This window comes from Pseudomonas sp. R84, from assembly GCF_009834515.1.
In the GTDB taxonomy this organism is placed as follows: domain Bacteria; phylum Pseudomonadota; class Gammaproteobacteria; order Pseudomonadales; family Pseudomonadaceae; genus Aquipseudomonas.
Genome location: NZ_CP019426.1, coordinates 5,647,274 through 5,702,292, shown reverse-complemented (window position 1 = coordinate 5,702,292; position 55,019 = coordinate 5,647,274). Strand labels below are relative to the sequence as shown.

The 55,019-nt window shown below is 59.3% G+C and carries 57 protein-coding genes (2 of these 57 running past the window's edge); 30 read left to right on the top strand and 27 right to left on the bottom strand.

Annotation, left to right across the window (positions count from 1 at the left end; genetic code table 11):
• Positions 1–802 carry the end of an ATP-dependent helicase HrpB gene (gene hrpB / locus PspR84_RS25240; protein WP_160059523.1) on the top strand. Its footprint begins 1,718 nt before the window's first position, so the window shows 802 of its 2,520 coding nt (coding positions 1,719–2,520); its start codon lies beyond the left edge, outside the window; it ends in the stop codon at positions 800–802.
• A 103-nt stretch (positions 803–905) separates the two neighbouring features.
• On the opposite strand, the gene PspR84_RS25235 is transcribed toward hrpB, so the two are convergent.
• The 3 genes from PspR84_RS25235 to PspR84_RS25225 all read right to left on the bottom strand — a co-directional run bounded on the left by PspR84_RS25235 (position 906) and on the right by PspR84_RS25225 (position 3,708).
• Positions 906–1,826 (bottom strand): hypothetical protein, encoded by a 921-nt coding sequence (locus tag PspR84_RS25235; RefSeq protein ID WP_160059522.1) that lies wholly within the window; start codon positions 1,824–1,826, stop codon positions 906–908.
• 52 nt (positions 1,827–1,878) lie between these two features.
• Positions 1,879–2,958 carry an endonuclease/exonuclease/phosphatase family protein gene (locus tag PspR84_RS25230; RefSeq protein WP_160059521.1) on the bottom strand — a complete coding sequence of 360 codons (1,080 nt, stop codon included), beginning with the start codon at positions 2,956–2,958 and terminating at the stop codon, positions 1,879–1,881.
• A 75-nt stretch (positions 2,959–3,033) separates the two neighbouring features.
• On the bottom strand, positions 3,034–3,708 hold the full coding sequence (locus PspR84_RS25225) for a YciC family protein (RefSeq protein ID WP_160059520.1): 675 nt from the start codon (positions 3,706–3,708) through the stop codon (positions 3,034–3,036).
• Between the two features lie 178 nt (positions 3,709–3,886).
• Here PspR84_RS25225 and PspR84_RS25220 point away from each other — a divergent pair, with 178 nt between their 5' ends.
• The 3 genes from PspR84_RS25220 to PspR84_RS25210 all read left to right on the top strand — a co-directional run bounded on the left by PspR84_RS25220 (position 3,887) and on the right by PspR84_RS25210 (position 5,904).
• On the top strand, positions 3,887–4,645 hold the full coding sequence (locus PspR84_RS25220; RefSeq protein WP_160060142.1) for a DUF2076 domain-containing protein: 759 nt from the start codon (positions 3,887–3,889) through the stop codon (positions 4,643–4,645).
• A gap of 138 nt (positions 4,646–4,783) precedes the next feature.
• The gene (locus PspR84_RS25215; RefSeq protein ID WP_007949802.1) at positions 4,784–5,263 is read left to right on the top strand and encodes an NYN domain-containing protein; all 480 of its coding nucleotides are present in this window, start codon (positions 4,784–4,786) and stop codon (positions 5,261–5,263) included.
• Positions 5,264–5,298: 35 nt separating this feature from the next.
• Positions 5,299–5,904: a 3'-5' exonuclease gene (locus PspR84_RS25210; RefSeq protein ID WP_160059519.1), complete on the top strand. Its 606-nt coding sequence runs from the start codon at positions 5,299–5,301 to the stop codon at positions 5,902–5,904.
• Positions 5,905–6,038: 134 nt separating this feature from the next.
• On the opposite strand, the gene PspR84_RS25205 is transcribed toward PspR84_RS25210, so the two are convergent.
• A complete protein-coding gene (locus tag PspR84_RS25205) occupies positions 6,039–6,491 on the bottom strand; it encodes an Lrp/AsnC family transcriptional regulator (RefSeq protein WP_095048752.1) in 453 nt (150 codons plus the stop codon).
• A 162-nt stretch (positions 6,492–6,653) separates the two neighbouring features.
• On the opposite strand from PspR84_RS25205, the gene yedA reads away from it, so the two are divergent.
• Together yedA and PspR84_RS25195 are read left to right on the top strand one after the other, a co-directional pair.
• Complete coding sequence (gene yedA, locus PspR84_RS25200; RefSeq protein WP_160059518.1) at positions 6,654–7,589, top strand: drug/metabolite exporter YedA; 936 nt, start codon at positions 6,654–6,656, stop codon at positions 7,587–7,589.
• Positions 7,590–7,641: 52 nt separating this feature from the next.
• On the top strand, positions 7,642–8,979 hold the full coding sequence (locus PspR84_RS25195) for a DEAD/DEAH box helicase (protein WP_016986155.1): 1,338 nt from the start codon (positions 7,642–7,644) through the stop codon (positions 8,977–8,979).
• 187 nt (positions 8,980–9,166) lie between these two features.
• On the opposite strand, the gene PspR84_RS25190 is transcribed toward PspR84_RS25195, so the two are convergent.
• Both PspR84_RS25190 and PspR84_RS25185 read right to left on the bottom strand, forming a co-directional pair.
• Positions 9,167–10,402: a TIGR03862 family flavoprotein gene (locus PspR84_RS25190; RefSeq protein ID WP_160059517.1), complete on the bottom strand. Its 1,236-nt coding sequence runs from the start codon at positions 10,400–10,402 to the stop codon at positions 9,167–9,169.
• A gap of 194 nt (positions 10,403–10,596) precedes the next feature.
• Positions 10,597–11,517: a histone deacetylase gene (locus PspR84_RS25185; RefSeq protein ID WP_160059516.1), complete on the bottom strand. Its 921-nt coding sequence runs from the start codon at positions 11,515–11,517 to the stop codon at positions 10,597–10,599.
• An 82-nt stretch (positions 11,518–11,599) separates the two neighbouring features.
• Between PspR84_RS25185 and PspR84_RS25180 the strand changes: the two genes are divergently transcribed.
• The 3 genes from PspR84_RS25180 to PspR84_RS25170 all read left to right on the top strand — a co-directional run bounded on the left by PspR84_RS25180 (position 11,600) and on the right by PspR84_RS25170 (position 13,740).
• Positions 11,600–12,169 carry a GNAT family N-acetyltransferase gene (locus tag PspR84_RS25180; protein WP_160059515.1) on the top strand — a complete coding sequence of 190 codons (570 nt, stop codon included), beginning with the start codon at positions 11,600–11,602 and terminating at the stop codon, positions 12,167–12,169.
• Positions 12,170–12,280: 111 nt separating this feature from the next.
• Positions 12,281–13,150 carry an acyl-CoA thioesterase II gene (gene tesB / locus PspR84_RS25175; protein WP_003228466.1) on the top strand — a complete coding sequence of 290 codons (870 nt, stop codon included), beginning with the start codon at positions 12,281–12,283 and terminating at the stop codon, positions 13,148–13,150.
• The gene (locus PspR84_RS25170) at positions 13,147–13,740 is read left to right on the top strand and encodes an HAD family hydrolase (RefSeq protein WP_160059514.1); all 594 of its coding nucleotides are present in this window, start codon (positions 13,147–13,149) and stop codon (positions 13,738–13,740) included. Before tesB ends, PspR84_RS25170 begins: the two co-directional genes overlap by 4 nt.
• A gap of 115 nt (positions 13,741–13,855) precedes the next feature.
• Here PspR84_RS25170 and PspR84_RS25165 read toward each other — a convergent pair whose 3' ends face one another.
• The 4 genes from PspR84_RS25165 to PspR84_RS25150 form a co-directional block, all read right to left on the bottom strand.
• Positions 13,856–14,806 carry an alpha/beta hydrolase gene (locus PspR84_RS25165; protein ID WP_160059513.1) on the bottom strand — a complete coding sequence of 317 codons (951 nt, stop codon included), beginning with the start codon at positions 14,804–14,806 and terminating at the stop codon, positions 13,856–13,858.
• Positions 14,807–15,694, bottom strand: coding sequence for a neutral zinc metallopeptidase (locus tag PspR84_RS25160; RefSeq protein ID WP_150706854.1), 888 nt, complete (start codon positions 15,692–15,694; stop codon positions 14,807–14,809).
• Between the two features lie 193 nt (positions 15,695–15,887).
• Entirely contained in the window at positions 15,888–16,721 is an 834-nt protein-coding gene (locus PspR84_RS25155; RefSeq protein ID WP_160059512.1) for an aldo/keto reductase, read from the bottom strand.
• Positions 16,705–18,444, bottom strand: a complete 1,740-nt coding sequence (locus PspR84_RS25150; RefSeq protein ID WP_160059511.1) for an FAD-dependent oxidoreductase — start codon at positions 18,442–18,444, stop codon at positions 16,705–16,707. The genes PspR84_RS25155 and PspR84_RS25150 overlap by 17 nt, the downstream gene beginning before the upstream one ends.
• A 177-nt stretch (positions 18,445–18,621) precedes the next feature.
• Here PspR84_RS25150 and PspR84_RS25145 point away from each other — a divergent pair, with 177 nt between their 5' ends.
• The 4 genes from PspR84_RS25145 (at position 18,622) to PspR84_RS25130 (ending at position 22,499) form a co-directional block, all read left to right on the top strand.
• Positions 18,622–19,398, top strand: a complete 777-nt coding sequence (locus PspR84_RS25145; protein ID WP_160059510.1) for an IclR family transcriptional regulator — start codon at positions 18,622–18,624, stop codon at positions 19,396–19,398.
• A 243-nt stretch (positions 19,399–19,641) separates the two neighbouring features.
• Positions 19,642–20,703, top strand: coding sequence for a Gfo/Idh/MocA family oxidoreductase (locus PspR84_RS25140; protein WP_160059509.1), 1,062 nt, complete (start codon positions 19,642–19,644; stop codon positions 20,701–20,703).
• A gap of 2 nt (positions 20,704–20,705) precedes the next feature.
• Positions 20,706–21,521, top strand: coding sequence for a sugar phosphate isomerase/epimerase (locus PspR84_RS25135; protein ID WP_160059508.1), 816 nt, complete (start codon positions 20,706–20,708; stop codon positions 21,519–21,521).
• Positions 21,522–21,620: 99 nt separating this feature from the next.
• Positions 21,621–22,499: a DMT family transporter gene (locus PspR84_RS25130; RefSeq protein WP_007909717.1), complete on the top strand. Its 879-nt coding sequence runs from the start codon at positions 21,621–21,623 to the stop codon at positions 22,497–22,499.
• A 128-nt stretch (positions 22,500–22,627) separates the two neighbouring features.
• On the opposite strand, the gene PspR84_RS25125 is transcribed toward PspR84_RS25130, so the two are convergent.
• On the bottom strand, positions 22,628–23,965 hold the full coding sequence (locus tag PspR84_RS25125) for an MFS transporter (protein WP_150650584.1): 1,338 nt from the start codon (positions 23,963–23,965) through the stop codon (positions 22,628–22,630).
• Between the two features lie 358 nt (positions 23,966–24,323).
• On the opposite strand from PspR84_RS25125, the gene quiC reads away from it, so the two are divergent.
• Positions 24,324–26,225: a 3-dehydroshikimate dehydratase QuiC gene (gene quiC / locus PspR84_RS25120; RefSeq protein ID WP_160059507.1), complete on the top strand. Its 1,902-nt coding sequence runs from the start codon at positions 24,324–24,326 to the stop codon at positions 26,223–26,225.
• 101 nt (positions 26,226–26,326) lie between these two features.
• A complete protein-coding gene (locus tag PspR84_RS25115; RefSeq protein ID WP_160059506.1) occupies positions 26,327–27,004 on the top strand; it encodes a TetR family transcriptional regulator in 678 nt (225 codons plus the stop codon).
• 104 nt (positions 27,005–27,108) lie between these two features.
• On the opposite strand, the gene PspR84_RS25110 is transcribed toward PspR84_RS25115, so the two are convergent.
• Positions 27,109–27,963 carry a shikimate dehydrogenase gene (locus PspR84_RS25110; protein WP_160059505.1) on the bottom strand — a complete coding sequence of 285 codons (855 nt, stop codon included), beginning with the start codon at positions 27,961–27,963 and terminating at the stop codon, positions 27,109–27,111.
• 5 nt (positions 27,964–27,968) lie between these two features.
• Positions 27,969–28,409 carry a type II 3-dehydroquinate dehydratase gene (aroQ, locus tag PspR84_RS25105; RefSeq protein WP_008084592.1) on the bottom strand — a complete coding sequence of 147 codons (441 nt, stop codon included), beginning with the start codon at positions 28,407–28,409 and terminating at the stop codon, positions 27,969–27,971.
• Between the two features lie 314 nt (positions 28,410–28,723).
• Between aroQ and PspR84_RS25100 the strand changes: the two genes are divergently transcribed.
• Both PspR84_RS25100 and PspR84_RS25095 read left to right on the top strand, forming a co-directional pair.
• Entirely contained in the window at positions 28,724–29,152 is a 429-nt protein-coding gene (locus PspR84_RS25100) for a DUF4160 domain-containing protein (protein ID WP_160059504.1), read from the top strand.
• The gene (locus tag PspR84_RS25095) at positions 29,149–29,595 is read left to right on the top strand and encodes a DUF2442 domain-containing protein (protein ID WP_160059503.1); all 447 of its coding nucleotides are present in this window, start codon (positions 29,149–29,151) and stop codon (positions 29,593–29,595) included. The genes PspR84_RS25100 and PspR84_RS25095 overlap by 4 nt, the downstream gene beginning before the upstream one ends.
• A 54-nt stretch (positions 29,596–29,649) precedes the next feature.
• On the opposite strand, the gene trmA is transcribed toward PspR84_RS25095, so the two are convergent.
• Positions 29,650–30,729 carry a tRNA (uridine(54)-C5)-methyltransferase TrmA gene (trmA, locus tag PspR84_RS25090; protein ID WP_160059502.1) on the bottom strand — a complete coding sequence of 360 codons (1,080 nt, stop codon included), beginning with the start codon at positions 30,727–30,729 and terminating at the stop codon, positions 29,650–29,652.
• Positions 30,726–32,021, bottom strand: a complete 1,296-nt coding sequence (locus PspR84_RS25085) for an NCS2 family permease (protein WP_007909733.1) — start codon at positions 32,019–32,021, stop codon at positions 30,726–30,728. The genes trmA and PspR84_RS25085 overlap by 4 nt, the downstream gene beginning before the upstream one ends.
• Before the next feature lie 32 nt (positions 32,022–32,053).
• Here PspR84_RS25085 and PspR84_RS29740 point away from each other — a divergent pair, with 32 nt between their 5' ends.
• The 3 genes from PspR84_RS29740 to PspR84_RS25075 all read left to right on the top strand — a co-directional run bounded on the left by PspR84_RS29740 (position 32,054) and on the right by PspR84_RS25075 (position 33,305).
• Entirely contained in the window at positions 32,054–32,380 is a 327-nt protein-coding gene (locus tag PspR84_RS29740) for a hypothetical protein (protein WP_238785364.1), read from the top strand.
• Positions 32,289–32,693 (top strand): DUF4879 domain-containing protein, encoded by a 405-nt coding sequence (locus PspR84_RS25080; protein WP_238785353.1) that lies wholly within the window; start codon positions 32,289–32,291, stop codon positions 32,691–32,693. The genes PspR84_RS29740 and PspR84_RS25080 overlap by 92 nt, the downstream gene beginning before the upstream one ends.
• Positions 32,694–32,759: 66 nt before the next feature.
• Entirely contained in the window at positions 32,760–33,305 is a 546-nt protein-coding gene (locus PspR84_RS25075) for a DJ-1 family glyoxalase III (protein WP_160059500.1), read from the top strand.
• Between the two features lie 12 nt (positions 33,306–33,317).
• Here the strand turns inward: PspR84_RS25075 and PspR84_RS25070 are convergent, their stop codons facing one another.
• The 3 genes from PspR84_RS25070 to PspR84_RS25060 all read right to left on the bottom strand — a co-directional run bounded on the left by PspR84_RS25070 (position 33,318) and on the right by PspR84_RS25060 (position 35,221).
• Positions 33,318–33,605: a HigA family addiction module antitoxin gene (locus PspR84_RS25070; protein ID WP_095048728.1), complete on the bottom strand. Its 288-nt coding sequence runs from the start codon at positions 33,603–33,605 to the stop codon at positions 33,318–33,320.
• 14 nt (positions 33,606–33,619) lie between these two features.
• The gene (locus tag PspR84_RS25065; RefSeq protein WP_127929858.1) at positions 33,620–33,898 is read right to left on the bottom strand and encodes a type II toxin-antitoxin system RelE/ParE family toxin; all 279 of its coding nucleotides are present in this window, start codon (positions 33,896–33,898) and stop codon (positions 33,620–33,622) included.
• Between the two features lie 84 nt (positions 33,899–33,982).
• The gene (locus PspR84_RS25060; protein WP_160059499.1) at positions 33,983–35,221 is read right to left on the bottom strand and encodes an MFS transporter; all 1,239 of its coding nucleotides are present in this window, start codon (positions 35,219–35,221) and stop codon (positions 33,983–33,985) included.
• Between the two features lie 392 nt (positions 35,222–35,613).
• On the opposite strand from PspR84_RS25060, the gene PspR84_RS25055 reads away from it, so the two are divergent.
• From PspR84_RS25055 to PspR84_RS25045, 3 genes are all read left to right on the top strand, one after another.
• Positions 35,614–37,059 carry a cytochrome ubiquinol oxidase subunit I gene (locus tag PspR84_RS25055; protein ID WP_160059498.1) on the top strand — a complete coding sequence of 482 codons (1,446 nt, stop codon included), beginning with the start codon at positions 35,614–35,616 and terminating at the stop codon, positions 37,057–37,059.
• Positions 37,060–37,062: 3 nt separating this feature from the next.
• Positions 37,063–38,070, top strand: a complete 1,008-nt coding sequence (gene cydB / locus PspR84_RS25050) for a cytochrome d ubiquinol oxidase subunit II (protein ID WP_007909749.1) — start codon at positions 37,063–37,065, stop codon at positions 38,068–38,070.
• Positions 38,071–38,147: 77 nt separating this feature from the next.
• Positions 38,148–38,315, top strand: coding sequence for a DUF2474 domain-containing protein (locus PspR84_RS25045; protein WP_150706869.1), 168 nt, complete (start codon positions 38,148–38,150; stop codon positions 38,313–38,315).
• A gap of 72 nt (positions 38,316–38,387) precedes the next feature.
• Here the strand turns inward: PspR84_RS25045 and PspR84_RS25040 are convergent, their stop codons facing one another.
• On the bottom strand, positions 38,388–39,512 hold the full coding sequence (locus tag PspR84_RS25040) for a class I SAM-dependent methyltransferase (RefSeq protein WP_160059497.1): 1,125 nt from the start codon (positions 39,510–39,512) through the stop codon (positions 38,388–38,390).
• Between the two features lie 177 nt (positions 39,513–39,689).
• A complete protein-coding gene (locus PspR84_RS29525; RefSeq protein ID WP_174244483.1) occupies positions 39,690–40,403 on the bottom strand; it encodes an autoinducer binding domain-containing protein in 714 nt (237 codons plus the stop codon).
• A 321-nt stretch (positions 40,404–40,724) separates the two neighbouring features.
• Here PspR84_RS29525 and PspR84_RS25025 point away from each other — a divergent pair, with 321 nt between their 5' ends.
• Positions 40,725–41,501 (top strand): ferredoxin--NADP reductase, encoded by a 777-nt coding sequence (locus PspR84_RS25025; RefSeq protein WP_160059495.1) that lies wholly within the window; start codon positions 40,725–40,727, stop codon positions 41,499–41,501.
• Positions 41,502–41,545: 44 nt separating this feature from the next.
• Here the strand turns inward: PspR84_RS25025 and mscL are convergent, their stop codons facing one another.
• Positions 41,546–41,959, bottom strand: coding sequence for a large-conductance mechanosensitive channel protein MscL (gene mscL, locus PspR84_RS25020; protein WP_034153825.1), 414 nt, complete (start codon positions 41,957–41,959; stop codon positions 41,546–41,548).
• A gap of 286 nt (positions 41,960–42,245) precedes the next feature.
• On the opposite strand from mscL, the gene katB reads away from it, so the two are divergent.
• Genes katB through radA form a run of 3 tightly spaced genes read left to right on the top strand, consistent with a single transcriptional unit; the run spans position 42,246 to position 45,797 of the window.
• Positions 42,246–43,787, top strand: a complete 1,542-nt coding sequence (katB, locus tag PspR84_RS25015) for a catalase KatB (protein WP_160059494.1) — start codon at positions 42,246–42,248, stop codon at positions 43,785–43,787.
• Between the two features lie 60 nt (positions 43,788–43,847).
• Positions 43,848–44,384: an ankyrin repeat domain-containing protein gene (locus PspR84_RS25010; RefSeq protein WP_160059493.1), complete on the top strand. Its 537-nt coding sequence runs from the start codon at positions 43,848–43,850 to the stop codon at positions 44,382–44,384.
• Between the two features lie 45 nt (positions 44,385–44,429).
• A complete protein-coding gene (gene radA, locus PspR84_RS25005; protein WP_007909773.1) occupies positions 44,430–45,797 on the top strand; it encodes a DNA repair protein RadA in 1,368 nt (455 codons plus the stop codon).
• 120 nt (positions 45,798–45,917) lie between these two features.
• Here the strand turns inward: radA and PspR84_RS25000 are convergent, their stop codons facing one another.
• On the bottom strand, positions 45,918–46,286 hold the full coding sequence (locus PspR84_RS25000; protein ID WP_160059492.1) for a PilZ domain-containing protein: 369 nt from the start codon (positions 46,284–46,286) through the stop codon (positions 45,918–45,920).
• Positions 46,287–46,445: 159 nt separating this feature from the next.
• On the opposite strand from PspR84_RS25000, the gene PspR84_RS24995 reads away from it, so the two are divergent.
• The 3 genes from PspR84_RS24995 (at position 46,446) to yjiA (ending at position 49,860) form a co-directional block, all read left to right on the top strand.
• Entirely contained in the window at positions 46,446–48,512 is a 2,067-nt protein-coding gene (locus PspR84_RS24995) for a carbon starvation CstA family protein (protein WP_160059491.1), read from the top strand.
• Between the two features lie 15 nt (positions 48,513–48,527).
• Positions 48,528–48,725 (top strand): YbdD/YjiX family protein, encoded by a 198-nt coding sequence (locus PspR84_RS24990; RefSeq protein ID WP_003228401.1) that lies wholly within the window; start codon positions 48,528–48,530, stop codon positions 48,723–48,725.
• Between the two features lie 163 nt (positions 48,726–48,888).
• Positions 48,889–49,860 carry a GTPase gene (yjiA, locus tag PspR84_RS24985; RefSeq protein ID WP_160059490.1) on the top strand — a complete coding sequence of 324 codons (972 nt, stop codon included), beginning with the start codon at positions 48,889–48,891 and terminating at the stop codon, positions 49,858–49,860.
• 98 nt (positions 49,861–49,958) lie between these two features.
• On the opposite strand, the gene PspR84_RS24980 is transcribed toward yjiA, so the two are convergent.
• The 5 genes from PspR84_RS24980 to morA form a co-directional block, all read right to left on the bottom strand.
• Entirely contained in the window at positions 49,959–50,669 is a 711-nt protein-coding gene (locus PspR84_RS24980) for a GntR family transcriptional regulator (protein ID WP_160059489.1), read from the bottom strand.
• 19 nt (positions 50,670–50,688) lie between these two features.
• Positions 50,689–51,393: a FadR/GntR family transcriptional regulator gene (locus tag PspR84_RS24975; RefSeq protein ID WP_034153832.1), complete on the bottom strand. Its 705-nt coding sequence runs from the start codon at positions 51,391–51,393 to the stop codon at positions 50,689–50,691.
• A gap of 85 nt (positions 51,394–51,478) precedes the next feature.
• A complete protein-coding gene (locus tag PspR84_RS24970) occupies positions 51,479–52,792 on the bottom strand; it encodes a C4-dicarboxylate transporter DctA (RefSeq protein WP_160059488.1) in 1,314 nt (437 codons plus the stop codon).
• A 326-nt stretch (positions 52,793–53,118) separates the two neighbouring features.
• Positions 53,119–54,372 (bottom strand): serine hydroxymethyltransferase, encoded by a 1,254-nt coding sequence (gene glyA / locus PspR84_RS24965; protein WP_007909785.1) that lies wholly within the window; start codon positions 54,370–54,372, stop codon positions 53,119–53,121.
• Between the two features lie 239 nt (positions 54,373–54,611).
• Positions 54,612–55,019, bottom strand: partial view of a cyclic di-GMP receptor MorA gene (gene morA, locus PspR84_RS24960; protein WP_160059487.1) — the end only. It continues 3,441 nt past the right edge of the window; the window shows 408 of its 3,849 coding nt (coding positions 3,442–3,849); the start codon falls outside the window, past its right edge — the gene reads right to left on this strand; its stop codon occupies positions 54,612–54,614.

Here is a 55,019-nt window from a genome sequence, read left to right as displayed (position 1 = left end):
GATTTATCTGGCAGCGGATTTCGATCCGGCGCTGTTCGATTCCGTGCTCGCCGAACAGGTGCGCAATGTCGATCAACTCGATTGGGATGAACGCGAAGGCGTGCTGCGCGCCGAGCGTCAGCGCAAAGTAGGCGAGCTGATTCTCAGCCGCGAACCGCTGACCGGTCTCGACGAAAATGCGCGCAGTCGGGCGCTGGTCAATCTGGTGCGGCGCAAAGGTCTGGAGCTGCTGCCGTGGACGCCGGAATTGCGTCAGTGGCAGGCGCGGGTGGCGCTGTTGCGACAGCTTGATCTGAATTCGCAGGATGAAAGTCAGTGGCCGGATGTCAGCGATGCAACGTTGCTCAACACCCTCGAAGACTGGCTGATGCCCTATCTGGGCAAGGTTTCGCGGCTCAGCCATTTTGCCAATCTGGATCTGTCGAGCATCGTCCGTAATCTGCTGCCGTGGCCGTTGCCGCAAAAGCTCGATGAGCTGGCGCCACATCATCTGAGCGTGCCGTCGGGGTCGTCGATTCGACTCGATTACAGCGAGTCTCCACCGATTCTCGCGGTGCGCTTGCAAGAACTGTTCGGGCTGGCGGACACGCCACGAATTGCCGGTGGGCGCCAGGTGGTCAAATTGCATCTGCTATCGCCAGCGCGGCGGCCGGTGCAGGTGACGCAGGATCTGGCCAACTTCTGGCGCAGCACCTATGCCGAGGTGAAGAAGGATTTGAAGGGGCGGTACCCGAAGCATTACTGGCCGGATGATCCGCTGGTGGCCGAAGCCACCGCACGGGCCAAACCGCGCGGTACCTGAAGGTCAGAAGATCGCAGCCTGCGGCAGCTCCTACAGAATTGAAGTCGGCCACAGAATAACGGTACGACACCGATCTAATGTGGGAGCTGCCTGCGATGTCATTTCATGAGCGCGAAAAGACTGTTTTGACCCATCCCTGCAGGGTGTACTTCTGGTAGATGTGTTCAGGCACATCGACATACGGATCAGTAATGAACCGTTCCGGAATCACCGGATTGGCCTCATCAATGACCAAAATGTTCGCCGGGTTGTAAAAGTCATAGTCGACCACGCTCTTGTTGGTGGTGATGATTTTTTTCCGTGAGGCCATGGCTTCGAAGAAACGGAAACTCAACCCGGCCTGACCAGGCTTGGAAATGTCCAGAATGATCCGCGAGCGTTTCACCAGTTCGCCGACGGATTCCAGCGACATTCTCTGCTCGAAGAACGTGATGCCCGGATGCGCGTTCGGGATTGGTTTGCACTGAACCAGAAATTTGTAATCGGTCACCCCGAGGCGGTCGAATGCCTGCGCCAGGCCCTCAAGTGCCGGCACCCGATCCTTGCCCGCCATCACCACAAACGCCGAGTATTCACCGGGTTCGCCGTCTGCGCTGTAGTCGTCGTAAATGAAGTTGTGGAGTTTCTTCAGGCCGTAGCTTTCAGCATTCTGCGGGTCGAAGGAAAACACCTCGTCATAAGCGCCGAGTTCTTCCCGGGTCATCGGCCAGCGACTGAAGCTGTCGTAGAGGTAGGCGATCTTGTGTTCGCTGGCATTGAGGCCAGCGGTCAGTTGCCGGGGATCGATTTGTGCCGGGTTGATGATCAATGCAACGTCAAAGCGCCCTGATGCACCGATACTCTTCTTGAATTGGCGTAACTGCGCCCAGCGTTTAAGCGGGCGGCGCAGGATCTTCGGCGCTCGATCAAAGCTGTTCTGTGTCGATGACGTATCGATGAAACACACGTCATTGTCGATCCTCAGATAGTCCGCCAGTTTGCGCGCGTAACCACCAATGTCCTTGCACACCAATAAGATTTTCATGGGATTCCATATCGTGAATTCGGGGCGACGGGCCGATGTTCCTCAGCCCGGCCTAGGGCGTCGCCGGCAGCAGGAAGCGCGCGATCACCGGCAGATGATCGGAGATGCGCAACGTATCGTCCTGACGCACCCTCGCTTCCACCCGTTTCATCTTCGGGCTGTAAAACAGATAGTCGACTGTACGATCCGGGCCGTTCAGGCCAGGATCGTTGGGGTAGTGGGTCAGCCACTGCGCACGATCGATGCCGCTGGCTTCGTTGTTGGTCGGGATCATCGGGTACTTGTCCCACAGCAGATGCAGTTCGCTGTCGGCGGAGTAGGGCGTGCGCTGCTCGGCGGGCAAACGACGGTATTGACCCAGCGGCAACAGGTTGAAGTCGCCGCCGATCAACCACGGCAGGCCCTGACTTTCGTACTTGTCGAGCATTTTGGCCACGGCGCTCACCTGCGCCTGCAACGTGTCATCGGGCTGGCTGGCACGCTCCAGGTGCGTGTTGAACACGGTCAGTTGCCCGCCGTCGCTCAGTGGCAGTTTGGTCGCGAGCAGGGCGTCTTTCGGCTGGAACTGACGGCTGATGAAATTGGCCGCAGCAACCGGCAATTGCAAGCGCTCGGCGTGCTCGATGCGATAGCGGCTCAGGGTTGCCAGTTGCCGGCCGACGCTGCCGAAAATGTGTCGATCAGGGACGAAATCGGCTTTCCAGTCAAACGCGCTGGCACTGCACGGGTATAGGTCGGCAACGCGTTCCTGCAACAGCTTGAGCTGGTTCTGATAGTCGCTGGCCTTGGCGCCGTCATCGAGCTCCTGCAACAGCACTACATCGGGCTGCTCGTCGCGGATCACCCGCGCCACTTCGTCGAGGCTGAAAGCCATGTCTTCCAGTGTCGGCGCTTCATCTGTGCCCTGGGCCAGATCATTCCAGAACACGTAACGCTTGCCTGCGAGGTACTGCACGTTCCAGGTCATGACTTTCAGCGCCTGGCCCGGCACCAGCGTCGGTGGCGTTCCCGTGCAACTGACCGGCAGGGTTTCGCGGGCGTCGGGACGCCATGTCAGGCTGAAGATCAGCGTGCCGATCAACACGACGGCCAGCACAACAAACAACAGGGTGTAGCGCAGTAGACGGGTCATGGCTCGGCTTATAGCGTTACAGAAAGTGGCCCCGAGCATACCTGACGGCTGTCTCGAAGCCCAAGCGCAGAGCGGTCAGATTACTCTGTCACGTTTGTCAGGCAATTCGCTGATCAGCATGAACAGGCGGAACAACACCACACTGGTAAACAGCTGCAGAAAACTGTGAGCGCTGTCGATCAGTATCGCGATCAGCGGGTTCTGCGGCTCGGGGTACACCGCCAGCGTCGCGCCCTTGAGCAACCACAGCGGCGTCATCACACAGAGAATGCACAGCAGGATTCGCCAGAAATGCCCACGGGTCAGGCGCAGGCTTTCTTTCATCGCCTGCAATGGCCCCATGCCGCGCAGCACCAGCAGGTATTCGCCGAACGCGAGCATCACCATCAGCATCAGGCCCGGCAGGAAATACAGCGACAGGCCCAACAGAATCAGCAAGGTATTGAGCGCCGTGAGCAACGCGAAGCGCGGCCACAGGGTGGCGGCCATCGCCAGCAGGTCACGGTTGCGCGGCGCCTCGCCACGGCTGCGCGCATCGAGGAACAGGATCAGCGCTGCGGTGTACAGCGGATACACCAGCAGACCGACGACGATACTGATCGCCGAGATGTTTTCCGGCCCGCTGGCGTGATCGACCACTTGTTGCAGGAATGCTTCGAAAATCACCAGCGGCAGGCACAACTGCACGATGCTGCCCAAATGGCGTTTGAAAAAATACAAAGAGTCGCGCAGCACTTCGAGGGCATTCATCAGTCGGTATCGCAGGTCGAAAACAGTGGCTCACTTTAACCGATGATGGCTGGCGCGACACAAACGTAAACATTCGGTAAAGGTCATTGAAACGTTTTGTCACCGTCTCCATTACAGGAGAGCACCTCGGCCAACGTGGACGAGGGCAATGTTATCCCCGGCAATCTACGAGGTCGCCATGAACAGCGAAGAGCAAACCCTGATCGATGGACTGTTTTCCCGGCTGCAACAGGCCGAAACGGAGGCAGCCCCGCGTGATGCCCAGGCTGAGGCGCGGATCAAGGAACACCTGACCCGCCAGCCAGCGGCAGGTTATTTCATGACCCAGGCGATTCTGGTGCAAGAGGCGGCGCTCAAGAGCCTCGATGAGCAGAACAAGCAACTGACTCAACAAGTCCAGCGTTTGCAGGCTGAGTTGCAGTCGGCGAAGGCCCAGAGTGCCGCACCGGCGCCGAGCGGCGGCGGTGGTTTCCTGTCGAGCATTTTTGGTGGCAGCCCGCGTCCGGCGCCGACTCAGAGTGCCGCGCCGGCCTCGACTGGCGGCTGGCGCGAACCGGCACCGCAGCAGAATTACGGCGCGTCTGCACCCCAACAGAACTTCGGCGCGCCACCGCCTAACTACGCGCAACAAGCCGCTCCAGCGGCAGGCAGCAGCTTCCTCGGCGGCGCCTTGAAAACTGCGGCTGGTGTAGCTGGTGGGGTGATGCTGGCGCAGGGCATCAGCAGCCTGTTCCATCACAACCAGCAGCCGGAAGAAATCGTTGAAGTGATCAAGGAAGAGCCGGCGCAGGTCGCCGACCAGAGCAACAACGGCTGGGGTGATGATCAGCGTGTGGCGGACAATGGATTCTCTGGCAATGACCAGGGCGGCTTCACCGACACCGACTACGGCAACGACAACTCTTCCTTCTTTGATGACGACGATTCCTTCGTCTGATTCACCATTCGTCCGGAGCCCCTTGGGGCTCCGGGCCGATTATTCGCGGAACCCTCCTGATGGCTGGCATACTGAGCGCCTTTTTCGGGCCTGGCGCCTGATCCCGCTTCGTGCGCTTGCGCGCCCACAGGAACTCCGGTGAAAAAAATCGCAGTGTTCGCCGACGTGCAGAACCTCTACTACACCGTGCGTCAGGCTTATGGTTGTCACTTCAACTACGCCGCATTGTGGGCCGACATCAGCAAGGACGGGCAGATCGTCGAGGCCTACGCCTATGCGATCGACCGTGGCGACAGCAAGCAGCAACAGTTCCAGCAGATCCTGCGCAACCTCGGTTTCACCGTGAAGCTCAAACCCTACATCCAGCGCAGCGACGGCTCGGCCAAGGGCGACTGGGACGTGGGCATCACCCTCGACATCATGGACGCCGCCGACCACGTCGACGAAATCGTCCTGGCTTCCGGTGACGGCGATTTCGACATGCTGCTCGAACGCATCATCAGCAAGCACGGCGTTCAAGCCGTCGCCTACGGTGTGCCCGGCCTGACCGCCAACTCGCTGATCCGCGCCGCCAGCCGTTACGTGCCGATCGAAGGCGCGCTGCTGTTAAAAAATTAAGCTGAAGAATTGATTTGTACGGAGTAGAACCCGGTTTGGAACGCATTGCAGTCATCGACTTTGAAACCACCGGCCTCTCGCCGAACAGCAGCTGTCGCGCCACGGAAATCGCCGTGGTCATGCTGGAAAACGGCCGCATTGTCGAGCGTTACCAGAGCCTGATGAACGCCGGCGTGCGCGTCCCCGCGTTCATCGAACAACTGACCGGCATCAGCAACGCCATGCTGCGCACCGCGCCGCCGGCCGAAAAAGTCATGGAAGAGGTCAATGAGTTTGTCGGCTGCACGCCGCTGGTGGCGCACAACGCCTCGTTCGACCAGAAGTTCTGGGACTTTGAGCTGGGGCGGATCAAGCGTACGCGGTTGCAGAATTTTGCTTGCTCGTTGCTGCTGGCGCGGCGGCTAATGCCTGCGGCGCCGAATCACAAGCTCGGTACGCTCACCACGTTCGCGCGTTTGCCGCATACCGGCCAGGCTCACCGGGCAATGGCCGATGCCGAGATGGCGGCCAATCTGATGGCGCATTTGGCGGAAGAGTTGCGGCACAAGCACGGAGTAAGCGAGCTATCGCACGACCTGCTATGCAAACTGCAGAAAGTCCCTGCCGCGAAAGTCAGTGAACATCTGCAGCGCTATCGCTGATCCCCAATCCAGCACACAACCCCTGTAGGAGTGAGCCTGCTCGCGATTATGGTGTGTCAGTCAATATTTGTTTCGACTGACACACCATAATCGCGAGCAGGCTCACTCCTACATTGGATCTGTGGTGATCTGAACTATTTGCCGTTGCTTTCGATGTGACCGAGCGGCACGCGCTTTTCAATCGCGCTCGACAACACAATCGAGGTCTTGCTGAAACCAAACTTCGCCACCCGATTGATCAACTCCTCAAGCTCCGTCATCGACCCCACCGCAGCCTTCATCATCACGCATGGATCGCCGGTGACCCGAAAGCACTCGGTCAGTTGCGGGATTTTTACCAGTTCGTCGTAGACCTTCTGACTGCCGTTCTGGTGCAGCCGCAATTCGATCATGCACTGGATCGGCAGGCCGATTTTCGACAGGTCGATTTTTGCCTCGTACCCGGTGATTACCCCGGCAGCTTCAAGCTTGGCCACGCGCTCGGCGACGGCCGGGGCGGAGAGGTTCACCTTGCGCGCCAGGTCGGCGTAGGACGCGCGACCGTTTTCGAGTAGGGCGCTGAGCAGCATGCGGTCGTATTTATCCAAGGCTGAACTCCTGAAAATGCCGGGCTTTCGAAATCTCGGTTTAAGACGTCGATCTCCGTGATTTCAAAAGTGTACTGCCCTGATAAACAGGTTTTGTAACTTATTTTTGCCCTCTGGCCTTTCTAGAATAAGCAGTCCCCGAATCTGACTGTCGAGCTGCCCATGTCTGCCGTGCGCCGTTTTTCCTTGCCGCTGATCGCCGCGTTTTTCGCGCTGTATGTGATTTGGGGGTCGACCTATCTGGTGATCCGCATTGGCGTCGAGTGCTGGCCGCCGCTGATGCTCGGTGGTGTGCGCTTCGTGATTGCCGGTTCGTTGATGTACGCCTTCCTGCGCTGGCGCGGGGCACCGGCGCCGACCTGGGCGCAGTGGAAAGCGGCGGGGATCATCGGGATTTTGCTGCTCAGTTTCGGTAATGGCGCGGTGAGCGTGGCCGAGCATACTGGCGTGGCTTCGGGGGTGGCGGCATTGGCGGTGGCGACGGTGCCGTTGTTTACTTTGCTCTGTGGATATTTCTGGGGCGCGCGTAACACTCGGCTGGAATGGGCCGGGGTGGCGTTGGGGATTGTTGGTATTGCCATGCTCAACATGGGCTCCAACCTGCAATCGAGCCCGCTGGGCGCGGCGCTGCTGATTTTTGCGGCGGCGACCTGGGCGTTCGGTTCGGTGTGGAGCAGACACTTGCCGTTGCCGCAGGGCGCCATGGCCAGCGCGGTGGAGATGCTGGTCGGTGGTGTGGTGTTGCTGATTGGCAGCGCCGTCAGTGGTGAGCATCTGCAAGCGATACCTCCGGTTGAAGGCTGGCTGGCGCTGGCGTACCTGATCTTCTTCGGCTCGATCATCGCCTTCAATTCCTACATGTACCTGCTCAAGCACGTGCGTCCGGCGGCGGCGACCAGTTATGCCTACGTCAATCCGGCGGTGGCGGTGTTGCTGGGGATTGTCTTTGTCGGCGAGACCATCGGCATCGAGGAAGCGCTGGCGATGCTGGTGATCATCAGCGCCGTGGTGTTGATTGGCTTGCCGCAGTGGCGTCGGCCGGCACAGCCGCCAGTCGTGGCGCCGACAGCCGTTCCCACAGAAACGCGTACGAATTAGGGTAAACTGCGCGGCATTGCATGCCTGCGTTATTTTTTCCTACGGTACTCCCATGACTTTCGCCACCCTTGGCCTGATCGAACCCTTGCTGCGCTCTCTCGAGACGCTCGGCTACCAGACCCCGACGCCGGTTCAGGCGCAAGCCATTCCGGCCGTGCTGGCCGGTCGTGACCTGATGGCAGCGGCTCAGACCGGTACCGGCAAAACTGCCGGTTTCGCCTTGCCACTGCTGCAGTTGTTGGCCATGGAAGGGCCGAAAGTCGCTGCCAATTCGGCGCGTGCGCTGATTCTGGTGCCGACCCGCGAGCTGGCCGAGCAGGTTCATGAGTCTGTGCGCCAGTACGCCGAAAACCTGCCGCTGCGCACGTACGCGGTTTACGGCGGCGTCAGCATCAACCCGCAAATGATGAAGTTGCGCGGCGGCGTCGATGTGCTGGTCGCCACGCCTGGTCGCCTGATCGACCTGTTCCGCCAGAACGCGCTGAAACTCGATCAGTTGCAGACTCTGGTGCTGGATGAAGCCGATCGTATGCTCGACCTGGGCTTCTCCGAAGAACTGGCGAACATTTACCGCATGCTGCCGAAGAAGCGCCAGACCCTGCTGTTCTCCGCGACCTTCTCCGATGACATTCGCCTGCTGGCCGGGCAGATGCTCAACGATCCGCTGACCGTCGAAGTCAGCCCGCGCAACGTCGCTGCCAACACGGTCAAGCAGTGGATCGTCACGGTGGACAAGAAGCGCAAAGCCGAGCTGTTCGTGCATTTGATGCGCAAGAACAAGTGGAAGCAGGTGCTGGTGTTCGCCAAGACCCGCAACGGTGTGGATGCGCTGGTGGAAAAACTCCAGGGCCTGGGCGTGAATGCTGACGGTATTCATGGTGATAAACCGCAAGCAACCCGTCAGCGCGCGCTGGATCGTTTCAAGCTCAGTGAAGTGCAGATTCTCGTGGCCACCGACGTTGCTGCGCGAGGTCTGGACATCGAAGATCTGCCGCTGGTGATCAACTTCGATCTGCCGATCGTGGCTGAAGACTACATTCACCGCATCGGCCGTACTGGCCGTGCTGGCGCAACCGGTGAGGCGATTTCGCTGGTGTGCGCGGATGAAGTGAACATGTTGTCGGCAATCGAGATGCTGACGCGGCAGACATTGAAGCGTCAGAACGAACCTGATTTCGAACCTGAGCATCGTGTGCCGGACACCGATGCCAGTGGTCAGGTGATCAAGAAGCCGAAGAAACCGAAGAAGCCGAAAGCTTCGGGTGGTGGCGGCAAGCGCAATCTGGGCAAGTGGGTCGACAGCGGCGAGACGCAGGCGCCGGAGCCTTCGATCAAGCCTGTGCGGAAAGTGCCGGTGTTCAACACGGGGCCTCGTAAGCGTAAGCCTTAAGGTCAAAAGCCCCTCACCCTAACCCTCTCCCCAAGGGAGAGGGGACTGATTGGGGGATGCTCGCGAATTACGCCGACCTGATCCTACGGCTGTGAATCCATAATCGACTCGGTCTTTCACGTCGACGGATGACGCCAGACACCTCGGTCGGTCCCCTCTCCCTCTGGGAGAGGGCTGGGGTGAGGGTTTAGCTTTTCAGCCACTGCACAATACCCAATCCCGCCGCCCGCCCGCTGGCAAAACACCCGGTCAGCAAATACCCGCCCGTTGGCGCTTCCCAATCTAGCATCTCCCCCGCGCAGAACACCCCCGGCAACGCCTTGAGCATCAAGCGCTCATCCACCGCCTCGAACGTCACGCCCCCGGCACTGCTGATCGCCTCGTCCAATGGCCGCGTTTTCACTAACGTCAGCGGCAGTGCCTTGATCGCCCGGGCCAATAGCGCTGGGTCGGCGAAAGTTGCTGCATCGGTCAGTTCGCGCAACAGCGCCGCTTTCACCCCATCAATCCCGACCTGACTGTGCAGATGCTTGGCCATCGACCGCGAGCCACGTGGCTTGCTCAACGCCGTCTGCAATTTATCCACAGGCCGGCCGGGCAACAGATCAATGTGAATAACCGCCGCGCCATGCTGATTGATCGCCTCACGAATCGGCGCCGACAGCGCATAAATCAGACTGCCTTCAATCCCTGTCGCGGTGATCACGCATTCGCCCAAGCGCGGAACGTCGTCGTTCAAACCGATGGCGATATTTTTCAGCGGCGCGCCGGCGAATTTACTGACCATCAATTCGCTCCAGGCCTGCACTTCAAAGCCGCAATTACTCGGCTGCAACGGCGCCAGTCCTACACCGCGTTGTTCCAGTGGCAGCATCCAAGCGCCGTCCGAACCGAGCCGCGACCAACTGCCACCGCCGAGGGCGAGCAGGGTGGCGTCGGGTTTGACGGTGATTTCACCTTCCGGGCTGTCGATGCGCAGCGCGCCGTGTTCATCCCAGCCGAGCCAGCGGTGGCGGGTGTGGATAACTACGCCGCTGTCGCGCAGGCGTTTGAGCCAGGCGCGCAGTAGCGGGGCAGCTTTCATGTCGGTGGGGAACACGCGGCCGGAGCTGCCGATAAAGGTTTCGATGCCCAGATCATGAATCCACGTGCACAACGCATCGGCATCGAAACCGCGCAGCAGCGGGGCAATCTGCGGCGCGCGCTCGGCGTAGCGCGAGAGGAATGCCGGGTAGGCTTCGGAGTGGGTGATGTTCATCCCGCCGACGCCGGCCAGCAGGAACTTGCGGCCCACCGAGGGCATGCCATCGTAGAGATCGACGCGGATTCCGGCCTGGCTCAGCACTTCAGCGGCCATCAGGCCGGCGGGGCCACCGCCGATGATGGCGACGTGAGCGGGGGAGGAGGCGGAAGTCTGGGTCATGGAGTGCGCTGCGGTATGGCGGGATAAGGCGCGCATTCTAACAGCCGAGATCCTTTGTAGGAGTGGGGTTGGCTTGAAATTTTGGTTGAAAAATGATCAGTGCCCTGCAGCCCATGAATAGCATGGCCTGCAGTCCCTTTCACTCAGGTTATCCACAGGCAGTTCCACAGCGATTGTGGGTAACGCAGCACAACTCAGTGACAACCGTGTGAATGCCAGACCCGCTGTGCGCTGTGATGGAGAATGCCATGGCGGCGGGCGAGGGCGTGGCGATCCTTGCTGTAGCCGCCGCCGATCACGCCCATCACCGGAATATCGCGCCCCAGGCAATGGCGAATCACGCTTTCATCACGAGCAGCGACGCCTGCGTCCGTCAGTTGTAGATAACCGAGGGCGTCGTCCTTGTGTACATCGACACCAGCGTCGTACAGCACCAGGTCCGGTTGATACAGCGGCAGCAGGTAATTGAGTGTGTCGTCGACCACTTTCAAATAGTCGGCATCGCCCATGCCTTTGGGCAGTGGAATGTCCCAGTCACTTTGCGCTTTGCGTGCAGGAAAATTCTTCTCGCAGTGCAGGGAAACGGTAATCGCCTCCGGCGTGTCATGCAGGATCCGCGCGGTGCCGTCGCCCTGATGCACATCGCAATCAAAGATCAGCACGCGATTGACCCGACCGCTTTGCAGCAGGTAATGGCTGATGATCGCCAGGTCATTGAAGATGCAGAACCCCGCCGGGTAGTCGTAATGCGCATGATGAGTGCCGCCGGCCAAATGGCAGGCCAAACCATGCTCCAGGGCTTTCTCCGCGGCCAGAATCGAACCGCCGACCGCGCGCACCGTGCGTCGCGCCAAGGCTTCGTTCCACGGCAGGCCAAGACGCCGCTGGTCTTCGCGGGACAACTCGCCGCTCATGTAGCGTTCGATATACCCACGGTCATGGGCGAGGGCGAGGATGTCGTTGGGGCAGATCTCCGGGCGCAGCAGGTCGGCATCGCGGGTCAGACCACTGTCCACCAGGTGGTCGCGCAGCAAACGAAACTTGTCCATCGGGAAGCGGTGATCCGCCGGAAACTCGGGGCTGTAGTCTTCGTGGTAGATCAGCGGCAGTGGCATGGCGAATTCATGTAGGAACGTAGGAAAGAGTGAAGGATCCTACCAGCGATGTAGACTTGCGGCATGGAAACGGAGGGGCACTATGGAGCCGATACTGGAACTTGAGAGCGCGCGCTTGCTGATGCGTCAGTGGCAGGACGAGGATTTGCCGGCATTTGCCGCGATGTGCGCCGATCCTCAAGTCATGCGTTATTTTCCGGCGCCGTTGAGCCGATTGGAAAGCGCCTCGATGATCGGCCGCGTGCGTGGGCATTTTGCCGAGCATGGTTTCGGCTTGTGGGCGCTGGAGCGTAAGGACAGCGGTGAATTCATCGGTTTCACCGGGCTCGGTGTGGTCGGTTTCGATGCACCGTTCACGCCGGCGGTGGAAATCGGTTGGCGCCTGGCCAAGGAACATTGGGGTCTGGGCTATGCCAGTGAAGCGGCGTGGACCGCTCTGCGTTGCGGCTTTGATCGATTGGCGCTGAAGGAAATCGTCTCCTTCACTGCGCAATCCAATCTGCCGTCGGAGAAAGTCATGCAGGCGATTGGCATGCATCACGCTCCGGAAGATGATTTCGATCACCCGAAACTGGCCGCCGATCACTCCTTGCGCAGGCACGTGCTGTATCGCATCACCCGGGAACAATGGCTGCAAACCTTGCATGGATAAGCCGACACGGACGTTTACAATGGCCGCCATATCATTGGCCCGCGCCAGAATCTGAATCGGCCGCCGCAGCCAAGACTGCGCGGCATAGTGCTTTGTGTGAGGAGAGTCTGAATGAGCCAAGTGTTGGAAGATCTGGTCGACTTGCTGACCCTGGAACCGATCGAAGAAAACCTGTTCCGTGGCCGTAGCCAGGACCTGGGTTTCCGCCAGTTGTTCGGCGGTCAGGTGCTCGGCCAGTCGCTGTCGGCGGCCAGTCAGACGGTTGAAGAGGCGCGCCATGTGCATTCGATGCACGGCTATTTCCTGCGTCCGGGCGATGCCAAGTTGCCGGTGGTTTACTCGGTTGATCGCGTGCGCGATGGCGGCAGTTTCAGCACTCGTCGGGTCACGGCGATCCAGAAGGGCCACCCGATCTTCACCTGCAGCGCGTCGTTTCAGTATGACGAAGCAGGCTTCGAGCATCAGAGCCAGATGCCCGTAGTGGTCGGTCCGGAGAACCTGCCGTCGGAGCTGGAATTGACCCAGCAACGCGCGCACCTGATACCGGAACACATGCGCGAAAAACTGCTGTGCCCGAAACCGATCGAAGTACGCCCGGTCACCGAAAAAGACCCGTACAACCCGCAGCCGGCCGATCCGGTGAAGTACGTGTGGTTCCGTGCCGACGGCGCATTGGCCGACATCCCGGCGCTGCACAAATACCTGCTGGCCTACGCTTCGGACTTTGGCCTGCTGACCACCTCGATGCTGCCTCACGGCAAATCGGTGTGGCAGAAAGACATGCAGGTCGCCAGCCTTGATCACGCGCTGTGGTTCCATAATGATCTGCGCGCCGATGACTGGTTGCTCTACGCGATGGACAGTCCGTGGGCCGGCAATTCCCGTGGGTTCTCCCGTGGCAGCGTGTACAACCGCGCCGGGCAATTGGTGGCTTCGGTGACGCAGGAAGGTTTGATCCGCCATCGCAAGGATTGGGCATGAGCCTGAAAGAGGTTAAGCACTGGGTGTTCGACATGGACGGCACGCTGACCGTCGCCGTGCATGACTTTGCGGCGATTCGCGTGGCATTGGCGATTCCGCCGCAGGACGACATCCTTACGCATCTCGCCGCGTTGCCGGCGGATGAGGCGGCGGCCAAGCATGCGTGGTTGCTCGAGCACGAACGCGATCTGGCGCTGGGCTCGACCCCGGCGACCGGGGCGGTAGAGCTGGTGCGTGATCTGCACGCGCGGGGCTATCGCCTCGGCATCTTGACCCGCAATGCGCGGGAACTGGCGCACGTGACGCTGCAAGCGATTGGATTGGCTGACTGCTTTGCGGTGGAAGATGTGCTGGGCCGCGACGAAGCGCCGCCGAAGCCGCATCCGGGCGGTTTGCTGAAACTGGCTGAGGCCTGGGAAGTGCCGGCCAGCGCGATGGTGATGGTCGGTGATTACCGCTTTGATCTGGATTGCGGACGAGCGGCGGGGGCGCGCACGGTGTTGGTGAATCTGCCGGATAACCCGTGGCCCGAGTTGGCCGATTGGCATGCGAAGGATTGTGTCGAGTTGCGGCGGATGCTTCTGGCCTGAAATCTTTGGTGCCTGAGCTGACCTCTTCGCGAGCAGGCTCACTCCTACAATTGGAATGCGTTCCCCTGTAGGAGTGAGCCTGCTCGCGATAGCGTCAGATCAATCAGCACAAAACTTATTCAAACAACGCCTTCTGCCCCTCCGGCGAGGTCAGCATGCCATCGCCGTTATGCCCGACCCCGGGCACTTCCACCAGCCGCTGATTGACGCCCTCGGGATGGCGGCGCAGCAAATAGCCAAAGTACAACTTCCCACGCTCCAGGCGATACGCACCCTGCGCTTCGGCTTCACAGCGCTTGTCCAGCGCCGGATGCTTGGGATCAATATCCTGCTGCCCCAGCAGATAAATCACCTCGCGTTTGACGTAACTGCTCTCAAGCTGCAACGGCGTTTGCCCACCGGCGTACACAGGCATGTCTGACAGACCGTACTTCCAGCGATTGAAACCCGCGCACTTGGCGTGATCGAACGCCACCGGCCTTTGTTCATTGAAGTAGGCATAAGAAGACGGATTGGCCACCACATAGCGCAAACCAATGCCGTTGGCCTTCAGCGCCGGTTGATCCTTGGCCAGCAGGGCATAGCGCTGTACAACCTGGCCGCCGCCGGAATGACCGAAGATTACGATCTGCTTCACGTCCGGAAATTGTTTGCGATCGCTGATCCGTCCGATGATTTCGTCGAGCGCCGCATAGGAACTCAACGGATTTGGCCCTGTGGATAAGCCGCCGCCCATCCACTCGTTGCCTTGCCAGCGCAGCAAGGTGGCGGGGAGCGAGTACAGCGCGACATCGCTTTCATTGAGAAACTGCGGCGCGATCACCAGTGTGTGCGCACTTTGCCCGGCCAGTTCGGCGGCGCTCTCGGCGCTTTTGCGATAGGTTTCCGCGTTGCGCAAGCGGCCATGAATGACGATCAGCACGCGCTCGATTTTTTCTGGCGCGGGGCCAATACCCACCGCCATTTCCCCGGCCTTGAGTTGCAAACGACCGGGGCTGATCGCATCGACACCAGCGGCGTGCGCGGTGCTGCCAACGATCAGTAACGCCAAAAGCCATTTATGCATTTACAGGTTTTTCGCCGCGAAGGTGTCGCACTGGCCGACCTGGCCCTGCGCGAATCCGGTTTTGAACCAGCGCACCCTTTGCGCCGACGTACCGTGAGTAAACGAGTCCGGCACCACACGGCCCTGACCCTGTTGTTGCAGGCGATCATCACCGATGGCGTTGGCCGCGTTCAAGGCCTCTTCGATGTCGCCCGGTTCCAGCCAGTTCAAACGCTTCTGTGCGCTGTAGGCCCAGACACCCGCGAGGCAGTCAGCCTGCAATTCCTGACGCACCAGCAAGCCGCCATCGCCTTCCATCTGCCGGCCTTGCTGGCGGGCTGTCTGAATTTTCGCCGAGACGCCGAGAAGTGTCTGCACGTGGTGTCCGACTTCGTGAGCGATCACGTAAGCCTGGGCAAAGTCGCCGGCCGCCTTGAAGCGTTGCGACATTTCCTGAAAGAACGCCATGTCCAGATAGACCTTCTGGTCGGCGGGGCAATAGAACGGGCCGGTTGCCGAGGTGGCCAGACCACAGGCGGAATTGACCCGGTTGCTGAACAGCACCAGGGTCGGATCTTTATATTGGCGCCCGGCCTGCTGGAAAATCGTGCCCCAGGTGTCTTCGGTATCGCCGAGGATCGAGCGGACGAATTCGGCCTGTTCATCGTTGGCCGGCGGTGCCTGACGGGTTTGCGAGGTAGGCGCCGATTGCTGTGTGGATTGCCCGGCGAGCTGACCGAGGATCTGCATTGGGTCCTGCCCGGTGATCCAGCCAATACCGACGATCAGCAGGATGGCCCCCAGACTCAGGCCTTTGCCGCCGCCGAACCGCATGCCGCCGCCACCGCCGGCATCATCACCACGGGCGTCGACGACGTTGTCACTGCGTCGGCCTTTTTTCCATAGCATGTGGGAATCCTCTGTGTGTATCGGGTGGTGATGAGTGTTGCTGTTGTGTGAGTGTGGCGCCAGTCCGGTCGTCCGTCTATTCGCACACACGCAAACAGGCCCGGCCTCGTGTTGACGAGGTCGGGCCTGTTATTGACGGTCTGGCGCGAGGCAAATTCAATCCCGCGCAAGATTTCTATCGCTGGATTATCAATCAGCGATCAAACGCATCCCACTGCGGTGCGAAATCCGGGCTGACCTGGCGTTGATTTTTCGGCAGTGCGGCAATCAATGCGCGGTCTTCATCGTCGAGTTCGACTTTCAGCGAGGCGAGGTTGGCCAGTTGATTGGTGCGGCTGCTGGCCTTGGGAATCGCTGCGACGTTGGGTTGGTCGAGCAACCATTTCAATGCGACCTGGGTCGGCAGCACGCCGTGCTTTTGGGCGATCTGTTGAATCTGCGGGATGTCCGAGACCTTGTTGCGTGCCAGTGGCGTGTAGGCCGTCAGTGCCATGTCGTGTTGACGGGCGTAGTCGAGCAGAGCGTTTTGGCCGAGCAGGACGTGGTATTCAACCTGAATCGCTGACAGACCGATGCCGTATTCCTCGACGACTTTGCGCAGCAACGGCAGAGGAAAATTCGCCACGCCGATGTTGCGCGCCAGGCCTTGCTCCTTGAACGAGGCCAACGTGGCGAGGGTGCGTGGCAGGTCCCAGTCGGTGGTCGGCCAATGAATCATGAACAGGTCGACATAGTCACTGCGCAAAGCAGTGAGGCTGCGGTCCATGGAGTGGCGCATCGCGTCGGGTTGCAGCTGATCCCACCAGACCTTGCTGGTGACATGAATCTGCTCGCGCGGTGTCGAGGTATTCGCCAGTGCTTGTCCGACCGCGTCCTCGTTGTTGTAGGCCGCTGCCGTGTCGATGTGTCGATAACCCAGGTCCAGCGCTTGCTCCACGGCGCGGGTGCATTCGTCACCGAGCATCGGCCAGGTGCCGAGGCCCAGCTTCGGCATGTTCAAACCTTGGGCGTTAACGATGTGCTGCATGGTCGATCTCCTGTTCGAAAGCAGTCATGCCGGCAATGTGCCGGGCGGCGATGTAACCGAAAGTCAGCGCCGGGCCGAGGTTGATACCGCCCGCCGGGTAGTGGCCGCCCATGATGCTGGCCATGTCGCCACCTGCTGCGTAGAGGCCGGCGATGGGCTGTTGGTGGGCGTCCAGCACTTGCGCGTGGGCGTTGACCTTGAGTCCGGCGAAGGTGCCGAAGCAGCCCGGCTGGACTTTCACGGCATAGAACGGACCGGTGTCTATTGGGGCAACGCAGGGGTTGGGAAGGTTCGCCGGATCACCCTGTTTGCGGTTGTAAGGTGTGGTGCCGCGTCCGAACAAAGGGTCTTCGCCGTGGCGGGCATGGCGGTTGTAGTCGTCCACGGTCTCGCGCAATCCGCTCGGGTCGATGCCGCAGGCGCGGGCCAATTCTTCAATGGTGTTGCCGCTTTTCAGATAGCCGCTGCGGATAAATTCTGACACCGGCAGCGGAAATGGCCGCGATATGCCCAGTCCATAACGCCGTTGAAAGGCGCGGGTGCAGATCAGCCAGGAGGCGACTTCTTCACCTTCCGGCGCGGCGGCGACCATCGCGCTGACGTAATCGTAATAACCGTTGGCTTCGTTGACGAAGCGCTGGCCGTTACACAGCACGCCGATGATCCCGGGTTTGCCGCGCTCGATGATGTGTGGGAAATGGCCGGTGCTGCCGTCGGAATGTGGCACTTGCGATACCGGCGCCCACGCCACGGGCGAAGCCACATCGGTATTGACCCGTGCACCGACGCTTTCGCCCAGGCGCAAACCATCGCCGTTGACGGCCAGCGGTGGTAGCGCCCAATGCTCGTGACCGGTCGGCGTGTGCGGAAACAGGGCTTTGCGCCGCTCGATGTCATTGGCAAAACCACCAGTGGCGAGCACCACGGCTTTGCGGGCATGAATGCGGACCGGGCCTTTGCGGGTGTTGATCACTGCACCCGAGACGCGCGAGCCATCACGCAGCAATGCCGTTACAGGCGCTGATTCCCAGAGCAGAACGCCAAGGTCTTCGGCGGACTTCGCCAGCCTTGCCACCAGCGCCACGCCGTTGACCAGTTGCATCGCCCGGCCATGCACGGCGAGATCAAGCAGATGCCGAGTAAAGCGCCAGGTCACATGCCATGCCGCTTTCAGCGACCGCGTCAGATTGAGGAATGCCGACAGATCCGCCCCGGCCATGATCGGCATGCCCATGAAGGACGTTTCGCGCATCGTTGTACGAAGGCGCTTGAGCAGGCGTCCGACCTTGCGTCCGTCGTAAGGCGCCGCGATGACCGAGCGACCGCCAGTGCCAGCGCCCGGCGTGTCGCCATGAATGTCGGCAATGGCGTTGCCATCAGCAAATTGCAACGCGGTGTGCTGCTCAAAAAACGCGACCATGCACGGCCCGGCTTCAAGAAAGGCATCGATCATTGCCGGGTCAAAGTGCTCGCCCAGTTCATGGCGCAAATAGGTGCGCGGTTGTTCGATGTCTTCGACGATGCCGGCCCGACGGGCCAGCGGATTGCACGGCACCCACGCCCAGCCCCCGGACCAGGCCGTGGCGCCACCGAACAGCGGATCCTTTTCGACGACGATGACTTTCAAGCCATGCCACGCGGCGGTGACGGCGGCCGACAACCCGGCGGCGCCAGAACCGACGACCAATACGTCGCAGTCGATATCAGGGAGTTCGGCAGACATCAAACAACGCTCCAGCGATGAATTGTTTTTGGAATTTGATTCCAGAAAATAACCAGTGCTGGCGTAGCACGACAAGCCGTGATTCAACAAAGCGGGCGGTTATCGAACAACCGGTTCCAGATTTCGCTTTACCGCGGATGTCTTCTAGAATCGGCAAAATTTCCTTTGGATATCCCCATGGCCGGCAGTCAAATCGAACGGGTTTTCAGTGTGCTGGAAACCCTTACCAGTGATCCGCGCGGGCTGCCGATGCAGACGCTGGCAGAGCAACTGGATATCCCCAAAAGCGCGACGCACCGCTTGCTCGCCGAGCTGATTCGCCTGGGCTACGTGCGCCAGAATGCGGAAACCTTGCGTTATCACCTGTCGACCAAACTCGTCGCGATGGGCTTCCAGTATTTGTCGAGCAGCGGTGCCGATATCGTCCAGCCAGTGCTTGATCGACTGGCGCAGGAAACCGGCGAACTGGTGCGTTTGGGCGTCATCGATGGCGAGCGCCAGACCTGGATCGCCAAGGCGCAGGGCGCGCGCAGCGGTCTGCGTTACGACCCGGACATGGGCCGCGATGCGCCGCTGTTCTACACCGCGTCCGGGCATGCGTGGCTGGCGTGCATGAGCGATGCCGAGGCGTTGTCGCTGGTCGAGCGGCAGGCGGCGGAGGTGCCGGTGGGCGTCGGGCCGAATGCGCCGCGCTCGAATATCGAGTTGCTGGAACGCCTGCGCCTGGCCCGCGAGCAGGGGTATGCCTGGGTCGAGGAGAGCTCGGCAGTCGGCACTTCGGCGATTGCGGCGGTGGTGAAGCATCCAACGGATGGTCGGGTGATCGGCGTACTGAGTATTGCCGGACCGAGTGCGCGGATGCCGGGGGCACGGTTGCATGAACTGGCGCCGTTGTTGCTGACATTCACCGAAGAATTATCAGCAGCAAGCCTGGCCTCAGAACTGTTTATCTAATCCGAATTCACGCAGTGCCCTTGTAGGAGTGAGCCTGCTCGCGATCGCGGTGTATCAGCTGGCATTAATGTTGGCTGACACACCGTGATCGCGAGCAGGCTCACTCCTACAGGGGATTTTTGTTGTCCACGAAGTTGTGCGGTGTTCGCACGTTTTTGAGATGGATGGGTGTTTGATTCTGGAACTCGGTTCTAAATTGTTTGTGGAGTGTTATTCCGAGAACAATCACAAGAGGACCGCACCTTGAATTCGCCCCTTCGAATCGCCCTGATCGGCGCCGGCAATATGGGCCAGCAACATTATCGGCATCTGCAAACCCTCAGCGAAGCGACGCTGTGCGCAGTGGCTGATCCCGGGCCGCAAGCCGCAGCGCTTGCGGCTGATTGGGGTGTAAGGCATTTCGCCGATCACCGTCAGATGCTCGAGCAGATCAGGCCAGACGCGGTGATCGTCGCCAATCCGAATAATCAACACGTCAGCACCGCGCTCGATTGCCTGGCGGCGGGTGTGCCGGTGTTGCTGGAAAAACCGGTCGGGGTGCACCTGGATGAAGCGCGCGAGCTAGTCGCGGCGGTCAAAAGCAGCGGCGTGCCGGTGCTGGTCGGCCATCATCGGCGCCACAACCCACTGATCGTTCGCGCTCATGAATTAGTGCAGAGCGGGGCGCTCGGGCGGCTGACCACGGTGACCGCGCTGTTCCAGTTGCGCAAACCCGACAGTTACTTCGAGATCCCGTGGCGCCGCGAACCGGGCGCCGGGATGTTGCTGACCAATCTGATTCACGACCTCGATCTGTTACGGCATCTGTGCGGTGAGGTGCGCTCGGTGCAAGCGATCACCGACAACACCGTGCGCGGGTTCGCCAACGAAGACAGCGCGGCGGTGTTGCTGCAATTCGAAGGTGGCACCTTGGGAACCCTGAGCGGGTCCGATGCAGTGGCGGCGCCATGGAGTTGGGAGCTGGATTCCGGTGAGAACCCGGTCTATCCGCGTCAGGCCGATCAGCCGTGTTATCTGTTGGCCGGGACTGCTGGCGCCTTGAGCATTCCGCAACTCAAGCGTTGGCATTACGCCGCTGATCAGGTCGACGCCGGTTGGCATGAACCCTTGTTGATGGTCGAAGAGTCCTACAGCGGTGACGACGCTTTACGCTTGCAGTTACAGCATTTCGTACGTGTGGCGCGGCGTGAAGTCGAGCCGCTGGTCAGCGCTGCCGATGCCGCCCGCACCCTTGCGTTGATTGAAGCCATTCGCGAGGCTGCCGCTACCGGTCGAGCCTGCGCCCCTGCACTGGTCGAGGCTTGAATATGAGTGAACGAATCCTCTCCTTGGCCAGCCTTACCGTGCTGGAGTTATCGCCACCGCAAATGGTCGAAGTCGCTGCGCGGGCCGGTTACAGTCATGTCGGACTGCGTCTGGAACCGGCGACGCCCGAGGAGCATCATTTCCCGTTGATCGCTGATGCTGAATTGCGCCGTCAGACTTTGCAGCGCCTGCGCGATACCGGCATCCGTGTGCTCGACGTGGAAATCCTGCGTTTGAAACCGCAGACCGTCGTCGCCGATTTCGAGAAACATCTGACAGTGGGCGCGGAATTTGGCGCCACGGAATTACTCATCGCCGGTAATGATCCTGACGAGCAACGACTCACCGACAACTTCGCCGCCCTTTGCGATCTGGCCGCGCCTTACGGCTTGCACCCGCATCTGGAGTTCATGCCCTGGACCGATGCGCGCAACCTCGAACAAGCGCTGCGAATTGTCGGAAACGCTGATCGGGAAAACGCTGCGGTGCTGGTTGATGCATTCCACTTTGATCGTTCGGCTTCACGGCTTGAGGATCTGCAAACAGTGTCGCCGTCGAGGCTGCGCTATGCACAATTATGTGATGTGGCGGGGCCGAGACCGTCAGATATGGCCGAAATCTTGCGTCAGGCGCGCAACGAGCGGCGGTTTCCCGGCGAGGGTGATTGTGATCTGCTCGGGTTGTTGAAAGCGCTGCCGACTAATATTCCACTGAGTCTGGAAATTCCCACTGTGAAACTGCTCGAGCAGGGCGTGAGCGGATTACGGCGGGCGCAGATGGCGATTGATAAAACTCGAGCGTTGTTGGCGCGCCTGTAAGCGGTGCTGCGCACCTATCGCGGGCAAGCCCGCTCCCACAGGGGGAGGCGAGACTGCCTGCGAAGCTCTTGATCTTTTATGGCTCCACAAGGAAATCCAATGACCGTCAGCACCCCGCTCTCCGGAGTCAACCAACCCTTCAAGGGGATCTTGCTGATTGTCGTGGCAACCTTCCTGTTTTCCAGTCACGACGCGTTGTCGAAATACCTGTCCGGTTTCTATCCGATCGTGATGGTGGTCTGGGCGCGTTATCTGGTGCACACACTGCTGATGGCGGGGATTTTTCTGCCGCAATCCGGGTTGCGCGTTTTGCGCACGAAGAAGCCGTTATGGCAGTTGACCCGAGCACTTTGCCTACTCGGTACTAGCCTGTTTTTCACAACGGCCCTGCTGTATATCCCGCTGGCGGAAGCCACGGCGGTGAACTTTCTCGCACCGGTATTGGTGACAGCCTTGTCCGTGCCGCTGCTCAAAGAGCGGGTGACGCGCGGGCAATGGATCGCGGTGATTTGCGGCTTTATCGGCGTTTTGATCATCGTCCACCCGGGTGGTGAACTGTTCACCCCAGCGGTATTGCTGCCATTCTGTTCGGCGCTGTTTTTCTGCTTCTATCAGTTGCTGACGCGCAAGCTTGCTGAAGTTGACAGCCCGACCACCAGTAACTTTTTCGCCGGGCTGTGTAACACGCTGGTGATGAGTGCGCTGGTGCCGTTCTTCTGGCAGGTTCCGACGTTGACCCACGCCGGGCTGATGCTGGCGCTGGGCAGTTGCGGGATGACCGCGCATTTGTTTCTCACCCAGGCATTCCGCCATGCCGCTCCGGCGCTGCTGGCGCCGTTCGGTTATTGCCAGATCGTGTTTGCGGGGTTGTTGGGCTGGTTGCTGTTCAATCACACGCCGAGTCTGTTGACGATCATAGGCATCGCGGTGATCTGTTGCAGCGGACTGGCGGCAGCGTGGCAGCAGAGCCGCCGCTGAGTAGGTTACGCAAAACCTTGTAGGAGTGAGCCTGCTCGCGATGGCGGTGTGTCAGTCGATGAAGTTATTGACTGACACTAAGCCATCGCGAGCAGGCTCACTCCTACAGGTAGCGTTGTGTAGGCAGGTTATTCGGTGACGGTCGGGATTTTGCGCGGGGCCATGAAGTACATCCACGTCAGCGCGATGAAGTACATCGCCGGAATCAGCGTGAACAACACGGTGTAGTTGTTGTTGGTGACGGTGAGGATGTGACCGACAATCTGGGTCATGAACATCCCGCCAATCGCCGCGCACATGCCGCCGAAACCAAACACCGTGCTCATCATGTGTTTGGGCGTGTAGTCCATCACCAGGCTCCAGATGTTCGCCGTCCAGGCCTGGTGTGCACCGATAGCCAGGGAGATAGCAGCTACTGCAACCCACAGATTGGCAGAGCCAGCCGCCATGACCACACCGATGATGCAGCAGGCGAACAGGAACATCGACAGCAGCCGCGCCTTGATCGAGTTCATCCCGCGACCGATCAGGAACGAAGACAGAATGCCGCCACCGACACTGCCGAAGTCAGCCGTGACGTAGATGATGATCAGCGGGATACCCATTTGGGTCACGTTGATGCCCAGGTTGTATTGCTGATTGAGAAACGGCGGCAGCCAGTACAGGTAGAACCAGAACACCGGCGCGGTCAGCGAGTAGGCGAGGGCGAAGGCCCAGGTACCACGCATGCGCAGGATTTTCGAGAACGGTACGCGGGCCTGCTCTGGTTCGACTTCTTGCTGGATGTAGTCCAGTTCGGACTGTTTGACGCTCGGATGATCTTCCGGGTTGAAGTACTTCAAACCCCAGAACAGCAGCCAGATCCCGCCGAGTGCCGACATGCACAGGAACGCCGCTTGCCAGCCCCAGACGTGCAGCACCAGTGGCAGCAGCATCGGCGTGAACATCGCACCGACGTTGGTGCCGGCGTTGAAGATGCCGGTGGCAACCGCACGTTCGCCGGCCGGGAACCACAGGCGCGTGGTTTTCACGCAGGCCGGGTAGTTCGCCGCTTCAGTCAGACCGAGAATAAACCGGCAGACCATAAAGCCAACGGCTGACGTTGCCAGACCGTGGGCACCGGTGGCCAGGCTCCACAGCAGCACGGCGCAGAAGAACACGCGCTTGACGCCGACCCGGTCGATCAAGCGACCTTGCAGGACGAAACCGATCGCGTAGCCGACCTGAAACCAGAAGTTGATGTTGGCGTAATCCATCGCCGTCCAGCTCATTTCCTTGGCGAGGATTGGCTGCATGACGCCGAGGGCGGCGCGGTCGATGTAGTTCAGGGTCGTGGCGAAAAACACCAGCGCCAGCATGCCCCAACGGGTCTTGCCGACAGCCATGGCGCCGCGGATCTTGTCGCCGATGCCACCTGAGGCAGTGCTCATGGCCGGGGCCATGCGGGAAGTCTGTGAAGGAATCATGTGTTCCACCCGTTTTTGGATTTGTTATTTGGTGTGCTTTTTTCTGTGCACGCTGCGACCGGTGGTTCAGATCCGGACTCAATGTGCGGTCGATGTTGGGCAGTGGACGAAAAATCGTCAATTCGCCAAACCGCCATTGTGTTCGATAATCGCACGCAAAACTAACCGGGTAGTACACTTTAAATTGCTGCCACGTTCGATGCAGCCAATAATTTCCCTACTATAAAAACCCATCCCATGTAGGAGCTGCCGCAGGCTGCGATCTTTTGATTCTGTTTTCACGAATAAAGATCAAACGATCGCTGCCTTCGGCAGCTCCTACAGTAAAGATAAAGCGGCGCAGTCCGGGAGTTGAAACATGCAGCGTTCCATTGCCACCGTTTCCTTGAGCGGCACCCTGCCGGAAAAACTCGAAGCCATCGCCGCCGCCGGGTTCGACGGGGTGGAGATTTTCGAAAACGACCTCCTGTACTACGACGGCAGTCCGCGGGAAATTAAACAGATGTGCGCTGATCTCGGCATCGCCATCACTCTGTTTCAGCCGTTCCGCGATTTCGAAGGCTGCCGCCGCGATCGCCTGGCGCGCAATCTTGAGCGCGCCGAACGCAAGTTCGACCTGATGCAGGAACTGGGCACCGATCTGGTGCTGGTCTGCAGCAATGCCTCGGCCGACAGCGTCGGCGACCAACAAATTCTGGTCGATGACCTGCGACTGCTGGCCGAGCATGCCGGTGCGCGCGGCTTGCGCATTGGTTACGAAGCGCTGGCGTGGGGCCGTCACGTCAACACGTATCAACAGGTCTGGGACATCGTGCGCCAAGCCGATCACCCGAGCCTCGGCGTGTTGCTCGACAGCTTCCATACGCTGTCGTTGAAGGGCGATCCGCGCCCTATCGCCGACATTCCCGGCGACAAGATCTTCTTCGTGCAGATGGCCGACGCGCCGATTCTGGCCATGGACGTTCTTGAGTGGAGCCGGCACTTCCGCTGCTTCCCCGGCCAGGGCGAGTTCGATCTGCCGGGGTTCCTCGCGCCGATCATCCAGAGTGGTTACACCGGACCGCTGTCGCTGGAAATCTTCAATGACGGCTTCCGCGCCGCGCCGCCACGGGCCAATGCCGCCGACGGTTTGCGTTCGCTGCTGTATCTGGAAGAGAAGACTCGCCAGCGTCTGGAGCAGGAAGCCCAGCCTGTGGCCAATCGCGAAATCCTTTTCGAAACACCGAAGGCCAGCGAGTACAACGGCATCGAGTTTCTTGAATTCGCCGTGGATGAAAGCCTCGGCGCCAAGCTGTCGAACTGGCTGGAGCGCCTCGGTTTCGTCAAGGCCGGGCAGCACCGCTCCAAGAGCGTGAGCCTGCTGCGTCAGGGCGACATCAACCTGATCCTCAACTCCGAACCGTATTCGTTTGCTCACAGCTTTTTCGAGGCCCACGGCCCATCGCTGTGCGCCACCGCCGTGCGGGTCAAGGACAGCGCCAGTGCCTTGGCCCGCGCCGTCGCTTACAAAGGTCAGCCCTATCGTGGACTGGTCGGCCCCAATGAACTGGAGCTGGCAGCGGTGCGCGCGCCGGACGGCAGCCTGATTTATCTGGTGGATGAACAGGCCGATGTCTACGGCACCGATTTCAATCTGCTGGCAGATGCGCCGGCACGCGGCGGTCTCAAGCGTATCGATCACATGGCCATGGCACTGCCGGCCGACAGCCTCGACAGTTGGGTGCTGTTCTACAAGAGCCTGCTGGATTTCGAAGCGGACGACGAAGTGGTGCTGCCCGATCCGTATGGACTGGTGAAAAGTCGCGCACTGCGCAGTCGCGACAGTTCGATCCGCTTGCCGTTGAACATCTCCGAGAACCGCAACACCGCGATCTCCCACGCGCTGTCGAGTTATCGCGGCTCTGGAGTGCACCACATCGCCTTCGATTGTGACGATATCTTCGCCGAAGTCAGTCGCGCCAAAGAGGCCGGCGTACCGTTGCTGGATATTCCGCTCAACTATTACGATGACCTTGCTGCGCGCTTCGATTTCGACGACGAATTCCTCAGCGAACTGGCCTATTACAACGTCTTGTACGACCGTGATGCCCAGGGCGGTGAACTGTTCCACGTCTACACCGAACCGTTCGAAGGGCGCTTCTTCTTCGAGATCATCCAGCGCAAGAACGGCTATGCCGGTTACGGCGCAGCGAACGTCGCGGTGCGTCTGGCGGCGATGGCCAAATCACGCAGTGGTGCGGTGCGCCAGGCGAAGTTGTAGGAAATTCGTAAACGCGGGATTAAACACGGGCCGCGCGGCTTCCTTCACTGTGCTGCGCAGCCCATAATCGCCGCCTGTGCAGTGATGGCCGTGAGCCCGCAATGACGATGAATTCAGAACTTTCCGCAGCGACCGAAGTATCCGCCGTGGAGCCGCGCAAGAGTCGCAAGAACAACCCGGAAAAGACCCGCGAGAACATCTTGCAAGAGGCGATCGTCGAGTTCGTCCAGCAAGGCTTGTCCGGCGCTCGCGTGGACGCGATCGCCGAGCGTATTCACACCTCCAAACGCATGATCTATTACTACTTCGGTAGCAAGGAGCAGTTGTACGTCGAGGTACTGGAGAAGCTTTACGGCGATATTCGCAGCACCGAAAACCGCCTGCACCTGGCCGAGTTGGCGCCGGTGGAGGCGATTCGCCGATTGGTCGAGTTCACCTTCGATCACCACGACCGCAATGTCGATTTCGTGCGCATCGTCAGCATTGAAAATATCCACAACGCCGAATACGTGAAGCGTTCCGATGCGATCAAGGCAATGAACAACACCATCCTCGATTCGCTCGGTGAGATTCTGCGTCGTGGCGCTGATGAAGGTGTATTCCGCGCCGGGCTCGACGCGCTGGATGTGCATTTGCTGATCAGTTCGTTCTGCTTCTATCGCGTATCGAACCGGCACACGTTTGGCGAGATTTTTCAGATTGATCTGCCGGATGAAAGTATCAAGCAGCGTCATCGCGAGATGATTTGCGAATCGGTGCTGCGCTACCTGCAGGCCTGACACCGTCCCTGTGGGAGCGAGCCTGCTCGCGAAAGCGGTGTGTCAGTCAACAGATGTATTGGCTGGCCGTACGCCTTCGCGAGCAGGCTCGCTCCCACAGGTTTTTAGCCATTCATGCTTTGAAAGTGCGCGAGCATGCGCTGCGCATCCGGCACCACGCCGCTGAACAGTTCAAACGCCTTCACTGCCTGAAACACCGCCATATTGCCGCCATCCAGCGTCCGGCAACCCAGCGCGCGAGCATTGCGCAGCAGTTCGGTTTCCAGCGGGAAGTACACAATCTCCGCCACCCACAATTCCTTGCGCAGCAGCTCGACTGGTACCGGCATGCCCGGCAGTTTGGCCATGCCCATTGGCGTAGTGTTGACCAGACCGTTAGCCAGATTCAGCGAGCTCGGCAGATCCCGACCGGCCACTGCACGACCAAAGCCAAAATGCTGATTGAGATTGTTCGCTAGGCTCTCGGCGCGCTCACTGTCGACATCGAAAATGCTCAGTTGCTGTACGCCTTCGCTCAACAATGCGTGGGCCACTGCCGCGCCTGCTCCACCGGCACCCATCTGGACTACACGCTCGCGGGCGGCGTCTTTCAGACCTCGGCGAAAACCTTCGGCGAAACCGAGGCAGTCCGTGTTGTGACCGACACGTTTGCCGTCCTTCAGCACTACCGTGTTCACCGCGCCGATGCCTTTGGCTTCCGGCGACAGTTCATCGAGCAGCGGGATGATCGCCTGCTTGCACGGGAAAGTGATGTTCAGCCCGGTGTAGTTCATCCGCTCGGCCGCCAGCAGCAGGTCGGGAAGGGCAGTGCTGTCCATGTTCAGTTGATCGAGATCGATCAATCGGTATAGATAACGCAGGCCTTGGGCATCGCCTTCATGCTCATGCAGCGCTGGTGTGCGCGAGGCCTGAATGCCGGCGCCAATCAGCCCGGCGAGTATTACGTTAGAGCGAGACATGCGATTTACCCCTTCAACCGCTGGCTGAAATGTTCCAGCGCCAGGCGATAGCCATGACTGCCAAACCCGGCCATCACCGCCGTGGCAATCGCCGAGACAAACGAGTGATGACGAAACGGCTCGCGGGCGTGGACGTTGGACAGGTGCACTTCGATCACCGGCAGTTCGCTGGCCACCAGCGCATCGCGAATCGCTACCGAGGTGTGCGTCCACGCCGCCGGATTGATCACGATCCCGGCGCAACGGCCGCGGGCAGCGTGAATCCAGTCGAGCAGTTCGCCTTCGTGATTGGTCTGGCGAAACTCCACGGCCAGGCCGAACTCTTCTGCCGCGCGACCGCATAACGCCGAGATATCCGCCAGGGTTTCGTGACCGTAAGTGGCCGGCTCGCGAGTGCCGAGCAGGTTCAGGTTCGGGCCATTGAGCACCAGAACGATAGGGGGCATGAGGGGTAACTCCACTTATTGTTTTTGGCTTTGGCCGAGGATTTCAGCCTGTGGAGATAAAATGTACTAGATGGTTACCATGGTCAATTGAACAAAAATGGACGTGGCGTTTTATGTTCGGTGATCGCACAGAAGCGATATTGATCGAGATATGACGACAGCTTTGCTTACGTTTTTCACTGGAGATTGTCCGGCTCATGACCTGTTGCGACGCTAGCCTGAAAAGCGGTGAAACGTCATGTGCCGATCACCAGTCGTCGGATTTGAAAGGAATCTTGAATCCTGAAACTTATTAACCTAACGGATGGGTTAGCATGAAGGTGTGCAGCTACAAAGGATTGTCGATTGTCATCATGTTGCGAGATGAGCATTGCCCCCCGCACGTTCACGTGAATGCAGGTAGCTGGAGCGCCCGATTACAGTTCAGTTTCTGGCACAACGATATTGAGCTTTGGGATGTCATGCCGCTTTCTCGTCGACCACCGTTAACCGTGCTGGAAGGCTTGTGTCGATCTCTTGAGCAGCCTGCTCATCTGCGACGAGCACGCGGGATCTGGTGGTCAAGATTGCAAACTGTCTGTCTCGACAATCAATTGTGGGACAGCCATTCAAACGAAGTGCTGGGGATGAAACTCGTCACTGACAAGACACACAGAGTGGGATCGGCGCGTTATCTGCCAGAAGAGGGCAAAACTCTTCTGACATTGATAGGCGCATTGGAAGGAGTGGAAATCGATTTATGAAAGTCATCAAGGCTAAGCCATCCACACATCGTCCCCTGACGAAGGAGATGATCGACGCCGCCATCCTGCAAGGGGAGGCACGCCGAGCGAGTAGCTTGCAGGCTGTCTCCGTAACCTTTGAAGAATCATCTCTGGTCATCCGTTTTGAGGATGGCAGTGGTGTGTTGCTTCCGGTGAGCCAGTATCCAGAGTTTGACGGGTTTGATGCAGGCGATTACGAGGGGCTGACAGTCGGATTCGCAGGCACTGCGCTTTGCCATGAGGGCAAAGACCTTGACGTTTCCATTGCCGGGATGATTTCAGCGAGCCCGTCACTCATGAAGATGGCTGCGTCGGTGGTTGCATCGCGTAACGGTCGTCAAAGCAGTGCTGCAAAGTCCGAAGCTGCTCGAGCGAATGGCAAAAAGGGCGGGCGACCACGCAAGGCCGATCCCGCTTTGTAAAAACCACAAAAAAGCCGTCAATCACGACGGCTTTCTCGTATCAGCTTCCCGCAATCAACGCCGGGTCAGCAACACACCCGATTCCATGTGATGCGTCCACGGGAACTGGTCAAACAACGCGCACTGGGTAATACGGTGCGTGTCGTGCAACTGGGCGATGTTCGCCGCCAGGGTTTCCGGGTTGCAGGAGATGTACAGGATGTTGTCGAAGCGCCGGGTCAGCTCGCAGGTGTCCGGGTCCATGCCGGCACGCGGCGGGTCGACGAAGACGCTGCCGAACTCGTAGCTCTTCAGGTCGATGCCTTGCAGGCGACGGAACGGGCGCACTTCGTTGAGCGCTTCGGTCAGTTCTTCGGCGGACAAACGTACCAGAGTGACATTATCCACAGCGTTTTCGCTGAGGTTGCTCAATGCAGCGTTGACCGAGGTCTTGCTGATTTCGGTGGCCAGCACTTTGCGCACGCGAGTGGCGAGCGGCAGGGTGAAGTTGCCGTTGCCGCAGTACAGCTCCAGCAGATCGTCGTTGCGATCGCCTAGCGCTTCGTACGCCCAGTTGAGCATCTTCTGGTTCACCGTGCCGTTAGGCTGGGTGAACGCGCCTTCCGGCTGGCGATAGCTGAACGTGCGACCGCCGACGTCGAGTTTCTCGACCACGTAATCGAGGCCAAGCACTTCGCGTTTGCCCTTCGAGCGACCGATGATGCTGACGCCGAGATCCGCCGCCAGTTTCGTCGCCGCCGCGTGCCAGTGCTCGTCCAGCGGACGGTGGTAGCACAGGGTGATCATCGCATCGCCGGACAGCGTGGTCAGGAACTCCACCTGAAACAGTTTGTGGCTCAGCGCCGAACTGGCCTGCCATGCCGCTTTCAACTGCGGCATCAACTGATTGATGCGCAGGCTGGCAATCGGGAATTCTTCGATCAGAATCGGCGTGCGTTTGTCATCCTGAGCAAACATTGCGTAATGCCGATCGCCGCCTTCGCGCCACAGGCGGAACTCGGCGCGCAGACGGAAGTTCTGCAGCGGCGAGTCGAACACCGTCGGCTCAGGTGCATCGAACGGTGCCAGCAGATCACGCAAACGCGTGACCTTGGCTTCTAGTTGCTCGGCGTAAGCCTGGGAATCGAAAGTCATGCGTTGAACCAACCCAACTTGATCACAAACAGAATCGACAGAATCACCAGCGCCGGGTTCAGCTCACGGGCACGGCCCGACAGCAGCTTGATCACGGTCCAGGCGATGAAACCGAAGGCGATGCCGTTGGCGATCGAGTAAGTGAATGGCATGGCCAGTGCGGTCACGACAACTGGCGCGGCAACGGTGATGTCGTCCCAGTCTATTTCGGCCAGACCGGAAGTCATCAACACGGCGACGAACAGCAGCGCTGGTGCAGTGGCGAAGGCCGGAACGCTGGCCGCCAGTGGCGAAAAGAACAGCGCCAGCAGGAACAGAATCGCCACGACGATGGCCGTCAGACCGGTACGGCCGCCAGCACTCACGCCAGCAGCGGACTCGATGTAACTGGTGGTGGTCGAAGTGCCCAGCAGCGAGCCGGCCATGGCCGCGGTGCTGTCGGCGATCAGTGCGCGGCCCATTTTCGGCATATGGCCGTCCTTGCCCATCAGGCCGGCGCGCTTGGCAACGCCGATCAGGGTGCCGGAGTTGTCAAACAGGTCGACGAACAGGAAGGCGAAAATCACGCTGACCAGTCCGATGTCCAGTGCGCCTTTGATGTCCAGTTGCATAAAGGTCGGTGCCAGCGAAGGTGGCATCGAGGTCACGCCGTTGAACGGGGTGAAGCCCATCGCGATGGAAATGATGGTCACCGCCAGAATGCCGATCAGTACTGCACCGCGCACTTTCAGCGCTTCGAGGGCAACGATCAGGGCAAAGCCAAGGGTGGCGAGGATCGGTGCCGGGGCTTTCAAGTCACCGAGGCCGACCATGGTCGCCGGGTTGCTGACCACGATGCCGGCGTTGTGCAGGGCGATCAGTGCCAGGAACAGGCCGATACCGGCAGCAATCGCCGAGCGCAGTGGCAGTGGAATACTGTTGATGATCCATTCACGGATACGGAAGATCGACAACAGGAAGAAGCACACGGCGGAAATGAACACGGCACCCAGTGCGACTTGCCAGGTGTGGCCCATGTGCAAGACCACGGTGTAGGTGAAGAAGGCATTCAGGCCCATGCCCGGAGCGAGGGCAATCGGGTAGTTGGCGATCAGGCCCATGATCGTCGAACCGATCGCGGCGGCCAGACAGGTAGCGACGAACACTGCGCCCTTGTCCATGCCGGTCTCACCGAGAATGCTCGGATTGACGAACAGAATGTAGGCCATGGCCAGGAACGTCGTGATGCCCGCGAGAATCTCGGTGCGCACGTTGGTGTTGTGTGCCTTGAGTTGAAACAGCCTTTCCAGCATGTCTGCTCCCCGTGGCGCGCGTGGCGCCGTGAATGTATCGACCTCAACAGCAAAGCACAGACCGTCGCAAGCGCCTGAAAAATTGTGGTGGGCCGGAAAAAGCCGCGCATCATACCAGCAGCGTGAGGAATATGGCGGTTGTTGGTGTCGATCGTCGGCGAAGTTTTGCGTTGAAGCCAACTGCGCCATACTGCGCGCTGATTTTTTCGGGGCGGGAAGCGCATGAGCAGTTGCTGGATAAAGGTTTTTGGTTTGATTGCCGCGTTGATGGCCGGGATGTCGACAGCCTGGGCCGCATCGGCGCCACCGTTGACACAAGTGAAAGTCATCAAAGTGCAATCGCCGGCCTGCGGCCTTGAAGACATCGGCGATGGGCAGACGCACACCCAATGCAATCACAACGGGCCGAGCATCAAAGTCTATGTACTGGAAGTCGGATACGGCCAGAGCCAGCCGCATGCCAAGCTGGACGGGTTCGAGGTGAACGGCACCCGAGCACGGGTCTGTGCCTTTGATAATGGAAACCTGACCGAATGCAGTCCGGGCCGTAGCACCGTCGGTTATCTTTACACCTTCGATCTGGCGGGCAAACAGGAAGGCACCTTCACCTTCAGCAACACCTCGATCAACGCGCCACGCAACACGATGTCGACCCAGCTTTACATCAAGTAACGGCTGTTGCAGCGCGATCCGGGTGAAGCTGACTACGCTTCAAGTATCACCCAGCGGATAGCGCCCATGACCTTTAGAGCCCTGATTACCCTCGCCGAGGGCATCGATGATCTGCAAAGCGTGACCCTGATCGACGTGTTGCGCCGCGCCGGCATCGAAGTGGTCGCCGCCAGTATTGAAGGACGACGCATGCTCACCTGCGCGCGTGGTACACGACTGACCGCCGACGGCGTGCTGGTCGATGTGCTGGCGCAAACTTTTGACCTGATCGTCCTGCCCGGCGGCGCCGTCGGCGCACAACACCTGGCGGCGCATCAACCGCTGCAACAACTGCTCAAGGATCAATCCAGCGCCGGACGCCTGTTCGCCGCCATTGCCGAATCCCCGGCCGTCGCCCTGCAAGCCTTCGGCGTGCTGCGCCAGCGTCGCATGACCTGCCTGCCCGGCGCCAGCCATCAACTCTCGGGTTGTACGTTTGTTGATCAACCGGTGCTGGTCGACGGCAACTGCATCACCGCGCAAGGCTCCAGCGCTGCACTGGAGTTTGCCTTGACGCTGGTCGAGCAACTCGGCGGCAAGGCCTTGCGGGTGAAAGTGGCGGGGGAGTTGTAGTGGCTGGAGGTGTCAGGCGTGGACAGCGATCAGTTCGATAACCGGTTGCTCCCGATGCTCCGCTTGCCACAGATCATAGTCGGTTTGTACGCCTAGCCACACGCGCGCCTTGCCAATGCCAGCACGCTCAAGACGTACAGCCAGATCCGGGCTGATTGGCGCATGTCCGTGTAATACACGTGAAAGATGCGGGCGTGCGAAGCCCAAGTGTCGGGCCAATTCGGTCACGCTGATGCCAAGCTCGGGCAAGACATCCATCAGCAGTGTTTCACCGGGGTGTGGCGGGTTGTGCATGGGCATGAGCCTGCCTCCTGTCAGTGGTAGTCCAGATAATCGACCAATTCGATGTCCGAACCGACAAAACGAAAGATCACTCGCCAGTTGCCTGAAACGCTCAGCGACCAGTACTCCGTCAGCTCACCTTTCAATGGATGCAGGCGCCAGCCCGGAAGATCCAAGTCTGCGGGAATCGTAGCGCGATCCATGAACTGCAGCATGCGCGACAGCCGTTTTGCGTGGTCGGCACGAATCCCGCGAGTCGAACCTGTTTCATAGAAGCCGCGAAGGCCTTTGTGCTGAAAGGATTTGATCATGGGCTCGAGTGTAAGGCGATACATTACACTCAGTGCGGTAACTATGTACCGCACATTTTCAGTTGTCTTGTGCTTTGGAGGTTGTCAGACCTTCACCTCTTCCACTGGCACATGCATCCGATCGCGGTAAGCCAGTGTCGGAAACAACTTGATCCACGTCCCCGTCACTACCAGCGTGCCGATTCCGCCCATCACCACCGCCGGCACCGTGCCGAACCAGTGGGCGGTGACGCCGGATTCGAATTCGCCCAACTGATTTGAAGCACCGATGAACAGCCCGTTCACCGCGCTGACCCGGCCGCGCATTTCGTCCGGGGTTTCCAGTTGTACGAAAGACGCGCGGATGACCATGCTGATCATGTCCGCCGCGCCAAGTACCACCAGCACCGCCAGCGAGAACCAGAACGAGGTCGACAGGCCAAAGGCGATGGTCGCGACGCCGAATACGCCCACCGCTGTGAACATCACCCGGCCGACATTGCGCTCCACGGCAAATCGCGCAAGGAACAGCGACATCCCCAGTGCGCCGACCGCCGGTGCCGAACGCAGCAGGCCGAGGCCCCACGGCCCGGTCAGCAGAATGTCCTTGGCGAACACCGGCAGCAACGCCGTAGCGCCACCGAGCAACACCGCAAACAGATCCAGCGAAATCGCCCCGAGAATGTCCGGGCGGCTGCGAATGAAGCGAATCCCCGCCAGCAACGAATCCAGCGTGGCTTTGCCTTTGTTCAACGGCGTTTGCCGCGCGGGCAGGTTGAGCATCAGTGTGCAGGCGATCACATAAAGCAGCACTGTCGGGCCGTATACCCAGACGCTACCGAACGCGTAGAGCAAACCGCCCAGCGCTGGAGCGACGATTGTCGCCGACTGCTGCGCCGACTGTGCCGCCGCCACTGCCCGGGGGAACAGCGCGCTGGGCACGATGCTCGGCAGCAGTGCCTGAGTGGTCGGCATCTCGAACGAACGCGCTGCGCCGAGCAGGAAGGCGAGGATGAAGATCATCTCGCGCGTCACGTGATCGGTGGCGCTGCCGATGGCCAGCGCCAGAGCGATCAACGCCTGCAACGACTGGCAGATCGCCGCGACTCTACGCCGGTCGTAGCGATCAGCGACATGCCCGGTGTGCAGCATGAACAGCACGCGCGGGGCGAATTCGACCAGACCGACCAGACCCAGATCGAGGACGTTGCCGGTCAATTGGTAGAGGTTCCAGCCAATCGCCACGGTGAGCATCTGGAAACCGCTGGCGGTAAAAATCCGCGCGAACCAGAAAGCGAGAAACGGACGGTGATGACGTAACAGCAGGGGCTCTTGGCTGGGCATCTGAAGGCAGGTCTGGCTCGAGGGGAATGCCGAGGTTATCACCAGTCTGTAACAGGAAGTTGCTATGACAAAAAATTTAGTTAGCCAGACATCGATTTCCGCAAGCTTGCCGCAGGAAATGTCTGGCAGAGCATCGCGGCTGCAATGAGGCAACTTGTCACGCGGCAAACGACCACGCAGTTCATCGTCAAAAATGGGACTACTCTTTCAACGTTGCTTGATCCAGATCAAGACCCACAAGGAATTGATCCGGTGGCCAGTTGGCCAGACTCCCTGCGTTGCGATGGTTGTTTAAAAAGAACGAATCAGAATTCGCCGCACTCCATATCCGTGGGGGCAGTGGGTGCAGGCCTCCGGGTCCGCAGCCGGTATTACCTGACAGAGGAAGCCATATGTTCGGTTTAGAGGCACTAGATCTCGCCCGAATTCAGTTCGCGTTCACCATCTCGTTCCACATCCTGTTCCCGGCCATCACCATTGGCCTGGCGAGTTACCTCGCGGTACTCGAAGGTCTGTGGCTGAAAACCCGCAACGACACTTACCGTGACCTTTACCATTTCTGGTCGAAGATCTTTGCCGTCAACTTCGGCATGGGCGTGGTCTCGGGGCTGGTCATGGCCTACCAGTTCGGCACCAACTGGAGCCGCTTCTCGGACTTCGCCGGCGCCGTCACCGGGCCGTTGCTGACCTATGAAGTGCTCACGGCGTTCTTCCTCGAGGCCGGTTTCCTTGGGGTGATGCTGTTTGGCTGGAACAAGGTCGGGCGCGGGCTGCACTTCTTTTCCACCGTCATGGTGGCGATCGGTACGCTGATTTCGACGTTCTGGATTCTCGCCTCCAACAGCTGGATGCAGACCCCGCAGGGCTTCGAGATTGTTAACGGGCAAGTCATCCCCACCGACTGGCTGGCGATCATCTTCAACCCTTCGTTCCCCTATCGCCTGATGCACATGGCGACGGCAGCGTTTGTCGCCACGGCATTCTTCGTCGGCTCCTCGGCGGCCTGGCATTTGCTGCGCGGCAAGGACAACCCGGCGATCCGCACCATGCTGTCGATGGCAATGTGGATGGCGCTGATCGTCGCGCCGATCCAGGCAGTCATCGGCGACTTCCACGGCCTGAATACGCTCAAGCACCAACCGGCAAAAATTGCCGCGATCGAAGGTCACTGGGAAAACCACGGTGACGAAGCGACGCCGCTGATCCTGTTCGGCTGGCCGGATATGAAAGAAGAGAAAACCAAATACGCCGTGGAGATTCCGTACCTCGGCAGCCTGATCCTCACTCACTCGCTGCACAAGCAGGTCCCGGCGCTCAAGGAATTTCCGCCAGAAGACCGGCCGAATTCGACCATCGTGTTCTGGTCGTTCCGGGTCATGGTCGGCCTCGGTTTCCTGATGATCTTCACCGGTCTGTGGAGCCTGTGGCTGCGTAAGCGCGACACGCTCTACACCTCGCGGCCGTTCTTGTATCTGGCCTTGTGGATGGGGCCGTCCGGTCTGATTGCGATTCTCGCCGGCTGGTTCACCACTGAAATCGGCCGTCAGCCGTGGGTGGTCTACGGGTTGATGCGCACCGCCGATGCCTCCTCCAACCACAGCTTCATGCAGATGAGCATCACCCTGATCATGTTTGTGGTGGTGTATTTCGCGCTGTTCGGCGCAGGTCTCGGCTACATGATGCGTCTGGTGCGCAAAGGTCCGAAGATCAGCGAAGGCGCCGAAACGCCGCAAGGTGGTCCAGGCAAGCCGCGCACACCGGCGCGTCCGTTGTCCGCGGCCGACGATTCGGCCGATGCCGATCACGACGACACCACCCGCCTGACCAAGGAGATTTGAGCCATGGGTATTGATCTTCCGCTGATCTGGGCCGTGATCATCATCTTCGGCATCATGATGTACGTGGTCATGGACGGCTTCGACCTGGGGATCGGGATTCTTTTCCCGTTCATCCCCGGTAAAGTCGACCGTGACGTGATGATGAACACCGTCGCCCCGGTCTGGGACGGCAACGAAACCTGGCTGGTACTGGGCGGCGCGGCGTTGTTTGGCGCGTTCCCGCTGGCCTATTCGGTAGTGTTGTCGGCGCTGTACTTGCCGCTGATCTTTATGTTGATCGGTTTGATCTTCCGCGGCGTAGCCTTCGAGTTCCGCTTCAAGGCCAAGGATGACAAGCGTCATCTCTGGGACAAGGCGTTCATCGGCGGCTCGGTGGCGGCGACGTTCTTCCAGGGCGTGGCGCTGGGCGCATTCATCGATGGCTTGCCGGTGGTCAATCGGCAGTTCGCCGGTGGATCACTGGACTGGCTGACGCCGTTCACAATGTTCTGCGGCGCCGCGCTGGTGGTCGCCTATGCCTTGCTCGGCTGTACCTGGCTGATAATGAAAACCGAAGGCAAGCTCCAGGAACAGATGCATGACCTGGCACGGCCATTGGCTTTCGTACTGCTGGCCGTGATCGGTATTGTCAGTATCTGGACGCCGCTGGCTCATCCGGATATTGCCACCCGCTGGTTCAGCATGCCCAACCTGTTCTGGTTCATGCCGGTGCCGATTCTGGTGCTGGTGACCATGTACGGTCTGATCCGCGCCGTGGCGCGCAATGCCAACTACATGCCGTTCCTGTTGACCCTTGTGCTGATCTTCCTCGGCTACAGCGGTCTGGGTATCAGCCTGTGGCCGAACATCGTGCCGCCGTCGATCTCGATCTGGGACGCCGCCGCACCGCCGCAAAGTCAGGGCTTCATGCTGGTGGGCACGCTGTTCATCATCCCGTTCATCCTGGGTTACACCTTCTGGAGCTACTACGTGTTCCGCGGCAAGGTTACCCACGAAGACGGCTATCACTAAGCAAAAACCTGTGGGAGCGAGCCTGCTCGCGATGGCGTCGGCGATGGCGCCATCAATCTTGAAGAGGTTTGAAGAAAATGACTGGAAAACATTCCCTGCACGACATTGAACAAGCCGAAAAAAAACCGCTGTGGCAGCGGCTCGGCTGGTTGGCTCTGATCTGGGTCGGTAGTGTTGGCGTGCTGTTTATCGCCGCCAGCCTGATGCGCATGTTCATGAATGCCGCAGGTCTGACCACCCACTGAATCATCCCCGTCCCGGCGCCTTCGGGTACGGCTTTGCAACCCTCCTTGCGGAGGGTTTTTTTGCCTGTCGGTTTACTTGCGGGCCTTGAGAATCACGAATTTCGGCGTGGCGGCCACTTGCTCAACGCCGCGGAACAGCCGTGCCAGTTTGCTGTGGTAACCCAAATGACGGTTGCCGACAATGTACAGCGCGCCGCCCACCACCAACGCTTCGCGCGCCTGCTGGAACATGCGCCAGGCGAGGAAGTCGCCAACCACCTGCTGCTGATGGAACGGCGGGTTGCACAGCACCACATCCAATGATTGCGGCTCCTGCCCGGCCAGTCCATCGCCGGCCCGCACGATCACCTCACGATCACCCAGCGCTGCGCGCCAGTTCTCGGCAGCCGATTGCACCGCCATGAACGACTCGTCGACCAGCGTGTAATGCGCTTCGGGATTTTGCAGCGCACTCGCGATAGCCAGAACCCCGTTGCCACAGCCCAGGTCAGCGACTTGGGCGCTACCAAGATTTTTCGGCAGATGCGGGAGGAAGGCGCGCGTGCCGATGTCCAGGCCTTCGCGGCAGAACACATTGGCGTGGTTAAGCAATTCGATCGACGGCTCGTCGAGGCGATACCGCGAAGGGTAGGGCGAGACGGCGGGGGCTTTCGCTTCAGGTGTGGCGATCAACAGCCGGGCCTTCTTTACCGCCAGAGAGGCTTGTACCGGACCGATGTAGCGCTCAAGCAAGTCACCGGCAGCGCGTGGCAGGTGTTTGACCATGGCCGCTGCGATCACTTCGGCGCCGGGCGCGAGCTGACCTTGCAAGCGGATCAGTTGTTCTTCCAGTAGCGCGAGGGTTTTCGGTACGCGGATCAGCACGCGGTCGAATGGTCCGACTAATGGCTCGCTGGCAGGAATCCCGCGAATGGCGTCGAACGCCTGGTCATTGCGCAGCAGGTTTTTCTCCAGCCCCTGAAACCCCAGAAACGAGTCGCCGCTGCTGCTGACCTTGACCTTGCCGAGCAGGCTGGCCGCCAGCGCACCGAAGCTGTCGTTGAGCACCAATACGCGCGTGTCGGCCGTCGGTTGCTGCGCAGCCAGATGGTTGAGCAGGTATTCGTCGGCGGCATCGAAGGCTTGCAGCGGTTCGTTCTGCTGTTCTGGCTGGCGGATCAGATCGAGTTGGGCGAAGGGCGTATCAAGCAAAGGCATGGGGCGGGGACTCAGGGTAATCAACGGGGCGTTCCGCAGCCCTGACAGTGTGCGGCGGAACCGACTGAGTGTAAGGCAACGCAGAATGTTCGCGTCATCACTCAGGAGGGCCACAAATGGTACGTTTTTTTCTTTGTTATTACCCGCAAGTTTTGTAAAGGAGGGTAGACCAATCGACTAGATGATGCCGGCTCTGGCGGCCGCAATGACCGCGGAAATCTTGTTGCAGACGTTGAGCTTCTCGATCACGTTTTGCACGTGGTAGTTCACCGTGCGTTCGCTCAGGCTAAGGATCATCGAAATCTCAAAAGCCGTTTTGCCGTCAGCAGACAAACGTAGAACCTCAAGTTCTCGTGGCGACAGTTGCGGTTGGCGGGGCTTGAGCGCCTGAGGCGGCAGGGTTCTGGCGAAGAGTTCGCTCAAGTGACTGGCGGCATAGAACATATAACCAAAATGTTCATACAGCTCCAGAGGGCTTATTGAACAATGCTTTCGCGCCAGACTGATGATGCTGCATAGACCACTGGGTTCATGATGAAAGGACTGTGACCAGCCATATTGCAGCCCGTGCTGCTTCAAACCCTGCCACAGCTGCAGAGTCTCAGCAAAAACCGACTCGCCCCAGACAATGGGTGTCATTGAGTGATTGCAGTGTGCTATCAGAGGATCGACTTTGCTGTAGTTTCTTTTCTCATATTGTGAGTTCCATTCTTCAGGGTAGTTATTGATTTGCAAGGTTTTAAGAGGCGTATCCCGATGGAGTGAAACAACCGAAACGGCACAAAAATTGAATCCCAGGTTTTCGGCGAACCTCAACAGAATCGGATAGGCTGCATCTATTCCCTTGGCAAACGTCAGTTGTTTTAACTGTGACTCCTTCCACGTTTCCATCTTTTAACACTCAATTGACGTTGCGGGGGCGCGGAATGGATCCAAAAGACCCGGCACGCAAAGGAGTGTAGGACGTTTCCCACGCCGAGCTTTAAATTTTTTCGGTATTGGACAGGATCATCGGTAAATAAATAGTTCTTAGCGCTCACGGGCGTTACATGTATGTCGCCATATAAAGTTAATGCTCTAATTTTATGGGTTCTACTATTTAAATAGTTGGCAATATCACGTGATCTGCATGCTTAATACCCTTATAAGTCATCGGTATATCGGACAGCCAATTTGCGCGACACTGTCGGCAATCGTTCAATGGAGTACCCCATGACCGCCAGCGCAGAGAAACCCACCACGCAGACGTTGCTCGAAGTACACCCTTTGACCCCCAACCTTTTCACCTTGCGCACCAGCCGTGATGCAGGTTTCCGTTTCCGCGCCGGGCAGTTCGCTCGGCTGGGTGTGGCCAAAGCTGATGGCAGCGTCGTGTGGCGTGCCTATTCGATGGTGTCGTCGCCTTTTGACGACTTTCTGGAGTTCTTTTCCATTGTGGTGCCGAGCGGGGAGTTCACCAGTGAGTTGAGCCGGCTGCAGGTCGGTGACAAACTGCTGGTGGATCGCCAGGCATTCGGCTATTTGACCCTTGATCGCTTCGTCGACGGGCGCGACCTATGGCTGTTGTCCACAGGCACCGGGGTGGCGCCGTTTCTATCGATTCTGCAGGACTTCGAAGTCTGGGAAAAATTCGAGCGCATCATTCTGGTGTACAGCGTGCGCGAGGCGCGGGAGCTGGCCTATCAGGATTTGATTGCCGGGCTCAGGCAGCGCGACTACCTCAGCGAACATGCCCACAAATTGCAGTTCATCGCGACGGTGACACGTGAAACACATCCCGGGGCGTTGAACGGGCGCATTACCAGCCTGATCGAAAGCGGGGAGCTGGAGCGCGCAGCGGGCGTGGAACTGTCGGCGGAACATTCGCGGGTCATGCTGTGCGGCAATCCGCAGATGATCGATGACACTCGCGCGTTGCTGAAAAAACGCCACATGAGCCTCAGCCTCACCCGCCGGCCTGGCCAGGTGGCGGTGGAAAACTACTGGTAAACAAACGGCGCCTCGAAGGCGCCGTTGTTTCTATCGTGCAAGGTTCAGGGCCGGGTGTTCTGGGCCTTGAGCAGGTCGCGGATCTCGCCCAGCAACTCTTCTTCCTTGGTCGGAACCGGTGGCAGCGTAGGGGCCACGGCTTCTTCGCGCTTGAGGCGGTTGATGGCTTTGACACCCATGAAGATGGCGAAAGCGACGATCACGAAGTCCAGAATGGTCTGTAGAAATTTGCCGTAGGCTAGCACTACCGCCGGCGCAGCGCCCTCGGCGGCCTTGAGCGTGACGGCCAGATCACTGAAGTCCACCCCACCGATCAGCAGGCCGATTGGCGGCATGATGACGTCACCGACAAACGACGAAACAATCTTGCCGAACGCGGCCCCGATGATGATACCGACGGCCATGTCGACCACATTGCCTTTGACCGCGAAGGCCTTGAACTCACTTAGCACGCCCATAGTTATTTCCTTGTTACAGATGAGTTTGGTGTACGCAGTGTAAATCAGCAAAACGCGTCCTGCGCGAAACACCTTCTTACAATGCCCGTTTTTATCGACACATCAATCGACGATTAGTTTGCAAAGTGCCATCAATCGCGCGCGAAATATCCCGTAAATCGCTGATCGGGAAGCCAATTTTCTCAATCGTGGCGTTACGTTCTTTCTATTTATGTTCGACGTCGCAGGCCTCTAGCCTTGGGTTGGCGCATCTGGATGCGCCCCAAAATAACCAGAGGATCCTGATATGAACTCCGCACTTGGACTGGGGGCTTTTCCCCGTCGCCGCACCTTCGGTGTACTCACCGCCAGTCTGTTGACCTTCTCCGTCAACGCCGCTCCGCTGACCCGCGATAACGGCGCCGCCGTCGGCGACAATCAGAACTCGCAGACCGCCGGCGCCAACGGCCCGGTGCTGCTGCAGGACGTGCAACTGATTCAGAAGCTGCAACGCTTCGATCGCGAGCGCATTCCCGAGCGCGTGGTTCACGCACGCGGCACCGGTGCCCATGGCACCTTCACGGTGACCAACGACCTCAGCGACCTGAGCAAGGCCAAAGTATTCGCCGCCGGCCAGAGCACGCCGGTATTCGTGCGCTTCTCTGCCGTGGTGCACGGCAATCACTCGCCGGAAACCCTGCGTGATCCACGCGGGTTCGCAACCAAGTTCTATACGGCCGATGGTAACTGGGACCTGGTCGGCAACAATTTCCCGACGTTTTTTATTCGCGACGCAATCAAGTTTCCCGACATGGTGCATGCGTTTAAACCGGACCCACGGACTAACCTTGATGATGACTCGCGTCGATTCGACTTCTTCTCCCATGTACCGGAAGCCACCCGTACGCTGACCGAGTTGTATTCGAACTCGGGAACTCCTGCCAGTTATCGAGAGATGGATGGCAATGGCGTACATGCTTACAAGTTGATCAATGCCAAGGGCGAAGTTCATTACGTAAAGTTCCACTGGAAGAGCTTGCAGGGGCTAAATAATCTGACGCCAAAGCAAGTCGCTAACGTTCAGGGGCAAGACTACAGTCATATGACCAATGACTTGGTGAGCAATATCAATAAAGGCAACTTCCCAAAATGGGACTTGTACATTCAAGTGCTGAAACCACAAGATTTGTCCAAGTTTGATTTTGATCCATTGGATGCCACCAAGATCTGGCCGGGTATTCCTGAACGCAAAGTTGGACAAATGGTGTTGAACCGTAATCCGGCAAATGTCTTCCAGGAAACCGAGCAAGTGGCCATGGCGCCGGCGAATATTGTTCCGGGTATCGAGCCTTCCGAAGACCGTTTGTTGCAAGGTCGAGTGTTCTCTTATGCCGATACGCAGATGTATCGCCTGGGTGCCAATGCGCTGCAATTGCCGATCAATGCGCCGAAAGTTGCCGTGAACAATGGCAATCAGGATGGCGCGATGAACTTCGGCGTCAGCAACAGCGGCGTGAACTATCAGCCGAGCCGACTGCAACCCCGTGACGAGACGCCAAGTGCGCGTTATAGCCAGTCGGCGCTGTCGGGCAGCACGCAGCAGGCGAAGATTCAGCGTGAGCAGAACTTCAAGCAGGCCGGCGATCTGTATCGCTCGTTCAGCCAGCAAGAGCGCAAGGATCTGATCGACAGCTTCGGCGGCTCGCTGGCGACTACCGATGACGAGAGCAAGCACATCATCTTGTCCTTCCTTTATAAGGCCGACCCGGAATACGGGACCGGTGTGACCAAAGTGGCCAAGGGCGACCTGAGCCGGGTGAAGGCGTTGGCGGCCAAACTGGTCGACTGATATCGACGCCGTGCAGCGCGGGGCCTGATTCAGGCCCCGTTCTGCTCAAGGAGAGTATTTATGCGTCCCTGTCTCATACTGTTACTCGCCTGCCTGTCCTTTACAGCGCAGGCCGGGCAAAGCCCTGAGGCGATCAAGGCCCAGTTGCAGGATTACTATTTCGATGCCGCCCGGCGCGGTGACGTGCCGATGCTCGACACTTTTATCGAGTCCGGCTATTCCCTCGATACCCGCGACAGCAAAGGCTACACCGCGTTGATTCTCGCGGCTTATCACGGTCAAGCGTCGGCGGTGGAGCGGTTACTCGCTGCCGGCGCCGATGCCTGTGCGCAAGATCAACGCGGCAATACAGCGCTGATGGGCGCGATCTTCAAGGGCGAATTGCAGATCGCCCGGCGCTTGATGGCCACCAATTGCAGCCCCGATCAGCGCAACGGCGCCGGGCAGACGGCGGCCATGTACGCCGGGTTGTTCAAGCGTCTGGAGTTGCTCGATGCGTTGAAGGCCAAGGGCGCTGACCTGAATGCCGAAGATCCGTTGGGCAATAGCGCCGCGCGTCTGGCCAGCGGAGAAATCCGTAGTGCTGCGCCGCGCTGATAGGCAGCACGTGCGTTATCATCGCGGTTTTTGTCGGGGGTTCTGATGGCCAAGGCCAAGCGCATGTACGGCTGCACCGAGTGCGGCGCAACCTTTCCCAAGTGGGCTGGCCAGTGCGGTGAGTGCGGTGCCTGGAATACCCTGACCGAGACCATGATCGAAAGTGGCGGCGCCACGGCACCGACCGGCCGTACCGGTTGGGCCGGGCAACAGGCGCAGATCAAAACACTGGCCGAAGTCAGCATCGAAGAGATTCCGCGTTTCTCCACCGCGTCCGGTGAACTGGACCGGGTCCTCGGTGGCGGTCTGGTCGACGGTTCGGTGGTGTTGATCGGCGGCGATCCAGGCATCGGCAAATCGACGATTCTGCTACAGACCCTGTGCAACCTCGCCAAAAGCATGCCGGCGCTCTACGTCACCGGCGAAGAATCCCAGCAACAAGTGGCCATGCGCGCGCGCCGCCTCGGCTTGCCGCAGGACCAACTGCGGGTGATGACCGAAACCTGCATCGAAACCATCATCGCTACCGCCCGTCAGGAAAAGCCCAAGGTGATGGTGATCGACTCGATCCAGACGATCTTCACCGAACAACTGCAATCGGCGCCCGGCGGCGTCTCCCAGGTGCGTGAGAGTGCAGCGCTGTTGGTGCGTTATGCCAAGCAGAGCGGCACGGCGATTTTCCTCGTTGGCCACGTGACCAAGGAAGGTGCGCTGGCCGGCCCTCGCGTCTTGGAGCATATGGTCGACACCGTGCTGTATTTCGAAGGTGAGTCCGATGGGCGTTTGCGTTTGCTGCGCGCGGTGAAAAACCGATTTGGTGCGGTCAACGAATTGGGCGTGTTCGGCATGACCGACAAGGGCCTGAAAGAAGTCTCCAACCCGTCGGCGATTTTTCTCACTCGTGCGCAGGAAGAAGTCCCGGGCAGTGTGGTCATGGCGACGTGGGAAGGCACGCGGCCGATGCTGGTGGAAGTGCAGGCCTTGGTCGATGACAGTCATCTGGCCAACCCGCGTCGGGTGACGCTGGGGCTGGATCAGAACCGTTTGGCGATGTTGCTCGCAGTTTTGCATCGCCATGGCGGCATCCCGACTCATGATCAGGATGTGTTCCTCAACGTGGTGGGCGGGGTGAAGGTGCTGGAAACGGCGTCTGACCTGGCGTTGATGGCGGCGGTGATGTCGAGTTTGCGCAATCGACCGTTGCCGCATGATCTGTTGGTGTTCGGCGAGGTGGGCTTGTCCGGTGAAGTGCGCCCGGTGCCGAGCGGGCAGGAGCGATTGAAGGAAGCGGCCAAACATGGCTTCAAGCGAGCTATTGTGCCGAAGGGCAATGCGCCGAAGGAATCCCCTCCGGGTTTGCAGATTATTGCCGTGACCCGCCTCGAACAGGCCCTCGACGCCCTCTTCGAATAAACCACCGACCCCTGTAGGAGTGAGCCTGCTCGCGATAGCGGTACATCAGCCAACTGAAGTGTCGAATGTAAAAACGCTATCGCGAGCAGGCTCACTCCTACATTTGATCTGTGGTGGATTCTAGATTTCGATCAGGGCGCCCAACTCGCGCTCCAGTTCGGCCTCGTCAGCCAGGTTCAGCTCGATCAAGCGCCGCAAGCGCTGGATCGATTCCAGGCTGATATGCCGGCAGACAAACCCAAGCTGGCCGTTTTCCTCATGGGCCAAGTGCACGTCCATCTCGATATCGACGTCATCGCTCAGATGAATGTCGACGAAGAAATCCTTCCCCGAGTCCCCCAGCCACGGCTCCGGCCGCTCGATCAGCAGTCCCTTGAGCGACAGATCAATCAGCTTCACCGGCCAGATGAACTGGCCCTGACTCAGCTCGGTTCTGGCATCGAACGCAATACGTTTGAAACGACGTCGATTGGCGGGGTGTTCGCTCATGGCGCAATCCTCATGAAGGTTCGCTGACTATAGACCGCGAATGCGGGCGCCAGCCAATCGCTAAAGCGTCTAGACCAACGTCGGGGTATGGCCTTTGGCGCCGTAAGCGCTAAACTCGGGGTGGCTGTCTTTCTTGTCCACCCTGGCTGGAATAATAAAATGAAAAATAATAATAGCCTGCTACGCCACTTACCCTGGCTAGTGCTGGCAATCGTAGGAGCGTGCGCCCTGGGCGTAGTGGCATTGCGCCGTGGCGAGGCGATCAACGCCTTGTGGATCGTGGTCGCTGCTGTGGCCATTTATCTGGTCGCGTACCGTTACTACAGCCTGTTCATCGCTAACAATGTGATGCAACTCGATCCGCGTCGGGCCACCCCCGCCGTGCTCAACAACGACGGTCTGGACTATGTGCCGACCAACAAACACATTCTTTTCGGTCACCACTTCGCAGCGATCGCTGGTGCAGGACCTCTGGTCGGCCCGGTATTGGCCGCGCAGATGGGCTACTTGCCCGGCACGCTCTGGCTGATTGCCGGTGTGGTGCTGGCGGGCGCGGTGCAGGACTTCATGGTTCTGTTCATGTCGACCCGGCGCAACGGCCGTTCCCTGGGCGACATGGTGCGTGAAGAAATGGGCCGCGTGCCCGGCACCATCGCCCTGTTCGGCTGCTTCCTGATCATGATCATCATCCTCGCGGTGCTGGCGCTGATCGTGGTTAAAGCGCTGGCCGAGAGCCCGTGGGGCATTTTCACCGTGATGGCAACCATCCCGATCGCGATGTTCATGGGCATTTACATGCGCTACATCCGCCCGGGTCGCATCGGCGAAATCTCCGTGGTCGGCGTGTTGCTGCTGCTCGGTTCGATCTGGCTCGGTGGGCAGATTGCCGCTGATCCGGTGTGGGCCAAGGCGTTCACCTTCACCGGCGTGCAGATTACCTGGATGCTGGTCGGTTACGGTTTCGTCGCGGCCTCGCTGCCGGTGTGGCTGATTCTGGCACCGCGTGACTATCTGTCGACGTTCCTCAAGATCGGCACCATCGTCGCTCTGGCGATCGGTATTCTGATCACCATGCCCGAGCTGAAAATGCCGGCGCTGACCCAGTTCGTCGACGGCACCGGTCCGGTGTGGAAGGGCGGCCTGTTCCCGTTCCTGTTCATCACCATCGCTTGCGGTGCGGTTTCCGGTTTCCACGCGCTGATTTCTTCGGGCACCACGCCGAAGCTGCTGGATAACGAAACCAACGCCCGTTACATCGGTTACGGCGGCATGCTGATGGAGTCGTTCGTGGCGATCATGGCCATGGTTGCCGCTTCGGTAATCGAGCCTGGCGTGTACTTCGCAATGAACAGCCCGGCCGCTGTGGTCGGCAGTGATGTCGCTTCGGTTGCGCAAGTGGTTACCAGTTGGGGCTTCGCGATCACGCCGGAAGCGCTGCAAGCGGTGGCACATGACATTGGCGAAACCACCATTCTGGCCCGTGCCGGTGGTGCGCCGACCCTGGCAGTCGGTATCGCGCAGATCCTGCACAGTGTCCTGCCGGGTGAAAACACCATGGCGTTCTGGTACCACTTCGCGATTCTGTTCGAAGCGCTGTTCATCCTCACCGCTGTCGACGCCGGTACCCGTGCCGGGCGTTTCATGCTGCAGGATCTGCTCGGCTCTTTCGTGCCGGCACTGCGACGTACCGAATCGTGGACCGCCAACCTGATTGCCACCGCCGGCTGTGTGGCGATGTGGGGCTGGTTGCTCTACCAAGGCGTGATCGATCCGCTGGGGGGTATCAACACCTTGTGGCCACTGTTCGGTATCTCCAACCAGATGCTGGCCGGTATTGCGCTGATGCTGGGCACCGTGGTCCTGATCAAAATGAAGCGTCAGCGCTACATTTGGGTCACCCTGCTGCCGGCTACCTGGCTGCTGATTTGCACCACGACTGCAGGCTTCATCAAACTGTTCGATGCCAACCCGGCGATCGGCTTCCTGTCGCTGGCCAAGAAGTACAGCGATGCGCTGGCCAATGGTCAGGTGCTAGCACCGGCAAAAAGCGTCGAGCAGATGCAGCACGTGATCTTCAACGCCTACACCAACGCAACGCTCACCGCGCTGTTCCTGTTCGTGGTCTTCAGCATCCTGTTCTATGCGCTCAAAGTCGGCATCGCCGCCTGGGGCAAAAAAGAGCGTACGGATAAAGAATCGCCATTCCAGGCTCTGCCGGATGCGTAACCAGAGGATTGCACCATGTTCAATGACCTGAGTCGCCTCGGTAAATACCTCGGTCAGGCCGCGCGCCTGATGGTCGGCATGCCCGACTACGACACCTACGTCGAGCATATGCAAACCAAGCACCCGGACAAACCGGTGATGAGCTACGAGATGTTCTTTCGCGAACGTCAGGAAGCCCGTTACGGTGGCAAGGGTGGGCCGAAGTGCTGTTGAGCTGACAGCGCAAGGTTGAGGTAATCCCCCTGTGGGAGCGAGCCTGCTCGCGAAAGCGGTGTGTCATCGAGCAATAATGTCGACTGACACGACCCCTTCGCGAGCAGGCTCGCTCCCACATTTGTTTCTGTATTGTTCATTCATTTTGTGAAGGGGATCTGTTTTGTCTTCTCCCATACCTGTAACGGTACTCAGCGGTTTCCTCGGCGCCGGCAAGACCACCTTGCTGCGCCATATCCTCAAAGCCGAGCACGGCCTGAAAATCGCCGTGATCGAAAACGAATTCAGCGACGCCGGTATCGACACGCAGTTGCTCGGTGACGAACCGGTGCAAGTCATGACCCTGGCCAACGGCTGCGTCTGCTGCACCATTCACACTGACCTGACCAAAGCGCTGTACCTGCTGCTTGAACGGCTGGACAGCGGTGAGATCGCGTTCGATCGTTTGGTCATCGAGTGCACCGGCCTGGCCGATCCGGCACCCGTGGCGCAGACCTTTTTCATCGATGAGGAATTGCGCGAGCGCTACCTGCTCGATGGCATCATCACCTTGGTCGATGCCGCCCACGCCGACGTGCACCTGACCCAGACTATCGCTCAGGCGCAGATCGGTTTTGCCGACCGCTTGCTGGTGAGCAAGACCGATCTGGTCGACGAAGCTACGTTCAAGGCGCTGAGCGAACGGCTGACGCGGATCAACCGTCGCGCGCCGATCCGTGTGGTTGATCACGGCAACATCGATCTGGCGGAATTGCTCGATGTGCGCGGCTTCAACCTCAACGCCGATCTTGGCGGCGGATTGAGCCTGCGCCCGGTGAGCAAGGCGCCGTCGATCGACCGCATTTCCAGTCTGGTGCTGCGTACCGATCAGCCGCTGGATATCGATCAGCTCAGTGAGTTCATGAATGAATTGCTCGAAGAACACGGCAAGCAATTGCTGCGGTACAAGGGTGTGCTGAACATTGCCGGTGAGGATCGGCGGTTGGTGTTTCAGGGCGTGTTGAAGCTTTACGGTTTCGACTGGGACACTGAATGGGCAGAGGGTGAAGCGCGGGAAAGTGTGATTGTGTTTATTGCTGATGAGTTGCCGGAAGAGAAGATTCGGGCGGGGTTTGCTAGGGTGGCGGCGGGCTGAAGGGTTTGTAGTGTCAATGATGACGCCATCGCGAGCAGGCTCACTCCTACAGGGGAACGCGTTTCAAATGTAGGAGTGAGCCTGCTCGCGATAGCAATCTAACCTGCAACACAATGCTCAAGATCTGAACCCAGCAATGTCTGCTCAAGATTATCCAAATGCCGATTCATCAGCATCCCGGCCTTGGAAGCATCGCCTCGCTCCACTGCCTCGACCAGCGCCAAATGCTCCCGCCATGCGCAACAGCTATGCGTCTGGCACTCACTTCGCGCAATCGCCAATGATGTGAGCGGCACAAGACTGCCGAGAAAATGCGCCAACGGTGCATTCCCCGCCATCTGCGCCAAGTGCAGATGAAACTCCCCGGACAAGCGAATCGCCACACCACGCCGATTCTGCTCAACGGCCTGACGTTCGTGTTCGATCAGCCCGCGCAAGCGTTTCAAGCCTTCGGCCTGCGGACGTTGGCAGGCCAGACGCACCAAGGTGTTTTCGGCCAGTCGCCGCGCATGCAGAGCCTGCCGCGTTTGCTCCCGATCAGGTGCGGCAACACGCGGGCGATGATTGGCGCGCAGCACAATGACCTGCTCAAGCGACAACTGCGTCAACACCCGCCGCACATCGGCGCGGCTGGCGCAGAACATCTCTTTCAAGCTGTCCTCGGTAAATCGGCTGGTCGAATCGATGCGCTGTTCCAGAATCGCATCTAACAGTCGCGGATAAAGACCCTCTGCCGGTTCGCGCAGACGGGAGAAGGGCAGGGGCGTCGTTGTCTGGCGAGTGTGTGACGCTGAAGCGAAACTGTTCATGACCTGTCTCCAATAGATATCAGCGACTCAAGTTGTCTTCCGGGATGTTCAACTCAATCCCCATCCGCTGGCCTTCGCGCAAAATGTGCCGACGCATTTCGGCGCTGGCCTGGGCGCTGTTCTTGCTGCGGATCGCGCGGACCACCGCTTCGTTTTCTTCCAGCCGCTCGGCCAGATGCTCCGGCGAATTACGCAGCACCTCGGCGCTCTGCTTGAGGGCATTGCTGGTTTGCTGCACCACGCTCTGGAAGATCGGATTCGAGGTGAGCGTGAACAACTCTTCGTGGAACGCGATGTAGGCGCTGACCCCGGCTTCGCTGTCGCCGGCTTCAAGGGCTTCGCGCATGTCCATCAGGGTCAGACGCAACTGGCCGACTTCCTTGCTGCTGATCGACTGCGCGACCAGGCCAACGATGAACGGCTCAAGGGTGTAGCGCAGTTGCAGTACATCCTCGAGACTGGCACCGGCCACCGCGCTGTCGTGGCTTTGACTGTCGCTCAATTGTGCGTCGAGCACGACCACGCCTTTGCCCGGCATCGAGCGGACGAGGCCGAGGGTTTCGAGGACGATCACCGCTTCACGCAGGCTCGGGCGGCTGATGCCCAGTTGTTCGGCCAGTTCGCGCTGGCCCGGCAGCATGTCGCCGGAGCGCCACTGACCACGGGCCAATGCGGCGCGCAGTTTTTCAACGACTGAGTTGACGACGGTTGATGTGGTAATCACTTGTCTTGCTCCATGTGCCTGTGGGAGATAGCCGCAGACTCAAGATCAAAAGATCGCAGTCTGCGACAGCTCCTACAGGGTTAAATCAGAACTCCTGCTGGTGCGCCGGAGTTGCTGTTTTACGCGGCTGAAAGGTGTAGCCCTGCTGACCGCTGAGTACTTTGTTGGCGCGTTGGACGTCGATGTCTTTTTCCCAACGGGCAATGGCGACAGTGGCGACGCAGTTGCCGATGAGATTGGTCAGTGCCCGGCCGATGCCCATAAACCAGTCCACTGCCAACACCAGCACCAGACCGACCACCGGGATTGCCGGAATCGCTGTCAGCGTGGCCGCCAAGATCACCAGCGCTGAACCGGGAATACCGTGAGCGCCTTTGGAAGTGATCAGCGACACCAGCAGAATCGTCAGCAGGTCAGTCATGGCCAGCGGTGTGCCGGTGGCGTTGGCGATGAAGACGATGGCCAGGGTCAGGTAGATCGAGAAACCGTCGAGGTTGAACGAGTAGCCGGTCGGAATCACCAGGCCAACCGTCGAGCTGCCAATGCCGAGGTGTTCGAGTTTGCGCATGATCTGTGGCAGCACAGCGTCGGACGAGGCGGTGCCCATGACGATCAGCAGTTCTTCACGCAGATACTTCAACAGCGGCCACATGCGCAGGCCGGAAGCACGCATCACCAGGCCGAGAATCACGCTGACGAAAGCGATGCAGGTCAGGTAGAACAAACCGACCAGACTGCCCAAATGTTGCAGGGAATCGAGGCCATATTTGCTGGTGGTGAAGGCGATGGCGCCGAACACGCCGATCGGTGCCAGACGCACGATCATGCCCATGATGCGGAAGATCACATGGCTCAGTTCGTTGATCAGCCGGGAGATCCCGGAAGCCGCTTCACCGACCAGATTCAACGCGCTGCCGAACAGCACCGAGAACAGCAGCACCTGCAGGATGTTGTTGTCGGCAAAGGCACCGATCACCGAAGTCGGGATCAGGTCCATCAGGAACTGCGTGGTGGTGTGCATGTGCTGGCCGCGTTCGGCGAGATCGCCCATGTCGGCGGTCGACAGCTGCTCCAGATGAATATTCGCGCCGCTGCCAATACCGGTGCTGAAGGCGAAGACCAGGCCGATGACCAAGGCGATGGTGGTCAGCACTTCAAAATAGATCACCGATTTGAGGCCGATGCGCCCGACCTTCTTCAGATCGCCGGCGCCGCTGATGCCGCTGACCACCACGCAGAACACGATCAGACCGATGAGCATCTTGATCAGTTTGATGAAGCCGTCGCCGAGCGGTTTGAGCTGGGCCGAGTATTCAGGAAGGGTCAGCCCGCAGACGATGCCGAGCATCAGTCCGAGAACCACTTGGAGGAAGATTGAACGCGAGCACCATCTGAGCATGGGAGGAATCCTGGTCGGTGTCCTGGCTGCCGTGCGCTTGAACGCATCAGATTCAGGACTTAATTATTGTGGTCTTACCGGTATGTCCAGTGCAGGCGCAGTCTACGCTGGGGTTTTTCTTGAATACAAGGGGGAAACGCGAAATTGGCATGACCGGTCTGACCGGTGGTTAAGATCAAAAGATCGCAGCCTTCGGCAGCTCCTACATTTGGAATGCGTTCACCTGTAGGAGCTGCCGAAGGCTGCGATCTTTTGAGCTTTTTTCAGGCGAAAAAAAACCGGCCAATCACTTGGCCGGTTTTTCATGCTGCGGATTTAACGTCGCATCAAGCGCCGTATACCGGCAGTTTCTTGCAGATGGCTTTGACTTTCTCACGAACGGCGTCGATCACCGCTTCGTTGTTCAGGTCAGCCAGGATGTCGCAGATCCAGCCGGCCAGCTCTTTGCACTCGGCTTGCTTGAAGCCACGAGTGGTCACAGCCGGAGTACCGAAGCGCAGGCCGGAAGTGACGAACGGCGAGCGTGGATCGTTTGGCACGGAGTTCTTGTTCACGGTGATGAACGCTTTGCCCAGAGCGGCGTCGGCGTCTTTACCCGAGATGTCCTGCTTGATCAGCGACAGCAGGAACAGGTGGTTCTTGGTACCACCGGAAACTACGTCGAAACCGCGCTCGATGAACACTTCGGCCATGGCCTGGGCGTTCAGCACCACTTGTTCCTGGTAGGCCTTGAACTCTGGCTGCAGCGCTTCCTTGAAGCAGATTGCCTTGGCGGCGATCACGTGCTCCAGCGGGCCACCCTGGGCGCCCGGGAATACCGCGGAGTTCAGCTTCTTCTCGATGTCGGCGTTGGCGCGCGCCAGGATCAGGCCGCCACGTGGACCGCGCAGGGTCTTGTGCGTGGTGGTGGTCACGACGTCAGCGAAAGGCACCGGGTTCGGGTAAACACCAGCGGCAACCAGACCGGCTACGTGAGCCATGTCGACGAACAGGTAAGCGCCGACTTTGTCCGCGATGGCGCGAAAGCGTGGGAAGTCGAGAATCTGCGAGTAGGCGGAGAAACCGGCCACGATCATTTTCGGCTTGTGCTCAACCGCCAGACGCTCGACTTCGTCGTAGTCGATCAGGCCATTGGCGTCGATGCCGTACTGCACGGCGTTGTACAGCTTGCCCGAGGAGGAAACGCTGGCGCCGTGAGTCAGGTGACCACCGTGGGCCAGGCTCATGCCCAGAATGGTGTCGCCACCTTGCAGCAGGGCCAGGTAAACAGCGGCGTTGGCTTGCGAACCGGCGTGCGGCTGAACGTTGGCGTAATCGGCGCCGAACAGCTCTTTGGCGCGGTCGATGGCCAGTTGTTCAACGATGTCGACGTACTCGCAACCACCGTAGTAACGCTTGCCTGGGTAGCCTTCAGCGTACTTGTTGGTCAGGACCGAGCCTTGAGCTTCCATCACCGCTGGGCTGGTGTAGTTTTCCGAAGCGATCAGCTCAATGTGTTCTTCCTGGCGCTGAGCTTCTTGCTCCATGGCGGCAAAAAGGTCGGCGTCGTACTTGGCAATAGTCAAATCACGGCTGAACATGGCGGTCCTCAAGGATCGGGGGCAGAAAAGGGGGGCATTCTAACCCAATGGGTTTTGGATGGCATATGAAACGACATCATGTCGCAGACAAGTGGCGTTCATGACAGATGTGCGGTGCTTTTGAAGGCCTCTTCGCGAGCAGGCTCGCTCCCACAGTAATCGAGGCAGGCCTGCGATTTTGTGATCGAAATCAATCCCTGTGGGAGCGAGCCTGCTCGCGAAAGGCGCGCCGCCGATCTTCAGTCGAACATAAAGAGCGCGTCATTACTGAACTGCGCCTCAAACCGCCCCGCCGGCATCGGCCGCCCGAACAGATACCCCTGAACCTCATCGCAGCCATGTTCGCGCAGGAAGTCCAACTGCTCATGGGTTTCCACACCCTCGGCGATCACCGCCAGATTCAGGCTGTGGGCCATGGCGATGATCGCCCGGGCAATCTGCGCGTCCTGCTCACCCGACGGCAAGCCATCGACAAAGGTGCGGTCGATTTTCAGCACGTCGATCGGGAATTGCTTTAGGTAGTTCAGCGACGAGTAACCGGTGCCGAAGTCGTCGACCGCGATGCTCAGGCCAAGGTTTTTCAGACCGGCGAGAATCTGCATCGCTTCGCTGACTTCGCGCATCAGGATACTTTCGGTCAGTTCCAG

Excerpts from the sequence above, each read along its gene's own strand:
- PspR84_RS25145 (WP_160059510.1), top strand. The coding sequence starts at position 18,622 with ATGGCCGGCAGTCAAATCGAACGGGTTTTCAGTGTGCTGGAAACCCTT.
- PspR84_RS25170 (WP_160059514.1), top strand. The coding sequence starts at position 13,147 with ATGAGCCTGAAAGAGGTTAAGCACTGGGTGTTCGACATGGACGGCACG.
- katB (WP_160059494.1), top strand. The coding sequence starts at position 42,246 with ATGAACTCCGCACTTGGACTGGGGGCTTTTCCCCGTCGCCGCACCTTC.
- PspR84_RS29740 (WP_238785364.1), top strand. The coding sequence starts at position 32,054 with ATGTATCGACCTCAACAGCAAAGCACAGACCGTCGCAAGCGCCTGAAA.
- PspR84_RS25150 (WP_160059511.1), bottom strand. The coding sequence starts at position 18,444 with ATGTCTGCCGAACTCCCTGATATCGACTGCGACGTATTGGTCGTCGGT.
- PspR84_RS25085 (WP_007909733.1), bottom strand. The coding sequence starts at position 32,021 with ATGCTGGAAAGGCTGTTTCAACTCAAGGCACACAACACCAACGTGCGC.
- PspR84_RS25155 (WP_160059512.1), bottom strand. The coding sequence starts at position 16,721 with ATGCAGCACATCGTTAACGCCCAAGGTTTGAACATGCCGAAGCTGGGC.
- PspR84_RS25165 (WP_160059513.1), bottom strand. The coding sequence starts at position 14,806 with ATGCATAAATGGCTTTTGGCGTTACTGATCGTTGGCAGCACCGCGCAC.
- cydB (WP_007909749.1), top strand. The coding sequence starts at position 37,063 with ATGGGTATTGATCTTCCGCTGATCTGGGCCGTGATCATCATCTTCGGC.
- tesB (WP_003228466.1), top strand. The coding sequence starts at position 12,281 with ATGAGCCAAGTGTTGGAAGATCTGGTCGACTTGCTGACCCTGGAACCG.
- PspR84_RS25010 (WP_160059493.1), top strand. The coding sequence starts at position 43,848 with ATGCGTCCCTGTCTCATACTGTTACTCGCCTGCCTGTCCTTTACAGCG.
- PspR84_RS25130 (WP_007909717.1), top strand. The coding sequence starts at position 21,621 with ATGACCGTCAGCACCCCGCTCTCCGGAGTCAACCAACCCTTCAAGGGG.
- PspR84_RS25110 (WP_160059505.1), bottom strand. The coding sequence starts at position 27,963 with ATGTCTCGCTCTAACGTAATACTCGCCGGGCTGATTGGCGCCGGCATT.
- PspR84_RS25040 (WP_160059497.1), bottom strand. The coding sequence starts at position 39,512 with ATGCCTTTGCTTGATACGCCCTTCGCCCAACTCGATCTGATCCGCCAG.
- PspR84_RS24995 (WP_160059491.1), top strand. The coding sequence starts at position 46,446 with ATGAAAAATAATAATAGCCTGCTACGCCACTTACCCTGGCTAGTGCTG.
- PspR84_RS25125 (WP_150650584.1), bottom strand. The coding sequence starts at position 23,965 with ATGATTCCTTCACAGACTTCCCGCATGGCCCCGGCCATGAGCACTGCC.
- PspR84_RS25060 (WP_160059499.1), bottom strand. The coding sequence starts at position 35,221 with ATGCCCAGCCAAGAGCCCCTGCTGTTACGTCATCACCGTCCGTTTCTC.
- PspR84_RS25100 (WP_160059504.1), top strand. The coding sequence starts at position 28,724 with ATGAAGGTGTGCAGCTACAAAGGATTGTCGATTGTCATCATGTTGCGA.
- PspR84_RS25065 (WP_127929858.1), bottom strand. The coding sequence starts at position 33,898 with ATGATCAAATCCTTTCAGCACAAAGGCCTTCGCGGCTTCTATGAAACA.
- PspR84_RS25075 (WP_160059500.1), top strand. The coding sequence starts at position 32,760 with ATGACCTTTAGAGCCCTGATTACCCTCGCCGAGGGCATCGATGATCTG.
- quiC (WP_160059507.1), top strand. The coding sequence starts at position 24,324 with ATGCAGCGTTCCATTGCCACCGTTTCCTTGAGCGGCACCCTGCCGGAA.
- PspR84_RS24970 (WP_160059488.1), bottom strand. The coding sequence starts at position 52,792 with ATGCTCAGATGGTGCTCGCGTTCAATCTTCCTCCAAGTGGTTCTCGGA.
- PspR84_RS25195 (WP_016986155.1), top strand. The coding sequence starts at position 7,642 with ATGACTTTCGCCACCCTTGGCCTGATCGAACCCTTGCTGCGCTCTCTC.
- PspR84_RS25225 (WP_160059520.1), bottom strand. The coding sequence starts at position 3,708 with ATGAATGCCCTCGAAGTGCTGCGCGACTCTTTGTATTTTTTCAAACGC.
- PspR84_RS25190 (WP_160059517.1), bottom strand. The coding sequence starts at position 10,402 with ATGACCCAGACTTCCGCCTCCTCCCCCGCTCACGTCGCCATCATCGGC.
- trmA (WP_160059502.1), bottom strand. The coding sequence starts at position 30,729 with ATGACTTTCGATTCCCAGGCTTACGCCGAGCAACTAGAAGCCAAGGTC.
- PspR84_RS25095 (WP_160059503.1), top strand. The coding sequence starts at position 29,149 with ATGAAAGTCATCAAGGCTAAGCCATCCACACATCGTCCCCTGACGAAG.
- PspR84_RS25055 (WP_160059498.1), top strand. The coding sequence starts at position 35,614 with ATGTTCGGTTTAGAGGCACTAGATCTCGCCCGAATTCAGTTCGCGTTC.
- PspR84_RS24980 (WP_160059489.1), bottom strand. The coding sequence starts at position 50,669 with ATGAACAGTTTCGCTTCAGCGTCACACACTCGCCAGACAACGACGCCC.
- PspR84_RS25160 (WP_150706854.1), bottom strand. The coding sequence starts at position 15,694 with ATGCTATGGAAAAAAGGCCGACGCAGTGACAACGTCGTCGACGCCCGT.
- PspR84_RS25070 (WP_095048728.1), bottom strand. The coding sequence starts at position 33,605 with ATGCCCATGCACAACCCGCCACACCCCGGTGAAACACTGCTGATGGAT.
- PspR84_RS25235 (WP_160059522.1), bottom strand. The coding sequence starts at position 1,826 with ATGAAAATCTTATTGGTGTGCAAGGACATTGGTGGTTACGCGCGCAAA.
- mscL (WP_034153825.1), bottom strand. The coding sequence starts at position 41,959 with ATGGGCGTGCTAAGTGAGTTCAAGGCCTTCGCGGTCAAAGGCAATGTG.
- PspR84_RS25220 (WP_160060142.1), top strand. The coding sequence starts at position 3,887 with ATGAACAGCGAAGAGCAAACCCTGATCGATGGACTGTTTTCCCGGCTG.
- glyA (WP_007909785.1), bottom strand. The coding sequence starts at position 54,372 with ATGTTCAGCCGTGATTTGACTATTGCCAAGTACGACGCCGACCTTTTT.
- PspR84_RS25080 (WP_238785353.1), top strand. The coding sequence starts at position 32,289 with ATGGCCGGGATGTCGACAGCCTGGGCCGCATCGGCGCCACCGTTGACA.
- PspR84_RS25180 (WP_160059515.1), top strand. The coding sequence starts at position 11,600 with ATGGAGCCGATACTGGAACTTGAGAGCGCGCGCTTGCTGATGCGTCAG.
- PspR84_RS25230 (WP_160059521.1), bottom strand. The coding sequence starts at position 2,958 with ATGACCCGTCTACTGCGCTACACCCTGTTGTTTGTTGTGCTGGCCGTC.
- yedA (WP_160059518.1), top strand. The coding sequence starts at position 6,654 with ATGTCTGCCGTGCGCCGTTTTTCCTTGCCGCTGATCGCCGCGTTTTTC.
- PspR84_RS25115 (WP_160059506.1), top strand. The coding sequence starts at position 26,327 with ATGACGATGAATTCAGAACTTTCCGCAGCGACCGAAGTATCCGCCGTG.
- PspR84_RS29525 (WP_174244483.1), bottom strand. The coding sequence starts at position 40,403 with ATGGAAACGTGGAAGGAGTCACAGTTAAAACAACTGACGTTTGCCAAG.
- PspR84_RS25045 (WP_150706869.1), top strand. The coding sequence starts at position 38,148 with ATGACTGGAAAACATTCCCTGCACGACATTGAACAAGCCGAAAAAAAA.
- PspR84_RS25000 (WP_160059492.1), bottom strand. The coding sequence starts at position 46,286 with ATGAGCGAACACCCCGCCAATCGACGTCGTTTCAAACGTATTGCGTTC.
- PspR84_RS25025 (WP_160059495.1), top strand. The coding sequence starts at position 40,725 with ATGACCGCCAGCGCAGAGAAACCCACCACGCAGACGTTGCTCGAAGTA.
- aroQ (WP_008084592.1), bottom strand. The coding sequence starts at position 28,409 with ATGCCCCCTATCGTTCTGGTGCTCAATGGCCCGAACCTGAACCTGCTC.
- PspR84_RS24990 (WP_003228401.1), top strand. The coding sequence starts at position 48,528 with ATGTTCAATGACCTGAGTCGCCTCGGTAAATACCTCGGTCAGGCCGCG.
- radA (WP_007909773.1), top strand. The coding sequence starts at position 44,430 with ATGGCCAAGGCCAAGCGCATGTACGGCTGCACCGAGTGCGGCGCAACC.
- PspR84_RS25135 (WP_160059508.1), top strand. The coding sequence starts at position 20,706 with ATGAGTGAACGAATCCTCTCCTTGGCCAGCCTTACCGTGCTGGAGTTA.
- PspR84_RS25185 (WP_160059516.1), bottom strand. The coding sequence starts at position 11,517 with ATGCCACTGCCGCTGATCTACCACGAAGACTACAGCCCCGAGTTTCCG.